This is a genomic window from Paenibacillus illinoisensis NBRC 15959 (assembly GCF_004000925.1).
GTDB lineage: Bacteria > Bacillota > Bacilli > Paenibacillales > Paenibacillaceae > Paenibacillus > Paenibacillus illinoisensis.
The window spans coordinates 1-55448 of record NZ_BIME01000018.1; the positions used below are offsets into that span (position 1 = coordinate 1).

The 55448-nt window shown below is 46.8% G+C and carries 68 protein-coding genes and 1 other annotated feature; of the genes, 67 read left to right on the top strand and 1 reads right to left on the bottom strand.

The features are described 5' to 3' along the window. The first annotated feature begins 223 nt into the window (after positions 1–223). From PIL01S_RS27545 to pssA, 8 genes are all read left to right on the top strand, one after another. Positions 224–1399: a GNAT family N-acetyltransferase gene (locus PIL01S_RS27545; RefSeq protein WP_127540911.1), complete on the top strand. Its 1176-nt coding sequence runs from the start codon at positions 224–226 to the stop codon at positions 1397–1399. Positions 1400–1885: 486 nt separating this feature from the next. Continuing rightward, positions 1886–2347, top strand: a complete 462-nt coding sequence (locus PIL01S_RS27550; protein WP_095293442.1) for a CtsR family transcriptional regulator — start codon at positions 1886–1888, stop codon at positions 2345–2347. A 32-nt stretch (positions 2348–2379) separates the two neighbouring features. Then, positions 2380–2898 carry a UvrB/UvrC motif-containing protein gene (locus PIL01S_RS27555; protein WP_127540913.1) on the top strand — a complete coding sequence of 173 codons (519 nt, stop codon included), beginning with the start codon at positions 2380–2382 and terminating at the stop codon, positions 2896–2898. A gap of 28 nt (positions 2899–2926) precedes the next feature. Next, a complete protein-coding gene (locus tag PIL01S_RS27560; protein WP_127540915.1) occupies positions 2927–3997 on the top strand; it encodes a protein arginine kinase in 1071 nt (356 codons plus the stop codon). Positions 3998–4185: 188 nt separating this feature from the next. Beyond that, the gene (clpC, locus tag PIL01S_RS27565) at positions 4186–6648 is read left to right on the top strand and encodes an ATP-dependent protease ATP-binding subunit ClpC (protein ID WP_127540917.1); all 2463 of its coding nucleotides are present in this window, start codon (positions 4186–4188) and stop codon (positions 6646–6648) included. A gap of 226 nt (positions 6649–6874) precedes the next feature. Further along, on the top strand, positions 6875–8242 hold the full coding sequence (radA, locus tag PIL01S_RS27570) for a DNA repair protein RadA (protein ID WP_095293438.1): 1368 nt from the start codon (positions 6875–6877) through the stop codon (positions 8240–8242). A 13-nt stretch (positions 8243–8255) separates the two neighbouring features. Beyond that, positions 8256–9332, top strand: coding sequence for a DNA integrity scanning diadenylate cyclase DisA (disA, locus tag PIL01S_RS27575; RefSeq protein ID WP_127540919.1), 1077 nt, complete (start codon positions 8256–8258; stop codon positions 9330–9332). 61 nt (positions 9333–9393) lie between these two features. Then, positions 9394–10125, top strand: coding sequence for a CDP-diacylglycerol--serine O-phosphatidyltransferase (pssA, locus tag PIL01S_RS27580; RefSeq protein WP_095293436.1), 732 nt, complete (start codon positions 9394–9396; stop codon positions 10123–10125). Positions 10126–10259: 134 nt separating this feature from the next. Here pssA and PIL01S_RS27585 read toward each other — a convergent pair whose 3' ends face one another. Beyond that, entirely contained in the window at positions 10260–10655 is a 396-nt protein-coding gene (locus PIL01S_RS27585) for a nucleoside triphosphate pyrophosphohydrolase family protein (protein ID WP_095293446.1), read from the bottom strand. Positions 10656–10829: 174 nt separating this feature from the next. Here PIL01S_RS27585 and PIL01S_RS27590 point away from each other — a divergent pair, with 174 nt between their 5' ends. The 59 genes from PIL01S_RS27590 to rpsI all read left to right on the top strand — a co-directional run bounded on the left by PIL01S_RS27590 (position 10830) and on the right by rpsI (position 54873). Next, positions 10830–11915, top strand: a complete 1086-nt coding sequence (locus PIL01S_RS27590; RefSeq protein WP_127540921.1) for a PIN/TRAM domain-containing protein — start codon at positions 10830–10832, stop codon at positions 11913–11915. Positions 11916–12016: 101 nt separating this feature from the next. Then, positions 12017–12709, top strand: a complete 693-nt coding sequence (ispD, locus tag PIL01S_RS27595; RefSeq protein ID WP_127540923.1) for a 2-C-methyl-D-erythritol 4-phosphate cytidylyltransferase — start codon at positions 12017–12019, stop codon at positions 12707–12709. Then, complete coding sequence (gene ispF / locus PIL01S_RS27600) at positions 12706–13182, top strand: 2-C-methyl-D-erythritol 2,4-cyclodiphosphate synthase (RefSeq protein ID WP_095293433.1); 477 nt, start codon at positions 12706–12708, stop codon at positions 13180–13182. Before ispD ends, ispF begins: the two co-directional genes overlap by 4 nt. Positions 13183–13218: 36 nt before the next feature. Next, positions 13219–14682 carry a glutamate--tRNA ligase gene (gene gltX / locus PIL01S_RS27605; RefSeq protein WP_127540925.1) on the top strand — a complete coding sequence of 488 codons (1464 nt, stop codon included), beginning with the start codon at positions 13219–13221 and terminating at the stop codon, positions 14680–14682. A gap of 597 nt (positions 14683–15279) precedes the next feature. Further along, entirely contained in the window at positions 15280–15948 is a 669-nt protein-coding gene (gene cysE / locus PIL01S_RS27610) for a serine O-acetyltransferase (protein ID WP_127540927.1), read from the top strand. A gap of 27 nt (positions 15949–15975) precedes the next feature. After that, positions 15976–17376: a cysteine--tRNA ligase gene (cysS, locus tag PIL01S_RS27615; RefSeq protein ID WP_127540929.1), complete on the top strand. Its 1401-nt coding sequence runs from the start codon at positions 15976–15978 to the stop codon at positions 17374–17376. Then, positions 17373–17897, top strand: coding sequence for a Mini-ribonuclease 3 (locus PIL01S_RS27620; protein WP_127540931.1), 525 nt, complete (start codon positions 17373–17375; stop codon positions 17895–17897). The genes cysS and PIL01S_RS27620 overlap by 4 nt, the downstream gene beginning before the upstream one ends. 79 nt (positions 17898–17976) lie before the next feature. Then, positions 17977–18723, top strand: coding sequence for a 23S rRNA (guanosine(2251)-2'-O)-methyltransferase RlmB (rlmB, locus tag PIL01S_RS27625; RefSeq protein WP_095293430.1), 747 nt, complete (start codon positions 17977–17979; stop codon positions 18721–18723). A gap of 5 nt (positions 18724–18728) precedes the next feature. Further along, positions 18729–19250, top strand: coding sequence for an NYN domain-containing protein (locus PIL01S_RS27630; RefSeq protein WP_095293429.1), 522 nt, complete (start codon positions 18729–18731; stop codon positions 19248–19250). Positions 19251–19421: 171 nt separating this feature from the next. Beyond that, positions 19422–20066, top strand: a complete 645-nt coding sequence (sigH, locus tag PIL01S_RS27635; protein ID WP_024633601.1) for an RNA polymerase sporulation sigma factor SigH — start codon at positions 19422–19424, stop codon at positions 20064–20066. A gap of 304 nt (positions 20067–20370) precedes the next feature. Continuing rightward, on the top strand, positions 20371–20520 hold the full coding sequence (gene rpmG / locus PIL01S_RS27640; RefSeq protein ID WP_072735843.1) for a 50S ribosomal protein L33: 150 nt from the start codon (positions 20371–20373) through the stop codon (positions 20518–20520). A gap of 21 nt (positions 20521–20541) precedes the next feature. Then, the gene (secE, locus tag PIL01S_RS27645; RefSeq protein ID WP_024633600.1) at positions 20542–20733 is read left to right on the top strand and encodes a preprotein translocase subunit SecE; all 192 of its coding nucleotides are present in this window, start codon (positions 20542–20544) and stop codon (positions 20731–20733) included. Between the two features lie 22 nt (positions 20734–20755). Next, complete coding sequence (gene nusG / locus PIL01S_RS27650; protein ID WP_056697652.1) at positions 20756–21289, top strand: transcription termination/antitermination protein NusG; 534 nt, start codon at positions 20756–20758, stop codon at positions 21287–21289. 68 nt (positions 21290–21357) lie between these two features. After that, positions 21358–21783 carry a 50S ribosomal protein L11 gene (gene rplK, locus PIL01S_RS27655; RefSeq protein WP_053779217.1) on the top strand — a complete coding sequence of 142 codons (426 nt, stop codon included), beginning with the start codon at positions 21358–21360 and terminating at the stop codon, positions 21781–21783. 95 nt (positions 21784–21878) lie between these two features. Further along, positions 21879–22571: a 50S ribosomal protein L1 gene (gene rplA, locus PIL01S_RS27660; protein ID WP_127540933.1), complete on the top strand. Its 693-nt coding sequence runs from the start codon at positions 21879–21881 to the stop codon at positions 22569–22571. Between the two features lie 67 nt (positions 22572–22638). Then, positions 22639–22785: a sequence feature (ribosomal protein L10 leader region), on the top strand. Positions 22786–22809: 24 nt separating this feature from the next. Then, complete coding sequence (gene rplJ, locus PIL01S_RS27665) at positions 22810–23313, top strand: 50S ribosomal protein L10 (protein WP_095293427.1); 504 nt, start codon at positions 22810–22812, stop codon at positions 23311–23313. A 72-nt stretch (positions 23314–23385) separates the two neighbouring features. Continuing rightward, positions 23386–23748, top strand: coding sequence for a 50S ribosomal protein L7/L12 (rplL, locus tag PIL01S_RS27670; RefSeq protein ID WP_095293426.1), 363 nt, complete (start codon positions 23386–23388; stop codon positions 23746–23748). Positions 23749–23844: 96 nt separating this feature from the next. After that, entirely contained in the window at positions 23845–24462 is a 618-nt protein-coding gene (locus PIL01S_RS27675) for a class I SAM-dependent methyltransferase (protein WP_127540935.1), read from the top strand. A 393-nt stretch (positions 24463–24855) separates the two neighbouring features. Next, positions 24856–28401 (top strand): DNA-directed RNA polymerase subunit beta, encoded by a 3546-nt coding sequence (gene rpoB / locus PIL01S_RS27680; RefSeq protein ID WP_095293424.1) that lies wholly within the window; start codon positions 24856–24858, stop codon positions 28399–28401. Positions 28402–28513: 112 nt separating this feature from the next. Then, positions 28514–32128: a DNA-directed RNA polymerase subunit beta' gene (gene rpoC / locus PIL01S_RS27685; protein WP_127540937.1), complete on the top strand. Its 3615-nt coding sequence runs from the start codon at positions 28514–28516 to the stop codon at positions 32126–32128. A gap of 203 nt (positions 32129–32331) precedes the next feature. Then, the gene (locus PIL01S_RS27690; RefSeq protein ID WP_076292165.1) at positions 32332–32580 is read left to right on the top strand and encodes a ribosomal L7Ae/L30e/S12e/Gadd45 family protein; all 249 of its coding nucleotides are present in this window, start codon (positions 32332–32334) and stop codon (positions 32578–32580) included. Positions 32581–32734: 154 nt separating this feature from the next. Further along, entirely contained in the window at positions 32735–33157 is a 423-nt protein-coding gene (gene rpsL / locus PIL01S_RS27695) for a 30S ribosomal protein S12 (RefSeq protein WP_017692070.1), read from the top strand. An 86-nt stretch (positions 33158–33243) separates the two neighbouring features. Further along, positions 33244–33714 (top strand): 30S ribosomal protein S7, encoded by a 471-nt coding sequence (rpsG, locus tag PIL01S_RS27700; protein WP_056697679.1) that lies wholly within the window; start codon positions 33244–33246, stop codon positions 33712–33714. A 47-nt stretch (positions 33715–33761) separates the two neighbouring features. Continuing rightward, entirely contained in the window at positions 33762–35840 is a 2079-nt protein-coding gene (gene fusA, locus PIL01S_RS27705) for an elongation factor G (protein ID WP_127540939.1), read from the top strand. 98 nt (positions 35841–35938) lie between these two features. Further along, positions 35939–37129, top strand: coding sequence for an elongation factor Tu (tuf, locus tag PIL01S_RS27710; protein ID WP_095293421.1), 1191 nt, complete (start codon positions 35939–35941; stop codon positions 37127–37129). A 436-nt stretch (positions 37130–37565) separates the two neighbouring features. Continuing rightward, positions 37566–37874 carry a 30S ribosomal protein S10 gene (rpsJ, locus tag PIL01S_RS27715; protein WP_017692074.1) on the top strand — a complete coding sequence of 103 codons (309 nt, stop codon included), beginning with the start codon at positions 37566–37568 and terminating at the stop codon, positions 37872–37874. Positions 37875–37917: 43 nt separating this feature from the next. Then, positions 37918–38541 carry a 50S ribosomal protein L3 gene (rplC, locus tag PIL01S_RS27720; RefSeq protein WP_095293420.1) on the top strand — a complete coding sequence of 208 codons (624 nt, stop codon included), beginning with the start codon at positions 37918–37920 and terminating at the stop codon, positions 38539–38541. A gap of 25 nt (positions 38542–38566) precedes the next feature. Continuing rightward, positions 38567–39190 carry a 50S ribosomal protein L4 gene (gene rplD, locus PIL01S_RS27725; protein ID WP_127540941.1) on the top strand — a complete coding sequence of 208 codons (624 nt, stop codon included), beginning with the start codon at positions 38567–38569 and terminating at the stop codon, positions 39188–39190. Further along, positions 39190–39480 (top strand): 50S ribosomal protein L23, encoded by a 291-nt coding sequence (rplW, locus tag PIL01S_RS27730; protein WP_024633586.1) that lies wholly within the window; start codon positions 39190–39192, stop codon positions 39478–39480. Before rplD ends, rplW begins: the two co-directional genes overlap by 1 nt. A 31-nt stretch (positions 39481–39511) precedes the next feature. After that, a complete protein-coding gene (gene rplB, locus PIL01S_RS27735) occupies positions 39512–40342 on the top strand; it encodes a 50S ribosomal protein L2 (protein ID WP_095293418.1) in 831 nt (276 codons plus the stop codon). Between the two features lie 71 nt (positions 40343–40413). Further along, entirely contained in the window at positions 40414–40692 is a 279-nt protein-coding gene (gene rpsS, locus PIL01S_RS27740) for a 30S ribosomal protein S19 (protein ID WP_095293417.1), read from the top strand. Positions 40693–40727: 35 nt separating this feature from the next. After that, complete coding sequence (gene rplV, locus PIL01S_RS27745) at positions 40728–41060, top strand: 50S ribosomal protein L22 (protein ID WP_095293416.1); 333 nt, start codon at positions 40728–40730, stop codon at positions 41058–41060. Positions 41061–41075: 15 nt separating this feature from the next. Further along, positions 41076–41741, top strand: a complete 666-nt coding sequence (gene rpsC, locus PIL01S_RS27750) for a 30S ribosomal protein S3 (protein ID WP_090924673.1) — start codon at positions 41076–41078, stop codon at positions 41739–41741. A gap of 2 nt (positions 41742–41743) precedes the next feature. Then, the gene (gene rplP / locus PIL01S_RS27755; RefSeq protein WP_017692082.1) at positions 41744–42178 is read left to right on the top strand and encodes a 50S ribosomal protein L16; all 435 of its coding nucleotides are present in this window, start codon (positions 41744–41746) and stop codon (positions 42176–42178) included. Further along, positions 42168–42365, top strand: coding sequence for a 50S ribosomal protein L29 (gene rpmC / locus PIL01S_RS27760; RefSeq protein WP_017692083.1), 198 nt, complete (start codon positions 42168–42170; stop codon positions 42363–42365). Before rplP ends, rpmC begins: the two co-directional genes overlap by 11 nt. A gap of 48 nt (positions 42366–42413) precedes the next feature. Further along, positions 42414–42680 (top strand): 30S ribosomal protein S17, encoded by a 267-nt coding sequence (gene rpsQ, locus PIL01S_RS27765; protein ID WP_095293415.1) that lies wholly within the window; start codon positions 42414–42416, stop codon positions 42678–42680. Between the two features lie 35 nt (positions 42681–42715). Further along, on the top strand, positions 42716–43084 hold the full coding sequence (rplN, locus tag PIL01S_RS27770; protein WP_090905289.1) for a 50S ribosomal protein L14: 369 nt from the start codon (positions 42716–42718) through the stop codon (positions 43082–43084). Positions 43085–43125: 41 nt separating this feature from the next. Next, entirely contained in the window at positions 43126–43479 is a 354-nt protein-coding gene (gene rplX, locus PIL01S_RS27775) for a 50S ribosomal protein L24 (RefSeq protein ID WP_024633578.1), read from the top strand. Positions 43480–43511: 32 nt separating this feature from the next. After that, positions 43512–44054, top strand: coding sequence for a 50S ribosomal protein L5 (gene rplE / locus PIL01S_RS27780; RefSeq protein WP_095293414.1), 543 nt, complete (start codon positions 43512–43514; stop codon positions 44052–44054). Between the two features lie 74 nt (positions 44055–44128). Then, positions 44129–44314: a type Z 30S ribosomal protein S14 gene (locus tag PIL01S_RS27785; RefSeq protein ID WP_095362279.1), complete on the top strand. Its 186-nt coding sequence runs from the start codon at positions 44129–44131 to the stop codon at positions 44312–44314. 32 nt (positions 44315–44346) lie between these two features. Beyond that, the gene (gene rpsH, locus PIL01S_RS27790) at positions 44347–44745 is read left to right on the top strand and encodes a 30S ribosomal protein S8 (RefSeq protein ID WP_095293413.1); all 399 of its coding nucleotides are present in this window, start codon (positions 44347–44349) and stop codon (positions 44743–44745) included. A 30-nt stretch (positions 44746–44775) separates the two neighbouring features. Further along, entirely contained in the window at positions 44776–45318 is a 543-nt protein-coding gene (rplF, locus tag PIL01S_RS27795) for a 50S ribosomal protein L6 (protein WP_090924669.1), read from the top strand. Positions 45319–45435: 117 nt separating this feature from the next. Beyond that, positions 45436–45804, top strand: a complete 369-nt coding sequence (gene rplR / locus PIL01S_RS27800; RefSeq protein ID WP_095293412.1) for a 50S ribosomal protein L18 — start codon at positions 45436–45438, stop codon at positions 45802–45804. A 27-nt stretch (positions 45805–45831) separates the two neighbouring features. Continuing rightward, a complete protein-coding gene (rpsE, locus tag PIL01S_RS27805; RefSeq protein ID WP_017692091.1) occupies positions 45832–46329 on the top strand; it encodes a 30S ribosomal protein S5 in 498 nt (165 codons plus the stop codon). Between the two features lie 12 nt (positions 46330–46341). Then, on the top strand, positions 46342–46527 hold the full coding sequence (rpmD, locus tag PIL01S_RS27810; protein ID WP_017692092.1) for a 50S ribosomal protein L30: 186 nt from the start codon (positions 46342–46344) through the stop codon (positions 46525–46527). 42 nt (positions 46528–46569) lie between these two features. Further along, complete coding sequence (gene rplO, locus PIL01S_RS27815; protein WP_095293411.1) at positions 46570–47010, top strand: 50S ribosomal protein L15; 441 nt, start codon at positions 46570–46572, stop codon at positions 47008–47010. Continuing rightward, the gene (gene secY / locus PIL01S_RS27820; protein ID WP_095293410.1) at positions 47010–48308 is read left to right on the top strand and encodes a preprotein translocase subunit SecY; all 1299 of its coding nucleotides are present in this window, start codon (positions 47010–47012) and stop codon (positions 48306–48308) included. Before rplO ends, secY begins: the two co-directional genes overlap by 1 nt. Before the next feature lie 90 nt (positions 48309–48398). Then, positions 48399–49043 (top strand): adenylate kinase, encoded by a 645-nt coding sequence (locus PIL01S_RS27825; RefSeq protein WP_095293409.1) that lies wholly within the window; start codon positions 48399–48401, stop codon positions 49041–49043. A 4-nt stretch (positions 49044–49047) separates the two neighbouring features. Next, the gene (gene map / locus PIL01S_RS27830; RefSeq protein ID WP_127540943.1) at positions 49048–49800 is read left to right on the top strand and encodes a type I methionyl aminopeptidase; all 753 of its coding nucleotides are present in this window, start codon (positions 49048–49050) and stop codon (positions 49798–49800) included. 10 nt (positions 49801–49810) lie between these two features. Continuing rightward, the gene (locus PIL01S_RS27835) at positions 49811–50119 is read left to right on the top strand and encodes a KOW domain-containing RNA-binding protein (RefSeq protein ID WP_095293407.1); all 309 of its coding nucleotides are present in this window, start codon (positions 49811–49813) and stop codon (positions 50117–50119) included. A gap of 3 nt (positions 50120–50122) precedes the next feature. Then, positions 50123–50338, top strand: coding sequence for a translation initiation factor IF-1 (infA, locus tag PIL01S_RS27840; protein WP_017692098.1), 216 nt, complete (start codon positions 50123–50125; stop codon positions 50336–50338). Between the two features lie 150 nt (positions 50339–50488). Then, complete coding sequence (rpmJ, locus tag PIL01S_RS27845; protein ID WP_003333770.1) at positions 50489–50602, top strand: 50S ribosomal protein L36; 114 nt, start codon at positions 50489–50491, stop codon at positions 50600–50602. A 20-nt stretch (positions 50603–50622) separates the two neighbouring features. Further along, a complete protein-coding gene (gene rpsM / locus PIL01S_RS27850) occupies positions 50623–50991 on the top strand; it encodes a 30S ribosomal protein S13 (RefSeq protein ID WP_095293406.1) in 369 nt (122 codons plus the stop codon). Positions 50992–51010: 19 nt separating this feature from the next. Further along, a complete protein-coding gene (gene rpsK / locus PIL01S_RS27855) occupies positions 51011–51406 on the top strand; it encodes a 30S ribosomal protein S11 (RefSeq protein ID WP_017692100.1) in 396 nt (131 codons plus the stop codon). 136 nt (positions 51407–51542) lie between these two features. Then, the gene (locus tag PIL01S_RS27860) at positions 51543–52487 is read left to right on the top strand and encodes a DNA-directed RNA polymerase subunit alpha (protein ID WP_024633566.1); all 945 of its coding nucleotides are present in this window, start codon (positions 51543–51545) and stop codon (positions 52485–52487) included. A gap of 34 nt (positions 52488–52521) precedes the next feature. Then, a complete protein-coding gene (gene rplQ, locus PIL01S_RS27865) occupies positions 52522–52887 on the top strand; it encodes a 50S ribosomal protein L17 (protein ID WP_017692102.1) in 366 nt (121 codons plus the stop codon). A gap of 158 nt (positions 52888–53045) precedes the next feature. Next, on the top strand, positions 53046–53819 hold the full coding sequence (gene truA / locus PIL01S_RS27870) for a tRNA pseudouridine(38-40) synthase TruA (protein WP_127540945.1): 774 nt from the start codon (positions 53046–53048) through the stop codon (positions 53817–53819). A 204-nt stretch (positions 53820–54023) separates the two neighbouring features. Beyond that, entirely contained in the window at positions 54024–54461 is a 438-nt protein-coding gene (gene rplM, locus PIL01S_RS27875; protein WP_127540947.1) for a 50S ribosomal protein L13, read from the top strand. A gap of 19 nt (positions 54462–54480) precedes the next feature. Next, a complete protein-coding gene (gene rpsI / locus PIL01S_RS27880; RefSeq protein ID WP_056697740.1) occupies positions 54481–54873 on the top strand; it encodes a 30S ribosomal protein S9 in 393 nt (130 codons plus the stop codon). Positions 54874–55448 lie beyond the last annotated feature (575 nt).

Below are 55448 nucleotides of genomic sequence, written 5' to 3' on the forward strand. Positions count from 1 at the left end.
GAACCACTGCCGATGAAATTCGGTGGTGGTTTTTATTTTTGTTTTCCTTTGGTGCTTTTACTTTAATAGATTTAATTACATAGTTTCTTTCCGGGAGATGCATGCGCATCTCTTATTTGACTTTGTATCATACCTCTGACACACTCATAGAAGATACATACATCACATTTCAAAACAGGATTGTGAGTCACTTACTATTCTAGAGAACGGGGTGCAGAACGATATGGAAATTCGCAAGTTGACCGCAGAGGATTTTGAAGCCAGTATTGCGCTCTCCCAGTATGCTTTTCAGTACGTATTGAGTGAGGAACGCAAAGAGAAACGGCGGCAAAACTTCACTTTGCAGGATACCTGGGGAGTTTATGAGGAAGGCGAGTTGGGTGCCAAGCTTCACATCATTCCTTTTCAAACCTATATTCATGGTAAGTCCTTTGAGATGGGTGGTATTGCGGGTGTAGCTACTTGGCCAGAATATCGCCGCAAGGGATGGGTAGCGGGTCTTTTAAGGCATGCGCTGGAAGAGATGAACCGGAATAAACAGAGCATTTCATTCCTGCATCCGTTCTCTTTTGCCTTTTACCGCAAGTATGGATGGGAAACCTACATTGAATTTAAAAAATATAAAGTTCCTACCGCTCACTTGCCTGCGAAAAAAACTACACCAGGTACCATCCGGCGTGGTGATCCCGGTCTTGCTACATTGAAAGAAGTATATAGCGCCTATGCGGAACGATATAACGGAACCCTCGTCCGTGATGATTCTTGGTGGGAGAACTCGGTGCTCACGGATGGAACCAGCCAAAAGGCTGTATATCTTGATGGGGCGGGACAAGCTCAGGGGTATCTTCTGTATGAGGTTAAGGAACGCAAGTTTGCCATAGATGAGATCGTATATCTCAATGAAGAAGCCAGACAAGCACTTTGGACCTTTATTGCAAATCATGATTCAATGATTGAAGAGGTGACGCTGCAGGCACCCGCGAGTGATACACTTGCCTTTCAACTGGATAATCCACGAATACAGCAGGAGATCGCACCGTATTTTATGGCGCGGATTGTAAGTGTGGAGCAATTTATTTCGCAATATCCTTTTGCAAGCCAGGATTCACCGGTACAGATTAATCTTCAGGTGGAAGATGCCCATGCTCCTTGGAATGAAGGCGTGTGGCAGCTGAATGTTGCGATGAATGGGACAGCCTCCATTTGGAAAACATCCGAAGCCGTCTTGGAAGATCAGACACTTAAGGTCAGCATTCAAGCACTTACAGCGATGCTTATGGGATATCGCCGACCATCGGAGATGGCCCAGATAGGTCGAATCCATGGCCCGGCAGAAGTAATTCATGCATTGGAGAAGGCAATCCCTGAACGAGAAACTTATCTGCTTGATTTCTTCTGATTTTGAATTGTTTTATGCATGTATCCAGAGCCAATTCATCTTGGCTGCCTTCCCTTTTCATATTAATAGAAAAACGTTGCTACAGTGAAACAAACGAACTTCTCCGGCTTTTTTGGAGAGGTTTTTTTGTGTCCGGGGAATATTTCGTGTAAAATCGTAAAAAATGAATAGTGACCCCACTTGGCAAAACCACAAAATATGCTATAATGTATATAAAGTCAAAGAAAGTCAAAGTCAACTGAAGGTTAAATACTTACGTAGCTTTCTTTCTACATTCCGGTGATGAGACACATTTCATGAACGATGGATATCATCGGAAAGAGGCAGTACCAAGAGGACCTTCGTGCGTCCTTGCTCTCCCGAATAAGCCAGTGGAAATCAAGATTCGTCGTTTCCCTGTTTGGTTAAATGGGTTGAGAAGGTGTACTCTGTGGGGGCGTGTGGGTCCTTATTGACTTAACGTTTCAGACAGTGGAGGATGAGTGGATGCGTAATATCTCTGATATTATCGAACAATATCTGAAGAGTATTTTGCATGAAAGTCCCGAAGGAATGGTTGAAATTCAGCGCAATGATCTTGCAGATCAATTCTCATGCGTACCATCCCAGATCAACTATGTAATAAGCACACGCTTTACTCTTGAAAAGGGATATTTGGTCGAGAGTAAACGTGGTGGCGGCGGCTATGTTCGCATACAGCGGATCGAATTGCCGGCCCACTCTGCTTTGCATAATCATCTGCACCATAGCATCGGGGATGAGATTGGACAGACAGCTGCCGAAGGCTTGATTTATCAGCTGGAAGAAGCACGTTTCCTGAGTAAAAGGGAAGCCGGGTTGATGCGTGCAGCTGTATCAAGAGAAATTTTATTGGTCAAACTTCCTTACCGGGATCAAATTCGTGCCAGAATGTTAAAGGCGATGTTAATATCTTTGCTCGGTAAATGAAAACCTATCGGGATCAAGGAGGTACATCCTAAATGCTGTGCCAAGAATGCGACAAACGTCCGGCGACTCTTCATTTCACCAAAATTGTGAATGGAGAAAAGACGGAATTCCATATTTGTGAGACATGTGCCCGTGAAAAGGGAGAAATGATTCCGGGAACATCGAATGGATTTTCCATTCACAATCTGTTGTCCGGGTTGCTTGATTTTGAACCTAAGAATGGAAATGCCGGGGCTCCCCCTGCTCAGACTCTTCGCTGTGAAGAGTGCGGCATGACTTACTCACAGTTTAGCAAAATCGGCCGATTCGGCTGCAGTTCTTGTTATAAATATTTTGACAGTCGTCTGGATCCGTTGTTTAAACGGGTTCATGGCAGCACAACCCATGTGGGCAAAGTGCCTGCACGAGCTGGTGGTCGCATTAAAGTGAAGCGGCAGATTGCCGACCTGAAGCGCGATCTTCAGGAGAGTATCGCCCAGGAGGAATTTGAAGAGGCGGCTCAGATCCGTGACCAGATCAGGGAACTTGAAAAAGAAATAGCTCAGGAGTAGAGTTTGTCATGAGTAGGAGGGACGCGTAATGCCTAATCTGCGCTTTACAGAGAAGGCGCTCAGCGACTGGATGCGCAGTGAAGCGGCTGATTCCGAAATCGTCATTAGCAGCCGTGTCCGGATCGCACGTAATCTTCAGCATTACCCATTTCCAATGCTTGCTTCCAATGAGCAATCGGAAGAAGTGCTGAATAAGCTGAGCGAAGTACTTCAATATGATGACGTTCATGCCTTTGGAGATTTCCATACCTTGGACCTGATGGATATTGATGATCTCGATAAGCGGGTGCTGGTGGAGAAACATTTGATTAGCCCCAGTCTTGCGAACGAATCAAAAAATGGTGCGGTTATTCTCAGTGAGGATGAATCCGTCAGTATTATGATTAACGAAGAAGACCATCTTCGTATCCAATGCCTCTATCCGGGGTTCCAGGTGAAAGAAGCCTGGGAGAAAGCTTCCGCCATAGACGATGCTTTTGAAGCGCATGTGGATTATGCTTTTGATGATCGGAGAGGATACCTGACCAGCTGTCCTACCAATGTAGGTACAGGGGTAAGAGCATCTGTAATGATGCATCTGCCTGCTCTGGTGATGACACAGCAGATTGGACGCATTCTGACAGCTGTTTCTCAAGTGGGGTTAACCGTGCGTGGGATATATGGCGAAGGCAGCGAAGCGATGGGCAACCTTTTCCAGATCTCCAATCAGATTACGCTTGGACAGACGGAACAAGAGGTTATCGATAATCTGCATAGCGTTGTGCTTCAGATGATTGGGCATGAACGTACTGCCAGAGAGCGGTTGATTTCCGACTCCAGACTACGGATTACCGATAGAGTGATGCGTTCATATGGGATTTTGTCCCACGCAGCCATTATGGATTCCAAGGAAGCCGCGCAGCGTCTCTCGGATGTTCGCTTAGGTGTAGATCTGGGGCTGTTGAACGGATTGTCCATTACGGTAATGAACGAGTTAAACGTGATGACACAACCAGGCTTTTTGCAGAAAACATTCGGAGAAGATATGCGCACAGATGAGCGTGACATCTACCGGGCTCAGTTGATTCGTGATACGATCAATGCAGCCAGTCAATCCTAGTAATTGTTTTCTTCAGATTTAATATTAAGGTTTCATGCCGCATCTGCGGCTTTATATAAAACGGGCATTGGACTAAATGCCAAATGACTTTATTCGCAGCATGGCTGCAAACAAGAATGATATGAATTATACGTCGGGATCATGAACAAGGCCCACGTTTTATCCAAAACCATGGAGGTGCAGGAGATATGATGTTTGGAAGATTTACGGAACGGGCCCAAAAGGTGCTCGCACTCGCGCAGGAAGAAGCTGTCCGTCTCGGTCATAATAACATCGGTACAGAGCACATTTTGCTCGGCCTCATTCGTGAAGGCGAAGGCATCGCAGCCAAAGCGCTGATCGGCCTGGGACTCGGATTGGAAAAAATTCAAGATGAAGTAGAAACGCTGATTGGCCGCGGCCAAGAGCAACCTACGAACATTGCATATACGCCTCGTGCGAAAAAAGTAATTGAACTGTCCATGGATGAGGCTCGCAAATTGGGCCACACCTATGTAGGAACAGAGCATATCTTGCTCGGATTGATTCGTGAAGGTGAGGGCGTTGCAGCACGCGTGCTGAACAACCTTGGTATTAGTTTGAACAAAGCGCGTCAACAAGTGCTGCAATTGCTTGGCAGCAGTGAGGCTGTATCCAGTCATAATGGAACGCCTGCTAATGTAAGCACACCAACACTGGACAGTCTGGCACGTGATCTTACCGCTTATGCGAAGGAGAACAACCTGGATCCGGTTATCGGCCGCAGCAAAGAAATCGAGCGTGTCATTCAAGTATTGAGCCGTCGTACCAAGAACAACCCTGTATTGATCGGTGAACCTGGTGTAGGTAAAACAGCGATTGCTGAAGGTCTTGCACAGAAAATCATCGCCAACGAAATTCCGGAGACATTGCGCGACAAACGTGTCATGACCCTGGATATGGGTTCTGTTGTTGCCGGAACGAAGTACCGTGGTGAGTTTGAGGATCGTTTGAAAAAAATCATGGATGAGATTCGTCAGGCAGGTAACATTGTCCTGTTCATCGACGAATTGCACACCCTGATCGGTGCAGGCGGAGCTGAGGGCGCCATTGATGCTTCAAACATTTTGAAACCGGCTCTGGCTCGTGGAGAATTGCAATGCATCGGCGCAACTACCCTGGATGAATACCGCAAATATATCGAGAAGGATGCAGCGCTTGAGCGTCGTTTCCAACCGATTACCGTAGATCAGCCTTCTCCGGAAGAAGCCATTCAAATTTTGCACGGATTGCGTGATCGTTATGAAGCTCACCACCGTGTGAAAATTACGGATGAAGCGATTGTACAGGCGGTTAAATTGTCTGACCGTTACATCACAGATCGTTTCCTGCCAGACAAAGCGATTGACCTGATTGATGAAGCGGGTTCCAAAGTAAGATTGAACTCATACACCATTCCGCCGAACCTGAAACAACTGGAAAGCCGTCTCGAAGATATCCGTAAGGAAAAAGACGCAGCGGTTCAAAGTCAGGAGTTCGAAAAAGCAGCGGCTCTGCGTGATACGGAACAAAAAATCCGTGAAGAGCTGGATGTAACGAAGAACCAATGGAAAGAAAAACAAGGTCGTACGGATTCCGAAGTAACGCCTGAGGATATCGCACAAGTGGTAGCCAACTGGACGGGAATTCCGGTGAACAAGCTGAAAGAAGAAGAGACTCAACGCCTGATGAATCTGGAATCCATCCTGCATGAACGTGTCATCGGTCAGGATGAAGCCGTGAAATCAGTCAGCCGTGCGGTTCGCCGTGCTCGTGCTGGATTGAAAGATCCAAAACGTCCAATGGGATCCTTCATCTTCCTCGGTCCTACTGGGGTAGGTAAAACCGAGCTGGCTCGTGCGCTTGCCGAAGCGATGTTCGGCGATGAAAATGCAGTGATCCGGATCGACATGTCCGAGTATGGTGAGAAGCACTCGACTTCAAGACTCGTTGGAGCGCCTCCAGGATATGTTGGTTACGAAGAAGGCGGTCAGTTGACAGAGAAAGTTCGTCGCAAACCGTATTCCGTAGTCCTGCTCGACGAGATCGAGAAAGCACATCCGGAAGTATTCAACATCTTGCTGCAAGTGCTTGAGGATGGTCGTCTGACAGACTCCAAAGGTCGTGTCGTGGACTTCCGCAACACATTGATCATTCTGACATCCAACGTGGGTGCCGAAGCGATTAAACGTAACTCTACACTCGGCTTCACAGCTGTTGTAGATGCAGGTGCGGATTACGATAACATGAAGGGTAAAGTCATGGATGAGCTGAAGAAAAGCTTCCGTCCAGAGTTCCTTAACCGGATTGATGAGATCATCGTATTCCACTCTCTTGAAGAGAAACACATTGCTGAGATTGTCTCCCTCATGAGCGAGGAGCTCCGGAAACGTCTGCGTGAATACGAAGTAGACTTCGAGCTTACAGACAACGCCAAGGCCTTCCTGGCCAAAGCTGGCTTCGATCCAGCTTACGGTGCTCGTCCGCTTCGCCGGGCAATCCAGAAGCATATCGAAGACAAATTGTCTGAAGAATTGCTTACAGGTACGGTAACCAAAGGCGATTCGTTGTTGATCGACGAAGAGAATGGTGCACTGTCTGTAACCAAAAAGGAAGCTGTTGTTCCTTCCAATGAAGAAATCGAAACGAAATAAGCAAATTTCAAACCTGAGAAATGGTTTATGATCCTTTCCGGCTTCGGCCGGAGAGGATTTTTTATTTTATTGTTGTCCAAGGAACATGTGTAAAGTTTACGATAATCCTTTACGAAAAATCTCAAACAATGGTAAACTTTTATTAACCCTGCACGTCAGAAATTCAGGGCAAAATTCGTCGAAAAATGCAAAATGCTGTTATAAAATAAATCCTAGGAGTGCTGAAGTGGCCAAAGTTAAAACCAAGTTTCAATGTACGGAATGTGGTTATGAAGCCCCCAAATGGTACGGCAAATGTCCGGGGTGTCAGTCATGGAATTCCATGGTGGAAGAAACGGAAACAGTTGTCAAAACACAAGGGAGAAATTCCCCCCTCTTTGACAGTAAAGATAAACCGCTTCCCATCATAGATATAGATAGCGGTCAGGAACCGCGTGTGCAGACTGGAATCGGCGAGCTGAACCGGGTATTGGGTGGCGGAATTGTTCCGGGTTCTCTCGTGCTGGTAGGCGGAGATCCGGGAATCGGAAAATCAACGTTGATGTTGCAAACCTCGCATGCTCTAACGCATTCGGGTTTGCGCGTGTTATATGTTTCGGGTGAGGAATCGGTGAAACAGACCAAATTGCGGGCTGATCGTCTGGATGCACTCTCTCCTGAACTGTATGTGCTGTGTGAAACGAATATGGAACGTGTAGAGGAAGCGGTGGAGCAGATCCAGCCGCATTTTCTTGTCATCGACTCTATTCAGACAGTTTATCTTCCAGAAGTCACCAGTGCACCCGGTAGCGTAGCACAGGTAAGGGAATGTACTTCCCGGTTTATGCGGATCGCCAAAGGCCGAGGCATTGCAACTGTGCTTGTGGGGCATGTTACGAAAGAAGGAGCTATCGCTGGTCCGCGTATGCTGGAACATATGGTGGACTGTGTTCTTTACTTTGAAGGGGAACGTCATCATACGTATAGACTGTTACGTGCGGTCAAAAACCGTTTTGGTTCAACCAATGAGATCGGTATTTTCGAAATGGGCGAAGATGGCTTGCGTGAAGTGGGCAATCCTTCCGAACTCTTTCTGTCGGAACGACCGCTCGGTGTAGCGGGTTCTACGGTAGTTGCAAGTATGGAAGGCACTAGACCGATGCTGGTCGAGCTGCAGGCACTCATCTCTGCAACACATTTCCCGTCTCCTCGCCGTATGGCAACAGGGATTGATCATCACAGGCTGAACCTGATTATTGCCGTGCTTGAGAAGCGGATGGGCATGTTTTTGCAAACACAGGATGCGTACCTGAATGTGGCCGGGGGAGTTCGGCTCGATGAACCGGCGGTGGATTTGGCAGTTGCCGTCAGCATAGCATCCAGTCTGAGGGATGTGCCGACCAAGCCAGATGACGTAATATTTGGCGAAATTGGTTTGACAGGTGAGGTTCGGGCCGTATCACGGGCTGAACAACGTGTGAAGGAAGCCGAGAAACTGGGCTTCAAACGAGTTATTTTACCGGAGAAAAGCTTAAAGGGCTGGAAACATCCTCGCGGGATACAACTGATCGGTGTGAATACCGTGGCAGATGCACTAGCGGTTGCTTTAGATTAGGGGGCATAACAAGATGAAAGATTCGAGCCAACTGGATAATATGAATGAATTGTTGAGGCTGATCGCACCAGGTACACCTTTCCGCGAAGGTCTGGAGAACGTGCTGCGCGCCAAGACGGGGGCACTGCTTGTTGTAGGATACAGCCCTGAAGTAATGGAAGTGGTCGACGGGGGCTTCTCGATCAATTGCGATTTCTCCCCCAACTATCTATATGAACTTGCCAAGATGGATGGTGCCATCATTCTTAGCGAGGATTTAAAGCGTATTCTGTATGCCAATACCCAGCTTATTCCCGATTCCTCCATCTCTTCCTCTGAGACAGGGATCCGTCACCGGACAGCAGAACGTGTAGCCAAGCAAACGGGCAAATTGGTCGTATCCATCTCGCAGCGCCGGAATATTATTACCTTATATCAGGGAACGCTTAGATATTCGCTCAAGGAAATTGGAGTTATTCTGACGAAGGCTAACCAGGCGATTCAAACGCTGGAGAAGTACAAAGCTGTACTTACCCAATCCCTTACGAATCTAAGTGCCTCGGAGTTCGAAGAACTTGTCACCATCCCTGAAGTGGTAAATGTCATTCAGCGTACGGAAATGGTGATGCGCATCAAAACGGAAATCAAGCGCTACATCCATGAACTTGGGAATGAAGGACGACTGATCTCCATGCAAATGGAGGAATTGGTTGGAACAACGGAAGAAGAAGCGTGGTTGCTGTACAAGGACTATGCACGAGATGATAGTGACGAGAAGATCCGCGAAATTATCGTGGGCCTCAAGCGTCTGTCAGATGATGAATTGCTGGATGCGCATCACATCGTCCGTCTGCTCGGCTATCCTTCATCGGCTGCTACATCGGAAGATTCGGTTGCACCTCGCGGATATCGGGTATTGAATAAGATACCACGCCTTCCGAATGTCATTATTCATAACCTTGTGGACCAATTTGAACAATTGCCGCATGTGATTATGGCAACGATTGAAGAGCTGGATGAAGTCGACGGTATTGGTGAGGTACGTGCCCGGACCATTAAAGAAGGGCTAAAGCGTCTGCAGGAGCAAATGTTTATCGACAGACAAATGTAATCCAGAGCTATCAGTATAGGTTTGCCTATAACGGCCCTGAAGATGATGAGGTGAAACAACAATGTTAACCAGATTCATTCCGAACCTCTTTACCTTGGGTAATCTGTTTCTTGGAATGATGGCGATACTGCTTGCAATTGATGGGAATTATAGCCTGGCTGCAATTATGGTGATTGTGGCGATGCTGCTGGATGGGTTGGATGGACGGGTAGCGCGTGCACTCAATGCTCAAAGTGAATTTGGCAAGGAGCTTGACTCTTTGTCTGACATGGTTTCGTTTGGTGCAGCCCCGGCACTCATTATGTTTATGGTTTCCTTCCAGGATGCATCACCGGTTCTCGCCTGGATCGCTACGGCAAGCTTCCCCATTTGCGGAGCCATTCGGCTGGCACGCTTTAATGTAAGACCGGGAATTCCCGGATACTTCACCGGCCTGCCCATTCCGGCAGCTGGAGGTGTGCTTGCAACGCTGACGTTGTTTAACAAGGATATTGGTCCTGTTAGCATGATGATAGCTACATTGTTATTATCCTATCTGATGGTCAGCTCGCTTAAATATCCGAATTTCAAAAAGGTCGGTTTGCCGCGAAAAGCGATCTGGATCGCCCCTTGGGTGGTTGTATTCGCTGTAGCGGTTGCCGTCATTTTTCCGGAACAGCTGTCGAAGCTGATCTTTATACCATTGGTGCTGTACGCTCTATATGGAATGAAGCATAATATGCGCACGGCAGCTTCCCGCAACCGGGCGAAGAAGCGCAAGGAAGAGAAGTCTTCCCGTCCTTCCGATCGGTAATGGTTTACGGATTGGCATACTTGCCTTGGATGAATAAGAAAAAGCACGCATTCTCCTTTTAGGAGCGTACGTGCTTTTTTTGTTGATTCGAATCTATACGGTACCTACTCTTGTACGGCAACTTCGCCAATCATTTACGACAAATTGAACATCCCTAACGTCGAACATTTCTGTGACTCGTGATTCACGACTTCTTCCATGTTGATATCCAGCAGATTGCAGAGAGCTGACATATAAAACAGGTTCCGCCCCAGTTCGGAGCTGATGACCTCTTTGCAATTCTCACACAATTCACCTTCCACATGCGTTTCCAGCAGGCCCTTGGTTTGAGCAATACCGCTCTCGGGGGCATATTTCTGCTTGGTGGCGTGCAGCTCAATGCAGCCGCATTCGGTAATGGCCTTGGACACGGCACGATTGACAGAAGCTCCGGCTTGTCCTGTTTTGGACAGTACATCAATCAGACTGCGATGACGCAGCAACAGCTCGGAAACCTGATCCTGAAAAGCCTGTAAACTTAGCGTACTCATTTTGCTACTCACCTCGGGATATGAATTGAATTCATTATATGCCAATAATTTACCTTCTTTCAACTGACGATTGCAAACATTTCCAAAAAGTTCTTGTAACCGGGATTAGCAATCCAACAATTGGATCATACTGGATATGAAGATGAAGAACAATTGAAGGAGGTGCAGGGACATATGTGGAAAAAAGGCATTTTAACTTTTACAGGATTGTGCGGTGCATGGTTTGGCTACACGGCATATCATCTGGCAGGAAAATCCGTCCCGTGGATGGCTGAATGGATTCAGTCAGCAGGGCTGCTGGGGGCAGGAGTAGCAACGGCACTGGGTGCTGTATTGTTTATGGCTGTATGTAATATTGGTGGAACCTTGCTGGCAAGCAGGCTGCAAAATGGGATTGATGCTTTGGCTAAAATACCGATGAACGAACTGGCTGCTGGCGCAGCAGGTACCGTTGCAGGGTTACTGGTGGCCTTGCTGCTCTATCCATGTCTGACTTGGCTGGGAACAGCAGGAGAGGTGCTTCAGGTGGCTCTGACGGCCGTAAGCGGTTATTCGGGGTACATGCTAGCTATGGCGAAGAAAGACGACCTCGCTGCATTCTGGATGTCTGGGCGATGGGGACACCCCGAGCTGGATGAAGACAGACGGATGGAAGAACACAAGATTTTGGATACCAGTGTCATTATTGATGGCCGTATTGCAGATATATGCAAGACCGGGTTTATCGAAGGTACAATCGTGATTCCGGAATTCGTCCTGGAAGAGCTTCAGCATATTGCAGATTCCTCGGATCTGCTGAAGCGGAATAGAGGACGGCGCGGACTCGACATTTTGAATAAAATCCAAAAAGAACTCGACGTGAAGGTTCTCATTTACGAAGGGGATTTCGAAGAAATATCGGAAGTGGACAGCAAGCTGGTCAAACTGGCCAAAGTGCTTCAGGGCAAGGTCGTTACTAATGACTTTAACCTGAACAAGGTTTGCGAGCTCCAGGGTGTATCTGTACTGAACATCAACGATCTGGCGAATGCGGTGAAGCCTGTGGTGTTGCCTGGTGAAGAGATCATGGTGCAGATCATCAAGGATGGCAAGGAGCATGGCCAAGGTGTAGCTTATCTGGATGACGGTACGATGATTGTCGTGGAAGGCGGACGCGAGTATATCGGCATGATGATGGAAGTGTTGGTAACCAGTGTGCTGCAGACTTCCGCGGGAAGAATGATTTTTGCCAAGCCTAAACTGTTGGAAAAAGCCCAATAAAGGGGTATGATGGGTAGTGTATCGTTCACCGATATTTATATCGCTTGAAGATATTCAGTATCGTAGAACGATAAACTGACATACAAGGCAGGGATTACGGCATGGATAAAGGGTGGGGTGTCGTCATTGTGGCAGCAGGTCGGGGAACCCGGATGGGAACAACCGAGAGCAAGCAGTTTCTGCTGCTGCAGGACAAGCCCGTTTTCATACATACGCTTGAAGTGTTTGCCGCTCTGGACGAGATCAGCGAGATCGTGCTGGTAACCGGAGCCGCAGATGTTGAACGCTGCCTGGATTGGGTAAAAGAATACCGACTGGAGTCGCGTGTCCGTGTCATCCCCGGAGGGAAAGAGAGACAGCATTCTGTTCATGAAGGCCTGAAGGCTTTACAGACGGATTGGGTTCTCGTTCACGACGGGGTACGTCCTTTTGTTGACCGTAAGCAGATTACAGGTTGCATGGAGGCCGCGATGTCGGGGGGAGCCGCTGTACTTGCCGTTCCCGTTAAAGATACGATTAAACAAGTGAATGCGGAAGGAATCGTTACGGCGACGCCTGACCGCAGCAGTCTGTGGAGTATTCAAACCCCGCAGGCTTTTCGTCTTTCTTCACTGCTGCTTGCTTACGAGTCGGCGGCAAGGGACGGATTTCTGGGGACGGATGATGCCATGCTGGCTGAGCGCCAGGGTATGTCTGTCCATGTGGTGGAAGGAAGTTATACCAACATCAAATTAACGACGCCGGAAGATTTGGAATATGCCGCGTTTTTGCTTGGGGGAGAGAAGAAGCGATGATACGTGTAGGACAGGGATTTGATGTACACCAGTTGGTGGAGGGACGCCCGTGCATTATTGGCGGGGTAACGATTCCTTATGAAAAAGGACTGCTTGGTCACTCGGATGCAGATGTGCTGCTGCATGCCATCAGTGATGCCATTCTGGGTGCACTTGCACTTGGGGACATTGGCAAACACTTTCCGGACACCGATCCGGAGTTCAAGGACGCGGATAGCCTCAAACTGCTGGAGCATGTATGGCAGCTCGTGAAAGATCGAGGATATCGTTTGGGCAACATCGATTCCACCATTATTGCGCAGAAACCGAAAATGGCACCTTACATTCCACAGATGGCCGAGGTTATTGCCAAGGCGCTGGAAGCGGATGTTGATCAGGTCAATGTCAAAGCAACGACTACGGAGCAGCTCGGATTCCCTGGACGGGGAGAGGGGATTGCGGCCCAATCGGTTGTTTGCCTTGTTCGTGTGTGATATTATCAACCAACTAGTATACGGAGGGGATCTTTTATGAGCACAGAAGTTCGTGTGCGTTACGCGCCGAGTCCAACGGGACACCTGCATATCGGGAATGCCCGTACGGCGCTCTTTAACTACTTGTATGCCAAGCATAATAACGGGAAATTTATCATTCGTATTGAGGATACTGACGTAAAACGGAACATTGCGGGTGGCGAGGAAAGCCAGCTTAAATATTTGAAATGGCTTGGAATCGAGTGGGATGAGAGCATTGATGTAGGCGGGGAATACGGACCTTACCGTCAGACGGAACGTTTGGATATTTACCGCAAATACACCCAGGAGCTGCTGGATAAAGGTCTGGCTTACCGCTGCTTCTGCACGGAAGAAGAGCTGGAGCAAGAGCGCGAGGAGCAAACGGCACGTGGAGAAACGCCGCGTTATTCGGGCAAACACCGGGACCTGACACCAGAGCAAATCAGTGCTTTTGAAGCGGAAGGCCGCGTTGCGAGCATTCGTTTCCGTGTACCGGAAGAGCGCACATATACGTTCGATGACATGGTTAAAGGCACCATTTCATTTAACAGCAAGGAATCCGGTGACTTCGTCATTGTGAAAAAAGACGGCATTCCCACGTACAACTATGCCGTTGCAGTGGATGATCACCTGATGAAAATCTCCCACGTTCTCCGCGGGGAAGATCACATCTCCAACACGCCGCGTCAGCTGATGATCTATGAAGCGCTCGGCTGGGAGCCGCCGCAATTCGGTCATATGACCCTAATCGTGAATGAAAATCACAAGAAGCTGAGTAAACGTGATGAGTCCGTCATTCAGTTTATCGAACAATATGATCAGCTCGGCTACTTGCCAGAGGCGATGTTCAACTTCATTTCCCTGCTTGGCTGGTCGCCTGAAGGGGAAGAAGAGATCTTCTCGCAGGAACAGTTGATCTCCATCTTTGATACCAAACGTTTGTCCAAGAGCCCGGCTGTATTTGATACGCATAAGCTGGCACACTTGAACAATCACTATATTAAACATGCAGACCCGGATCGTATTGCTGAAATGGCGATTCCGCATCTGCAAAAGGCAGGACGTATCGCAGCTGAGCTGTCCCCTGAGCAGAAGGAATGGGCGTATACACTCGTTCATCTGTACCAGGAGCAAATGACTGCAGCCTCCGACATTGTGGAACTGTCCGAAGTATTCTTCCGCTCCCATCTGGAGCTGGATGCAGAAGCGACCGCCGTGCTTGGAGAAGAGCAGGTACCAACGGTTCTGAAGGCCTTTGCCGATAAAGTTCAGGCGAGTGAAGAGTTTACCCCAAGTAAAATGGCCGCATTGATTAAGGAAGTACAGAAGGAAACCGGATTTAAAGGCAAGCAGCTCTTTATGCCTATTCGTGTAGCACTGACTGGACAGACCCATGGACGTGACCTGAATCAGACGATTGTTCTGCTCGGCCGGGATACAGTTGTTGAGCGTCTGCATGCACAGGTGAAAGGCGCGTAATCTTGGAGCGCTGTAGATCCTGGTACTGTTGCGGGTAAGGGTCGGTATCGCCTGGGATGAAGTTATTGCAAGGTTGTTGTCAGTCCAGTACCTTTTCGCTATAATAGCAACACAAAGGTTAAATGACATGTTTCAGCATTCATCATAGAACAGCAAAGACCGGGAGGAGTAAACCGAACCGGACAGTTCCAGAGAGGATGGTCCCGCAGCGAAGAATGAATTTCTTTGGCTGTGGTGGCTGTGAGCCATCCACTGTCCGTCGGTCGAAATGCGCCCGTGAGCTGCATAGCCGAATCCGGCCCCGCCTCTTGTATGTGTAGGAGAGGAAAACGTCAGGATAGGTTGTGACGGTTGGTTTCCGTTACCGAACCGCTTGAGGGTTTATTCTTATTTGTCGGAAGAGGTGGCAGCCATTCGCTGACTGTCTAATTCTGATACATAAGTTTGGGCCGAGCAGAGTGGGACCGCGATTAACGCCTCTGCAGCATTATGCTGCAGAGGCGTTTTTTGTTTGGGGCGAGTCAGCAGTACACTACCAAGAGGGCTGCGCCGTCCGGTATGCCGGAGGACGAAGACCTGAACAAGAGGGGAACGAGCATGTTCAAGAAGATCAGATCAGATATCCAGGCGGTGTTTGAAAACGATCCGGCTGCCCGGGGATGGTTCGAGGTTGTATTTACCTATTCGGGGCTGCATGCCATATGGGCTCACCGGATCGCGCACTTTTTCTATAAACGGAAATGGTTCTCGGTTGCCCGTTTCATCTCGCAGATCAGCCGTTTTATGACAGGAATCGAGATTCACCCTGGAGCGACCATAGGAAATCGGCTTTTTATTGACCATGGAATGGGTGTAGTTATTGGTGAAACCTGTGAGATAGGCGATGATGTTGTTATTTACCAGGGGGTTACACTTGGCGGAACAGGGAAAGAAAAAGGAAAGAGACACCCGACGATTGGCAATAATGTGGTTATCTCATCGGGAGCCAAAGTGCTCGGTTCATTCAGCGTTGGTGATCAATGTAACATTGGAGCCAACTCGGTCGTATTGAAAGAAGTGCCATCCAACAGTACGGTTGTAGGCATACCGGGGAGAATCGTCAAGCAGGACGGACGCCGGGTGGATCGTCTGAATCAGCAGCTGCCCGATCCGGTCATTGACTCTCTGCGCAGTATGCAGCAAGAGATCGAACGATTGCGTGAAGAAGTGCGTACACTACAGGATAGCCGTAAGAATGAGACTTCGCGTGATACAATAAATAAATAGGGAAGTATGAATGAAAGGAAAGTGACCATGACGCTTCAAATTTACAATACGATGAGTCGTACCAAAGAGAATTTCGTTCCCCAAGAACCGGGGAAGGTAAAAATGTATGTGTGCGGACCGACAGTGTATGATTACATTCATATCGGGAATGCACGTCCGGTTATTTTTTTCGACACCGTTCGCGGTTACTTGGAACAGACAGGACATGAAGTAAACTACGTTGTTAACTTCACCGATGTTGATGATAAATTAATTCGCAAAGCCGAACAGCTGGGTACTGACGTTCCTCATGTTGCGGAGAAGTTTATTGCTGCGTACTACGAGGATCTTGAGGGATTGGGGATTCCCAAAGCCAGCAGCAACCCGAGAGTTACAGAGAATATGCCGCTCATTATCGATTTTATCCGTGAGTTGGTTGAAAAAGGCTTTGCTTACGAAAATGGTGGGGACGTATATTACCGCACAGGCAAATTCGAAGAGTACGGCAAGCTGTCGAAGCAGAATCTGCAGGAATTGCAGTTCGGTATCCGGATTGGTGTAGATGAGCGCAAAGAACATCCCGAAGATTTCGTGCTCTGGAAAGCAGCTAAACCAGGTGAGATCTACTGGTCCAGTCCTTGGGGCAATGGTCGTCCGGGCTGGCATATCGAATGCTCTGCTATGGCGCGTGAATACCTGGGAGATACGCTCGATATCCATGGAGGTGGACAGGATCTGCAGTTCCCTCACCATGAGTGCGAATGCGCACAATCCGAGGTGCTGACGGGCAAACCGCTTGCCAACTACTGGATGCATAACGGATTTATCCGTATCGATAACGAAAAAATGTCGAAATCACTCGGTAACGGAGTGCTTGTAAAAGACCTTCGAACCCAGTACAAACGTGAAGCCATTCGTTATTTCATGCTGTCGACACATTACCGCAATCCGCTTAACTTTACCGAAGATACAATGGAGCAAGCGCAAAACAGTGTGGATCGGATCGCGAATGCCGTTGGTAATCTGAAGCATCGTTTGCAGGCAGTAACAGTAGATCAGGATATTACAGCGGAGTTCGCTGCTAAACTGGAGCAGATTCGCCAGCACTATCACGAGAAAATGCAGGATGATTTCAATACTCCGGATGCCATTACCGCATTGTTCGAATGGGCTGCGGAAGCAAACCAGCTGCTGCAAAAAGAAGTTGTAAACGCTGCGGAAATTCGTGCATTGCTTGAGCTGTTTGGTGAGTTGAATGCGGTGCTTCGCATTTATACGGAAGCAGAACCGGAGCTCCTGGATGAAGAGATTGAACGCCTGATTGAAGAGCGTACGGAAGCGCGCAAGTCCAAGAACTGGGCACGGGCTGATGAAATTAGAGACGAATTGTCAGCGCAGGGCATCCTGCTTGAAGATACGGCTCAAGGGATGAGATGGCGGCGCAAATGAACGAGGACCAGTTGAAAAATTTGTCTGATTCTGTCGATCATTCGGAGCAGGGGGAACGGCCTGCTGAAGAACAGACAGAGGCTGTGGCACAGGGAGGGTGGTTTCCGTACCCGCCTTCCCGGCCTGCAAGATTGATTCCTCCGATTGCACTCGCCTATATCGGTGATGCAGTGTATGAGGTAGCGGTAAGGCAGTATCTGTTGTCCAAAGCCAATATGCGTCCGAATCACTTGCATCGCAGTGCGACGGGTCTTGTATCAGCCAAGGCACAGAGTCGTATCCTTACAGGGATCGAGGAACAATTGACCGAAGAAGAGCGCGACGTTGTAAGACAGGGGCGGAATGCGAAGTCGGGCAGTATTCCCAAGAACGCCGATGTGCTGGAATACAGACATGCCACTGCTCTAGAGTGCCTTGTAGGTTACCTGTACAGTAGTGGTCGGCATGAGCGCATGATCCAACTGATTACGCAGGGAATTGAGCGTGCAGAACAGCAATCACCGCCACCAAACAAAAAATAAAAATAACAACTTAGTCGTTCCTGTGGTACAAGCCAACTAGGAGGTATATGCAGGACGTAATAGAGAGGACCGAAGCAATATGGAAGAAGAATGGATTGCTGGTAAGCACTCCGTGACGGAGGCGCTGCGTTCAGGCCGGACCATCAACAAAATATGGATCGCTGATACAGCACAGAAACACTTGACCCAACCAATTATCGCGGAAGCCAAAAAACTCGGTATCGTAATTCAGCATGTGGACAAGCGCAAATTGGATCAAACTGTGCCGGGCATTCAGCATCAGGGTGTTGTCGCGCAAGCGGCCCCTTATGCTTATGCTGAGGTAGAGGATATTTTGGAAGCGGCAAAATCGAAGAATGAGCATCCGTTTTTGATTTTGCTGGACGAAATTGAAGATCCGCATAACCTGGGTTCCATTCTGCGGACAGCTGACTGCACGGGGGCACACGGTGTTATTGTCCCTAAGCGGCGTTCAGCATCAGTGACTGCAACAGTGTCAAAAACTTCTGCAGGTGCGGCTGAATATGTACCGGTTGCTAGGGTTAGTAACCTGGCTCAGACGATTGATCGTCTCAAGGAAGAGGGCGTGTGGGTTGTGGGTACGGATGTGACTGCACGTGAGCCGGTATTTGGCAATGGTGTATTCACAGGACCGGTAGCCCTGGTTATCGGGAACGAAAACAAAGGTATGGGCCGACTAATTCGTGAGAAGTGTGATGTACTGGTCAAATTGCCGATGCAGGGACAGATTAACTCCCTGAATGCTTCCGTGGCGGCGGGTGTTGTCATGTACGAAGTGCTTCGTTCGCGCCAAGCACAGGGATAGATGGTATGGCTGATTCCCGGGATGTGCTTCTGGTAGACGGGTATAACATGATTGGTGACTGGCCAGAACTGTCCAGACTGGCAGAGAGTGGGCTCGAGGAGGCGCGGAATCGTCTTCTCTTCCGTCTTGCCGACTATCAGGCGTTCTCCGGTCGCAAGGTCATCGTTGTTTTTGATGCCTATCTCGTACCCGGACTTGGTAAAACATACACACAGAGCAAAGTACAGATCTATTTTACCAAGGAAAAAGAGACGGCTGACGAATGCATTGAGAGACTCGTACGGGAACTAAGCTCGCGGAGACGCCAAATCTATGTAGCCACAAGTGATATGGTAGAACAGCATGTCATTTTTGGACAGGGAGCATTACGTGTATCTGCCAGGGAACTGCTGATCGAAGTGGAGCAGAATGAGAAAGAATTGCAGAAACGTCTGGAGGAGGATCAGGCCAAGTCCACACGCAATACACTGGGAGCCAAGCTTAGCCCGGATGTGTTGAAGCAATTTGAGCGCTGGCGGCGTGAATAGGGGAACTGTTTTACAAATATTTCAATCTTGAAAGTCTTGACAATTATGTTATTGATGTTCTTTTTTAGGGATAGCGTGGTTGACGGTGTGAGGTGCCATCATATATACTGTTCGTATATTTCATAGAGTAGAGTAACGGTGTACCTTGCGTTGCAGCCGGAGGGATTGTCTGTGAGTGTCGACCTCAAAGATATCATGTTATCAAAGTATGATTACCAAAGTGACGAAGACATTGTCGAAGCGGTCCGTGAAGGTGAGAGCGAAGCGCTGGAGTTTTTGATTAACAAATATCGCAACTTTGTACGCGCCAAGGCAAGATCTTATTTTCTGATTGGGGCAGACCGGGAAGATATCATTCAGGAAGGAATGATTGGTCTCTACAAATCCATTCGCGATTTTAAGGGAGACAAACTGGCTTCGTTCAAAGCTTTTGCCGAGCTGTGTATCACCAGACAGATTATTACGGCAATCAAGACGGCAACACGTCAGAAACATATTCCGCTTAATTCCTATGTATCGTTGGACAAGCCAATCTATGATGAAGAATCCGATCGTACGTTACTCGATGTGATTTGTGGAACCCAGGTCAGTGATCCGGAAGAGCTTATCATTAACCAGGAAGAGTTTGTGGGTCTGGAAGATAAGATGTCGGAGATTCTAAGTGACTTGGAACGAAAAGTATTGATGTTGTATCTGGACGGGAGATCTTATCAAGAGATTGCAGTAGATTTGGACCGGCATGTGAAGTCCATTGATAATGCACTGCAGCGCGTGAAGCGCAAACTTGAAAAGTACCTGGAAGTTCGAGATAATTGAACAATGTTGCTGTTGACGGAAAAGGCTCGGAGTTTGAGTCTTTTTTTGCTGCTCTAAGTTTATAAGTCAAAAGTTTGATAATACTAGTAATCGCTTGGTCCAAGCAGGAGAAGAGAAAAATCAGAGACGCCCGAACTACACGTTTTTCGAACGGAACTTTTACCAGTGATGAAAGGCTATTCTTTCATTGACATGGTTATACCCTTATGATAAAGTGTTTTAGGTAGGCCTAAATTCGCGGCTTTTTTTTAGGATCAATTTAGAGACTCTGCTTTAAAGTGGAAGTCTTCGGGAGGTGTACATCATGCGGGTAATTATTACTTTGGCTTGTACAAACTGCAAACAAAGAAATTACACTACGACAAAAAACAAGCGTAATCACCCCGACCGCATGGAGATGAAGAAATTTTGCAAGTTTTGTAACGAGCAGACTTCTCATCGCGAAACCAGATAGTTTTTGGGAGGTGTAGTCGGCGTGAAACGTAGTTTCAAATCTCTGATTTCCTTTTTCTCAGAAAGCTGGGCTGAACTTAAAAAAGTTCGCTGGCCTAATCGTAAAGAGCTGACCAACTACACATTGATCGTTCTTGGTACTGTTGTGGTTATGACGCTGTTTTTTTGGGTCGTTGATATCGGCATCTCCGCTGTGATCGAAGCGATTATTTAAGAAGGGTCCCAGGTGGCTTGATATGGAAAAAAGATGGTACGTCGTTCATACCTACTCAGGGTATGAGAATAAGGTCAAAGCCAATTTGGAAAAACGCGTAGAGTCCATGGGCATGGAAGACAAGATATTCCGCGTTCTTGTTCCTATGGAAGAAGAAGTGGTAAACAAGGACGGTAAGAAAAAGACCGTTATGCGTAAAGTTTACCCCGGCTATGTCTTGGTGGAAATGATCCAAACGGATGACTCTTGGTATGTTGTTCGCAATACACCGGGTGTTACGGGATTTGTCGGTTCGACAGGTTCCGGGTCCAAACCAACTGCTCTGTTGCCTGAAGAAGTGGAACAAATTCTGAAGCACATGGGTATGGTTGAGCCGAAGCCGAAAATTGAATTCGACATTAAGGAATCCGTACGAATTAAAGTTGGTCCTTTTGCGAATTTTGTGGGCTCCGTGGAAGAAATTTTGGTAGACAAAAGCAAGTTGAAAGTGCATGTGAACATGTTTGGACGGGAAACGCCGCTTGAGTTGGAATATACACAAGTGGAGAAGATATAGTCTCTTCAAGTTTCTTGTGGGAGGACCGAAAGGTTCGTTAACCACTATTTTGCAAGGAGGTGTCAATCATGGCAAAAAAGGTAATCAAAATGGTAAAACTGCAAATTCCAGCAGGTAAAGCGAATCCAGCGCCTCCGGTAGGTCCAGCTTTGGGTCAAGCAGGTGTCAACATCATGGCATTCTGTAAAGAGTTCAACGCTCGTACAGCCGATCAAGCGGGATTGATTATTCCTGTTGAAATCACAGTATTCGAGGACCGTTCCTTTACTTTCATCACTAAAACTCCACCAGCAGCAGTTCTGTTGAAAGTGGCAGCTAAAGTGGAAAAAGGATCCGGCGAACCGAATAAGAAAAAAGTTGCTACTGTTAAACGTGATGCGGTACGTCAAATCGCAGAACAAAAAATGCCTGACCTGAATGCAGCGAACGTTGAGTCCGCAATGCGTATGGTCGAAGGTACTGCCCGTAGCATGGGTATCACCATCGAAGACTAATTTTTCATCTGAAACATGGCTTCGTAAAGCCGGCCGATTCGCGGCCGGTTGATGTGGGAGGTATATCCGCTAAAACCACAAAGGAGGAATATAACATGGCTAAACACGGTAAAAAATACCTGGAAGCTGCTAAGCTGATCGACAGCGAAGCAACTTACGAGCCTTCAGAAGCTGTAGAGCTTGTGAAAAAGGCAGCCACTGCAAAATTCGATGAAACAATCGAAGCAGCAGTACGCTTGGGCGTTGACCCACGTAAGCAAGACCAGGCTGTACGTGGTGTAGTTGTCTTGCCACACGGCACAGGTAAAACACAACGCGTATTGGTATTTGCAAAAGGTGACAAAGCGAAAGAAGCGGAAGCGGCTGGCGCGGACTATGTTGGTGATGCAGACATGATCAACAAAATCCAACAAGGCTGGTTCGAATTCGACGTCTGCGTAGCGACACCAGATATGATGAGTGAAGTAGGTAAATTGGGCCGACTGCTCGGCGGTAAAGGTCTGATGCCTAACCCTAAAGCCGGAACGGTAACTTTCGATGTAACTAAGGCTGTTCAAGAAATCAAAGCCGGTAAAATCGAATATCGTCTGGATCGTGCAGGTCAAATTCATGCACCGATCGGTAAAGCATCTTTCTCTGCAGAGCAACTGAACGAGAACTTGAAAGCTCTCATGGACGCTCTGAACCGTGCTAAACCGGCGGCAGCAAAAGGTGTTTATCTGAAGAATGTTTCTCTTTCTTCCACGATGGGCCCTGGCGCACGCGTGAACGCAGCATCTTTTAGATAATATCTGTTGACAGACTTGTTCTGTTTTGATATGATATAAAAGTTGTGAGTCCGAGTGACTGACCGTTGACATTTGAATATGCTTGCCGTAGACAGTAGGTGCCATCAGGCTTAATTTCCTACCGAGGTATGATTATAGAACTTAGAACGATGTAAATCGATGATGAGTATATATCAAGCCTTCGTGATTCTACGGAGGCTTTTCTTAATGGGATAAATTTGATCAGGAGGTGTACAGTTTGGCAAACGCAAAAGTGATTCAAGCAAAACAAGAGTCCGTTGATGCAGTAACAGCGAAATTGCGCGAGAGCGCTACGACAGTTGTTGTTGACTATCGCGGTCTGAACGTTGCCCAAGTAACTGAGCTGCGTAAGCAGCTTCGTGAAGCCGGAATCGAATTCCAAGTGCTGAAAAACACATTGCTTCGCCGTGCGACTGCTGCAGCAGAACTGACAGAACTCGATAGCGTTCTTACAGGTCCTACTGCAATTGCATTCAGCGCCGAAGATGCTGTGGCTCCAGCCAAAATTCTGAACGACTTCGCTAAAAAGAACGACGCACTGGAATTGAAAGGTGCAGTTGTTGAAGGTCGTGTAATCGGAGTAGAAGAAGTTAAGGCATTGGCAGAACTGCCATCCCGCGAAGGTCTCCTCTCCATGCTCCTCAGCGTGCTTCAAGCGCCAGTGCGCAACTTCGCGCTTGCGGTTAAAGCTGTTGCGGAAAAAGAAGAACAAGGCGCGTAAGCTACTTGATCTGATCGCTGCTTAGGCAGCATTGAATGACAAAAAAATAAAATTATATATGGAGGTTCAATCATGAGTAAAGAGCAAATCTTGGAAGCAATCAAAGGCATGACTGTACTGGAACTGAACGATCTTGTTAAAGCAATCGAAGAAGAATTCGGCGTAACTGCTGCAGCTCCAGTAGCTGTTGCAGGTGGCGGAGCTGCTGCAGCAGAAGCTGAGCAATCCGAGTTCGACGTAATCTTGGCAAGCGCTGGCGCTTCCAAAATCAACGTTATCAAAGCAGTTCGTGAAATCACAGGTCTTGGCCTGAAAGAAGCTAAAGAAGTAGTTGACAATGCTCCAAAAGCATTGAAAGAAAAAGTTAGCAAAGAAGAAGCTGAATCCATCAAAGCTAAATTGGAAGAAGCAGGCGCTACAATCGAAGTTAAATAATTTGGCTTTTACAAGCTAAATGAACAAAACAACAAACCCCTTGACTTATATCAAGGGGTTTGTTGCTGTAATTGTATATGGAAAGTGAGTGAGGACATGTCCAATCATTATTATTCGGACAAACCGCAGGTCGCACATGACAGACGGGCAACGGAAGCGGAGCTTCGTGGATGGAAATTGCGATTCGTTACCGATGCAGGTGTATTTTCCAAGAGCGGAATCGATTACGGCAGCAGAGTACTGATTGATGCAGTAGAGTTAACTGCTGGGGCTCATGTTCTGGATGTGGGTTGCGGGTATGGACCAATTGGTCTTACGGCAGCCAAGCTTGTACCCGAAGGACATGTCACCATGATCGATATCAACGAGAGAGCGGTTGAGCTTTCCAGAGAAAATGCAAAAGCAAATGGAATCACGAATGTAACGGTATTACAAAGTAATCTACTTTCTGAAGTGAACCAGAGGGACTTTGACGCAGTTCTAACCAACCCGCCGATTCGAGCAGGGAAGGAAACCGTTCATACCATTTTTGAACAGGCGCATCAGCATCTGAAGGTAGGTGGTTCGTTGTGGATTGTCATTCAGAAAAAGCAAGGGGCTCCTTCGGCAAAAGCGAAGCTGGAATCCTTGTTTGGCAGAGTGGAAGAAGTAACGAAAGATAAAGGCTACCGGATTTTCAAAGCGGTGAAAACGGAGGACTCGTCCGAAGGATAGTTTCCGATTTGTAAAGTAAGCAGGGGAGCATTTTTTTTGCAATAGGACTATTGACTTGAAATTCAGGTCGTGGTATTATTGTAAAATGTCAGTATTAAGATGCCCTACTTGGCTTTAGCTAACTAAAAATGTCAATCTTTTTTTACGCCGAACGGGCTTATTATGCCTACGTTTGGCGTATAATATGTACATTTTGGGCAAACTGGGGATAAGTATGATTTTGGAAGACATCCGCCGATCAAAGTTGCTCTTTTTTCGAACGACATTCGAGTAAGGGCTTTTCTTTATTTGTGGATGCATTGCTTTGCTCTGTATGTGTACCATTATAAGGTTACAAACAGAGGTTCGCAACGAAATTTTTAAAGTGAGTAGACATTGAGGGGTGAGTTTAAGTTGGCAGGACATCTTGTTCAATATGGTCGACGCACTCGGCGCAGTTATGCACGAATTAACGAGATACTCGAAGTTCCGAACCTGATTGAGATCCAACAAAAATCTTACGATTGGTTTTTGGAGGAAGGGTTGCGCGAAATGTTCCAAGATATCTCGCCGATCCAGGATTTTACAGGCAACTTGATTTTGGAATTTATCGATTACAGTCTCGGTGAACCGAAGTATACAGTAGACGACGCGAAAGAGCGTGACGTTACTTATGCAGCACCGCTTCGGGTCAAAGTCCGGCTCATTAATAAGGAAACCGGCGAAGTCAAAGAGCAGGAAGTATTCATGGGAGATTTCCCGCTGATGACCGAAACCGGCACATTTATTATTAATGGTGCGGAACGGGTTATTGTCAGCCAGTTGGTTCGCTCTCCTAGCGTTTACTTCAGTACCAAAGTAGATAAGAACGCCAAAAAAACGTATACCGCTACAGTTATTCCTAACCGCGGCGCTTGGCTCGAATTGGAGATGGACGCGAAGGATGTCGTATACGTCCGGATCGACCGTACACGTAAAATTCCAGTTACGGTTCTCCTGCGTGCTCTTGGTTTTGGCACAGACGCTGAGATTCTGGATCTGCTCGGTAATGACGAATATATTCGCAACACGCTGGACAAAGACAATACGGATTCCACGGAGAAAGCGCTGATTGAAATTTATGAGCGTCTTCGTCCGGGCGAGCCACCAACGCTGGATAACGCGAAAAGCTTGCTCGTAGCTCGTTTCTTTGATCCAAAACGCTATGACCTAGCTAACGTAGGTCGTTACAAAATCAACAAAAAGCTCCACATCAAAAACCGTTTGTTCAATCAACGTTTGGCTGAGTCTCTCGTTGATACTGAAACTGGCGAAATTATCGCCGAAGCAGGTCAAATGGTTGACCGTCGTTTGCTCGATGAAATCATGCCTTATCTGGAGAAGAGTGTTGGCTTCCGTACGTATCACGTAGCTAACGGAGTTCTGGATGCGAATGATATTCCAATGCAAACGATTGACGTGTTCTCGCCGATTGAAGATGGTAAAGTCGTTAAGCTGATTGCCAATGCTAACATTGATAAATCAGTGAAGAACGTAACACCGGCAGACATCATTTCTTCAATCAGTTATTTCATTAACCTTCTGCACGGCATCGGAAGCACAGATGATATCGATCACCTGGGTAACCGTCGTCTGCGTTCGGTTGGTGAACTCTTGCAAAACCAGTTCCGTATCGGTTTGTCCCGTATGGAACGTGTTGTTCGTGAGAGAATGTCCATTCAGGATGCTAACGTGATCACGCCACAGGCATTGATTAACATACGTCCTGTAATTGCATCCATTAAAGAGTTCTTCGGTAGCTCCCAATTGTCACAGTTTATGGATCAAACGAACCCTCTGGGTGAGTTGACGCATAAACGTCGTCTGTCCGCACTCGGACCGGGCGGTTTGACACGTGAGCGTGCAGGCATGGAAGTCCGTGACGTCCATCCATCCCACTATGGCCGGATGTGTCCAATCGAGACTCCAGAGGGACCAAACATTGGTTTGATTAACTCCTTGTCTACATTTGCCCGTGTGAACGAATATGGTTTCATCGAAGCTCCATATCGCTGGGTAGATCCGAAGACTGGTGTCGTAACCGAGCAAATCGATTATCTGACAGCAGACGAAGAGGACAACTACGTTGTCGCTCAAGCGAACGCGAAACTGAATGAAGATGGAACATTTGCAGAAGAAGCGATCATTGTACGTTACAACAAACAATCGGATAACATCCTTACGATGCCGAGCGAGCGCGTTGACTACATGGACGTATCTCCTAAACAAGTTGTATCCGTCGCTACGGCGCTCATTCCATTCCTTGAGAACGATGACTCCAACCGCGCACTGATGGGATCCAACATGCAGCGGCAGGCGGTTCCTCTCTTGATTCCTAAAGCTCCGCTCGTAGGAACAGGTATGGAACACAAAGCTGCAAAAGATTCCGGTGTATGTATTGTCTCCAAATATGACGGGATTATTGAACGTTCTTCTGCGAATGAAATCTGGCTCCGTCGTGTGGAAGAGGTAGATGGCCAAGAAGTTAAAGGCGATATCGTTAAATATAAATTACACAAATTTATGCGTTCGAACCAAGGAACATGCATTAACCAACGTCCGATTGTCAAACGTGGTGCTGTTGTCAAAGCTGGCGACATCCTCGCTGACGGTCCTTCGACGGAAATGGGCGAATTGGCTTTGGGACGCAACGTCGTTGTTGCCTTCATGACATGGGAAGGTTACAACTACGAGGATGCGATTCTGCTTAGTGAAAAACTCGTGAAGGAAGATGTTTACACATCCATCCACATCGAGGAGTATGAGTCAGAAGCGCGTGATACCAAGCTCGGACCTGAAGAGATCACACGTGACATCCCTAACGTAGGGGAAGAAGCGCTGCGTAACCTCGATGAGCGTGGTATTATCCGGATTGGTGCCGAAATCGCTGCTGGCGATATCCTGGTTGGTAAAGTAACGCCTAAAGGTGTAACTGAACTTACTGCGGAAGAACGTCTCCTGCATGCAATCTTCGGTGAGAAAGCACGCGAAGTTCGTGATACGTCCTTGCGTGTGCCTCACGGTACTGACGGGATCGTCGTAGACGTGAAAGTATTTACCCGTGAAAACGGTGATGAACTGCCTCCAGGTGTTAACCAGCTCGTTCGTGTCTATATCGCTCAAAAACGGAAAATCTCCGAGGGTGATAAAATGGCCGGACGTCACGGTAACAAAGGGGTCGTGGCTCGTATCCTGCCGGAAGAAGATATGCCATTCCTGCCGGACGGAACACCGGTTCAAATCGTTCTTAACCCGCTGGGCGTACCTTCCCGGATGAACATCGGTCAAGTGCTCGAGGTTCACTTGGGTATGGCTGCTATGCAGCTCGGTATCCACGTAGCTACCCCTGTATTCGACGGAGCGAAAGAGTATGACGTCTTCGATACGATGGAAGAAGCAGGCATGCAGCGTAATGGTAAAACCGTTCTGTACGATGGCCGTACGGGTGAAGAGTTTGAACGTGAAGTAACTGTCGGCGTCATGCACATGATCAAGCTGGCGCACATGGTTGATGATAAAATCCATGCCCGTTCCACAGGTCCTTATTCACTCGTTACGCAACAGCCGCTGGGTGGTAAAGCCCAATTCGGTGGACAGCGTTTCGGGGAGATGGAGGTTTGGGCGCTTGAAGCATACGGCGCTGCCTATACTCTGCAAGAAATCTTGACTGTTAAGTCCGATGATGTTGTTGGTCGGGTGAAAACATATGAGTCCATTGTCAAAGGTGAGAATGTTCCGGAGCCGGGTGTTCCTGAATCGTTCAAAGTATTGATCAAAGAGCTGCAAAGCTTGGGTATGGACGTTAAGATTTTGAGTGAAGATGAACAAGAGATTGAAATGAAAGAAATGGACGATGAGGATGACGCTGCGAGCGATAAGCTCAGCCTCAACCTTGAGGGTTCAGAGGTCGGAGTGGAGTAACCGCTTCGGGCGCATGATGACCGGCGTTTTTCATCAGGCTCGCGTCTTGCTCCGGCTTCGGCCGGAGAAGGCGTAACCTAGAATACAGGAATTGGTTAAGGAGGGTTGCTCCTTGTTGGACGTCAACAATTTCGAATACATGAAGATCGGGCTTGCTTCCCCAGAAAAAATTCGTTCTTGGTCCCGCGGAGAAGTGAAAAAACCGGAAACGATCAACTATCGTACGTTGAAACCGGAAAAAGAAGGGCTGTTCTGCGAAAAGATTTTTGGCCCTACGAAAGACTGGGAATGTCACTGTGGTAAATACAAACGCGTTCGTTATAAAGGCGTTGTCTGTGACCGCTGTGGTGTTGAAGTAACACGTGCCAAAGTACGCCGTGAACGGATGGGCCATATTGAGCTCGCTGCTCCGGTATCGCACATCTGGTACTTCAAAGGTATTCCGAGCCGCATGGGTCTCGCTTTGGATATGTCTCCAAGATCTCTTGAGGAGATTATCTATTTTGCATCTTATGTAGTAACTGATCCAGGAGAAACTCCACTGGAGAAAAAACAGCTGTTGTCCGAGAAAGAATACCGCAGCTACCGTGAAAAATACGGATATGGTTTCCAAGCTGGCATGGGTGCAGAAGCGGTTAAAAAACTGCTTCAAGACCTTGATGTAGACAAAGAGCTTGAATTCCTGAAGGAAGAGCTCCGCACTGCACAAGGACAACGTCGTAACCGTGCAATCAAACGTTTGGAAGTTATTGAAGCTTTCCGCAACTCAGGTAACAAACCTGAGTGGATGATCATGGATGTACTTCCTGTTATCCCGCCGGAGCTTCGTCCAATGGTACAATTGGATGGTGGACGTTTTGCAACGTCTGACCTGAATGATCTGTACCGCCGTGTAATTAACCGGAACAACCGTCTGAAACGCTTGCTTGATCTGGGCGCACCAGACATTATCGTGCAGAACGAAAAACGGATGCTGCAGGAAGCTGTTGACGCATTGATCGACAACGGCCGTCGCGGACGCCCGGTAACGGGTCCTGGTAACCGTCCATTGAAATCCCTCAGCCACATGCTGAAAGGTAAACAAGGACGTTTCCGTCAAAACTTGCTCGGTAAACGGGTTGACTATTCTGGTCGTTCCGTTATCGTTGTCGGACCTTACCTGAAGATGTACCAGTGCGGTCTGCCAAAAGATATGGCACTTGAACTGTTTAAGCCTTTCGTTATGAAAGAGCTTGTGAATAAAGGGCTTGCCCACAACATCAAGAGCGCGAAACGTAAAGTAGAGCGTGTAAGTCCTGAAGTATGGGATGTTCTTGAAGAAGTAATCAAGGAGCATCCGGTTCTGCTGAACCGTGCCCCTACGCTTCACCGTCTCGGTATTCAAGCGTTTGAACCAATTCTGGTTGAAGGTAAAGCCATTCGTCTTCACCCGCTCGTTTGTACGGCATACAATGCCGACTTTGACGGTGACCAAATGGCCGTGCACGTTCCGTTGTCCGCTGAGGCACAAGCGGAAGCGCGTATCCTGATGCTTGCATCTGGTAACATTTTGAACCCTAAAGACGGTAAACCAGTTGTTACCCCTTCCCAGGATATGGTCCTAGGTTCATACTACCTGACTATGGACAACAAGGAAGAAAAGGGTACTGGTATGATCCTGCGTACAGTGAATGAAGCTGTATCTGCGTATCAACGCGGTACGGCCGGCTTGCATGCACGCGTAGCGATTCCGGTTAAAGCTCTGGGTAAAACTAGCTTTACTGAAAAACAACAAGATGCAATGTTGCTGACAACTGTCGGTAAAATCATCTTTAATGAAATCTTCCCAGCAAGTTTCCCTTACATCAACGATGCAACTCGTGCAAACCTTTATCAAGGTACTGCAGAGCATTTCTTTGTGTATGAAAAGGGGACTGACCTGAGAGGAGCAATCATGAACGCACCTCTAGCAGGTGGTGTTGGTAAGGAATATCTGGGTACAATCATCGCTCGTTGTTTTGAAATTTACCATACAACGGAAACAGCCGTTATTCTGGATAAAATCAAACAGCTTGGTTTCACATACTCGACTCGTGCCGGTATTACGGTTGCGGTTTCGGACGTTGTGGTGCCAGATGAGAAAACAGAGATCCTCAGACAATCCGAAGAAAAAGCACAAATCGTTACGAACCAGTACCGTCGTGGTCTGATTACGAACGAAGAGCGCTATGACCGCATCATTGATATCTGGTCTAAATCGAAAGATGATATCACCGAGATTCTGATGAAGTCGATGGATCGTTACAACTCCATCATGATGATGGTTGACTCCAAAGCACGGGGTAACAAATCGCAAATCACCCAATTGGGCGGTATGCGTGGTCTGATGGCCAACCCGTCCGGTCGTATCATCGAACTCCCAATCAAATCGAACTTCCGTGAAGGTCTTACGGTACTCGAGTACTTCATCTCGACACACGGTGCCCGTAAAGGTTTGGCCGATACGGCCTTGCGTACAGCCGACTCAGGTTACCTGACTCGTCGTCTCGTAGACGTGGCACAAGATGTGATCGTGCGTGAAGATGATTGTGGTACAGATAAAGGATTTACGGTTAGCCGTATCCAGGATGGTAAAGAGGTTATTGAAGATCTCTACGACCGTATCGAAGGAAGATACTGCTTCGAAACTGTTCGTCATCCGGAAACAAAAGAAATTATTGCACATCGCAATGAATTGATTGACTCCGACAAAGCAGAGGCAATCATCAAAGCAGGTGTAACCAAATTGCAAATCCGCTCCGTGCTCAGCTGCCGTGCTCGTCATGGTGTCTGCAAAAAATGTTACGGTCGCAACCTGGCGACTGGTAAACACGTGGAGATCGGTGAAGCAGTTGGTATTATCGCTGCGCAATCCATTGGTGAGCCAGGAACACAGCTGACAATGCGTACGTTCCACACCGGTGGTGTAGCCGGAGACGATATCACGCAAGGTTTGCCGCGTATCCAGGAGTTGTTTGAGGCTCGTAATCCTAAGGGTCAAGCAACGATCAGTGAGATTGACGGTATTGTCAAAGAGATTCGCGAAGCAAAAGACCGTCGCGAAATCGAAATTCAAGGTGAAGCGGAATCCAAAGTTTACTCCGTTACCTACGGTTCCCGTGTTCGCGTAAGCGAAGGCATGGAGATCGAAGCAGGCGACGAGCTGACTGATGGTTCCATCGATCCAAAAGAAATGCTGCGCATTAAAGGCGTACGTGGTGTACAGAACTACATTCTGCAGGAAGTACAACGCGTATACCGTAACCAGGGCGTAGAAATTAATGATAAACACGTTGAAGTTATGATCCGTCAAATGCTGCGTAAAATCCGCATCGTTGATGCAGGAGATACAACGCTGCTGCCAGGATCGTTCGTGGATACGCATGAGTACGAAAGAGCTAACAAAACAGCGATTCTTAGTGATAAGGAGCCAGCGGTTGCGAAACCAATCTTGCTCGGTATCACAAAAGCATCTCTCGAAACAGACTCCTTCCTCTCTGCGGCATCGTTCCAAGAGACTACGCGTGTACTGACAGATGCAGCGATCAAAGGTAAAGTCGATCAGTTGCTCGGTCTGAAGGAAAATGTAATCATCGGTAAACTGATCCCTGCAGGTACAGGTATGAACCGTTACCGCAGTATCAAATTTGCTGAGCCGGAAGATGGTCAATCTTCAGTTGAAGAACTTGAGCCTGTTTCCGTTGATTAAATAGATTCCCCCTGTTTAGGGTGAATATAAAGTTTTGTATGTCAGGGGATGGACGTCTGTTTAATGCAGACGGACATTTCCTGATGTGCGAAAACTTTGAATAAATGTTTTACGATTAGCATTGACATTGCTTGCGCTAGATGCTAATATATCAAAGGTGCGTGAGCAGCTGATTGTATATGTCCTATTCGGAGGAATGAACAATGTCTAATGAAAAAGGCCTGCAAGATGCTCATGTCAAAATAGGTACAAAACAGACCATGCGGATGGTCCAGTCAGGAATGGCTGCTGAGGTCTATGTGGCCGAAGATAGTGATCCGCAGCTCACTTCCAAAATCATTGCCTTGTGTGAACAACACAATGTGAAGTACACGAAAGTGGACACAATGAAAAATCTCGGCAAAGCTTGCGGGATTGGAGTGGGAGCAGCAATGGCTGCTGTCGCAAAATGATAGGGTAAGGAACGTTTTTGTCCGAGAACTTTTTAGGGATTCTCCAAGGCAAAAACTTTTCATTTGTCTTTTTATGAACCGCCTGGGTCTGTGGACTTAGCGATAAGAGGTTTATAAAGAAACATGAACAATTGAGGAAGGGGGTGGCAATCACATGCCAACTATTAACCAACTGGTACGCAAAGGACGTCAAGCTAAAGTTGAAAAGTCCAAATCACCAGCATTGCAAAAAGGGTTCAACGCTTTGAAACGTGAATCTACTAACATCAGTGCCCCACAAAAACGTGGTGTCTGCACTCGTGTAGGTACAATGACTCCACGTAAACCGAACTCTGCACTTCGTAAATATGCCCGTGTTCGTTTGACGAACCGTCTCGAGGTAACTGCTTATATCCCGGGTATCGGACATAACTTGCAAGAGCACAGTGTTGTATTGATTCGCGGAGGTAAAGTTAAGGACCTTGCAGGGGTTCGTTACCACATCGTTCGTGGAGCACTCGATACTGCAGGCGTGAACAACCGTATGCAAGCTCGTTCTAAATACGGTGCTAAACGTCCTAAAGCTAAAAAAGCCTAACACATTATAAGAAGCGATCCTGAATATCCTTTGGCTTAATGTCCAGAGTACAGGATCAGCTTAGCAAGAAAGAAAGGGGGATATCCATGCCACGCAAAGGTCCAGTTACGAAAAGAGACGTGTTGCCAGATCCGGTATACAACTCCAAGTTGGTTACTCGTTTGATCAACCGCATCATGCTCGACGGAAAACGCGGTGTTGCTCAAAGCATTCTGTATAATGCGTTCAAGTTGATCCAAGAACGCACGGGTAATGACCCGATGGAAGTATTTGAGACAGCAATCAAGAATATCATGCCAGTCCTGGAAGTTAAAGCTCGCCGTGTCGGCGGTGCCAACTACCAAGTACCAATCGAGGTAAAACCAGAGAGACGTACTGCTTTGGGTTTACGTTGGCTCGTGAACTACTCCCGCAACCGCGGTGAGAAAACAATGGAAGAGCGTTTGGCGGCTGAGATCATCGACGCTTCCAACAACACAGGCGCTTCCGTTAAGAAACGTGAAGATACGCACAAAATGGCTGAAGCGAACAAAGCGTTTGCTCACTACCGTTGGTAGGATTCAGTTCACAATAAAAACTTCAATTTTGAAGGGAGACCCATTTCATGGCAAGAGAGTTCTCCTTGAAAAATACACGTAATATCGGGATCATGGCTCATATTGATGCGGGTAAAACCACGACAACTGAGCGGATCTTGTTCTACACAGGCCGTACGCACAAAATCGGTGAAGTTCACGAAGGCGCTGCGACAATGGACTGGATGGAACAGGAACAGGAGCGCGGAATTACGATTACTTCCGCTGCGACTACCGCTGCTTGGAAAGGCCACCGCGTTAATATCATTGATACCCCGGGACACGTTGACTTCACTGTTGAAGTTGAACGTTCCCTTCGTGTATTGGACGGAGCAGTTGGTGTATTCAGTGCGAAAGAAGGCGTTGAGCCTCAGTCTGAAACTGTATGGAGACAGGCTGACCGTTACGGCGTACCTCGTATCGCTTACGTAAATAAAATGGATATCATCGGTGCTGACTTTTTGAACGTTGTCGCTGACATGCGTGATCGCCTTCAAGCGAACGCTGTTGCGATTCAACTGCCAATCGGCGCTGAAAATGATTTCATTGGTATCATCGATATCGTTGAACAAAAGGCTCATATGTACAAAGATGACCTTGGACAAAATATCGAAGAAACCGAAATTCCTGCGGAATTTGCTGATCAAGTTGAAGAACTCCGCAACGAATTGATTGAGCGGGTTGCAGAACTCGACGAAGAATTGACTATGAAATACCTGGAAGGCGAAGAGATCACTGTTGAAGAGATCAAATCTGCTCTCCGTAAAGGTGTAGTAGAAGTTAAGATCTTCCCAGTAATCTGTGGATCCTCTTATCGTAACAAAGGTGTTCAACTGATGTTGGACGCTGTTATCGACTACTTGCCAGCTCCAGTTGACGTTCCAGCAATCAAGGGTCTCCTTGAAGACGGAACAGAAGCAGTTCGCAAGTCTTCCGATGAAGAGCCATTCTCTGCATTGGCTTTCAAAATCATGACTGACCCTTACGTTGGTAAATTGACATTCTTCCGCGTATACTCCGGTGTTCTTCAATCCGGTTCTTACGTATTGAATGCGACTAAAAACAAACGTGAGCGTATCGGTCGTATCCTTCAAATGCACGCGAACAGCCGTCAAGAGATCACTGAAGTTTACTCCGGTGACATTGCAGCTGCCGTAGGTTTGAAAGATACAGGTACAGGTGATACACTATGTGATGAGAAAAACCCGGTTATCTTGGAATCGATGAACTTCCCTGATCCGGTTATCGAAATCGCCGTTGAACCTAAAACCAAAGCTGACCAAGATAAAATGGGTGTTGCTCTCGGCAAGTTGACAGAAGAGGATCCAACTCTTCGCGCTCACACTGACGAAGAAACAGGCCAAACAATCTTGGCAGGTATGGGTGAGCTTCACCTTGATATCATCATCGACCGTATGCGTCGTGAGTTCAAGGTTGAAACTACTGTGGGTAAACCACAAGTAGCTTACCGTGAAACATTCCGTGCTCCAGCGCGCGTTGAAGGTAAATTCGTACGTCAATCCGGTGGTCGTGGTCAATACGGTCACGTATGGGTTGAATTCGAACCTCTCGAGCCGGGTACAGGCAGCCAGTTCGAAAGTAAGGTTGTCGGTGGTTCCGTTCCAAGAGAATACATTCAACCTGCACTGTCAGGGATTGAAGAGCAAATGAAAAACGGCGTTATTGCAGGCTTCCCGCTTGTAGACGTTAAGGCTACAATCGTAGACGGATCTTACCATGATGTCGATTCCAATGAGATGGCATTTAAAATTGCCGGATCTATGGCGCTTAAAGCGGCTAAAGACAAGTGTAAACCAGTTCTGCTTGAGCCAATCATGAAAGTAGAAGTAACCGTTCCGGAAGAGTACATGGGTGACGTTATGGGTATGCTTAACTCCCGTCGTGGCCGCATCGAAGGTATGGATTCCCGTAGTGGAGCTCAAATCATTCGTGCTAAAGTACCTTTGTCCGAAATGTTCGGATACTCTACAACTCTTCGTTCCGGTACTCAAGGACGCGGCGTATTCTCCATGGAGCTTTCTCACTATGAAGAAGTTCCTAAGAGCATCGCTGAAGAGATCGTTGCCAAAACAAAAGGCACCGAGTAGTTTTCTCACACTGGACGCTGTGCATAGGGATATAATCTTCTAGGTGCTAACGTCCAGTGAAAACATAAAATTTAACATTTTAAGGAGGCCACGTTCAAATGGCAAAGGCTAAATACGAACGTAATAAACCACACGTTAACATTGGTACTATCGGTCACGTCGACCATGGTAAAACAACTCTGACTGCTGCAATCACTACTGTATTGTCCAAAACTTACGGTGGCGCAGCGATCGCTTTCGATCAAATCGACAAAGCTCCAGAAGAGCGCGAACGCGGTATCACAATCTCCACAGCTCACGTTGAGTACGAAACTGACGCTCGTCACTACGCTCACGTTGACTGCCCAGGTCACGCCGACTATGTTAAAAACATGATCACTGGCGCGGCTCAAATGGACGGAGCTATCTTGGTAGTATCCGCAGCTGACGGCCCAATGCCACAAACTCGTGAGCACATCTTGCTCTCCCGTCAAGTAGGCGTACCTTACATCGTTGTATTCTTGAACAAATGCGACATGGTTGAAGACGAAGAGTTGTTGGAATTGGTTGAAATGGAAGTTCGCGACTTGCTCAACGAATATGAGTTCCCAGGTGACGATACTCCAATCACTCGTGGATCCGCTCGTGAAGCTCTGCAAAACCCTGAAGGTGAGTGGGCTCAAAAAATCGTTGAGATGTTCAAAGAAATCGATACTTACATCCCAACTCCAGAGCGCGACACTGACAAACCTTTCTTGATGCCAGTAGAGGACGTATTCTCCATCACTGGTCGTGGTACAGTTGCTACAGGTCGTGTAGAGCGTGGTACTGTTAAAGTCGGTGAAGAGATCGAAATCGTGGGTATCCACGAAGAAACTAAAAAATCCGTAGTTACGGGCGTTGAAATGTTCCGTAAATTGCTGGATTCCGCTCAAGCGGGTGACAACATCGGCGCATTGCTGCGTGGTGTTGACCGTGAAAGCATCGAGCGTGGACAAGTACTTGCTAAACCAGGTTCTGTTAAACCACACACAGAATTTACAGCTCAAGTATACGTTCTGACTAAAGAAGAGGGTGGACGTCACAAACCTTTCTTCACAGGATACCGTCCACAATTCTATTTCCGTACAACTGACGTAACAGGTATCATCAACCTGCCAGAAGGTACTGAAATGGTAATGCCAGGCGACAACATCACAGTAACTGTACAACTGATCAATCCAATTGCGATTGAAGAAGGTACACGCTTCGCGATCCGCGAAGGTGGACGTACAGTTGGTGCCGGTGCAGTAGCATCCATCCAAAAATAATTCAGCTTTTCGCTGAGTAAGCATATGCAACAGTGTACTGGAACGAGTAACATTGTACTGTAACGAAGCTTCGGAAGAGTTCTTTATCCGACATCGGATAAAGAACTCTTTTATTATGTATAAGAGATTCGGAACCTGCGTCATAATGTGAATAGCAATCAGATGTATATAAAAGATTGGTTAAGGCAGCTTGCATAACAATGGAACAACACATTAAACAACGTCATTTCGATATGAAAAGATTAGTTTAAATGTTTTTCTTAAATATGCTTGCAATACGCCCATTTTTTCTATATAATAATGAATGTTGTTCTGAGACGTTGCGATGATGTGAGAGGTTACTGGCACACCCGGCCCCTTTGCCATGGGAGGGTTGTCGGAAAATTTTCACGGAGTATGTCCGATAATAAATTGGGCGATAGAAGGAGGGACTAAAATGGCAAAGCAAAAAATTCGTATTCGTTTGAAAGCTTACGACCACAGAATTCTTGATCAATCCGCGGAGAAAATTGTTGAAACAGCTAAACGTTCGGGTGCTGGTGTATCCGGTCCGATTCCGCTTCCAACTGAAAAACAAATCATTACTATTCTTCGTGCGGTACACAAGTACAAGGATTCTCGGGAGCAATTCGAGCAACGCACACATAAGCGTTTGATCGACATCGTTAACCCGACTCCACAAACTGTGGATGCCTTGATGCGCTTGGATCTACCGTCCGGTGTAGATATCGAAATCAAACTGTAATATAAATCAACAAGACCATGTATAAAGGAAAAGAGGTGTCAACATGAAAGGTATCTTAGGAAAAAAACTTGGAATGACTCAAGTGTTTACCGCTGATGGTAACGTAGTACCAGTAACAGTTATCGAAGCAGGACCTTGTGTTGTTTTGCAAAAGAAAGATCTTGAGAACGATGGCTACGAAGCAGTTCAAATCGGTTACTCCGATAAGAAAGAGAAAAATGCCAACAAGCCAGAAGCAGGACACGCTAAAAAAGCGAATACTGCCCCTAAGCGCTACGTTCGTGAACTTCGCGGCATCAACATCGCGGAATATGAAGTTGGCCAAGAGTTGAAAGCTGACATTTTCGCAGAAGGCGAATTCGTTGACGTAACGGGTATTTCTAAAGGTAAAGGTTTTGCCGGCGTAATCAAACGTTGGGGACAAAGCACTGGACCTATGTCTCACGGTTCTCGTTATCACCGTGGCCCGGGTTCGATGGGTTCGATCCAAGCTAACCGCGTTCCTAAAGGCAAACACTTGCCAGGACACATGGGTCATGAGACTGTTACAATCCAACGTCTTGAAGTTGTTAAAGTAGACGCTGAGCGTAACGTGTTGCTCGTGAAGGGTTCCATTCCTGGACCGAAAAACAGTCTTGTAAAAGTTAAAGAAACGGTGAAAAAATAACCACTGAAGAAAGGAGGAACACAAAATGCCAAAAGTATCAGTTTACAATGTAGATGGTAGCCAAGTGGGCGAAGTTGAACTGAACGATGCAGTATTCGGAGTAGAGCCGAACACTTCCGTTCTGTACGATGCAGTGCTTATGCAACGCGCTTCCCTTCGTCAAGGTACCCACAAAGTAAAAGGACGTTCTGAAGTACGTGGCGGTGGACGTAAGCCTTGGAAACAAAAAGGTACAGGTCGCGCTCGTCAAGGTTCGATTCGTTCTCCACAATGGAAAGGCGGCGGTATCGTATTTGGTCCGACACCACGGAGCTATGCGTACAAACTGCCTAAGAAAGTTCGCCGTCTGGCGATCAAATCAGCTCTTTCATCCAAAGTGCTCGACAATGACATTATCGTTTTGGACGCTCTTACACTGAGCACACCTAAAACAAAAGAATTTGCAGCCATCTTGAACAACTTGAAAGTTGGACGCAAAGCTTTGATCGTAGCTCCTAGCTATGATGATAATGTGGCTCTTTCCGCACGGAATATTCCTGGCGTGAAATTCGTAGCAGCTGACGGCATTAATGTTCTTGACGTGCTTGCGCACGACAAACTGATCATTACGAAAGAAGCAGTTCAGAAGGTAGAGGAGGTGCTCGCGTAATGAAGGATCCTCGTGATATTGTTAAACGTCCGATTATTACGGAACGTACTGCTGACATGATGAATGACTTGAAATATGTATTTGAAGTCGATATCCGTGCAAACAAAACCGAGATCAAAAAAGCCGTGGAAGCTATTTTCAACGTAAAAGTGAAAAACGTGAACACTCTTCGTGTTCCAGCTAAGCCTAAACGGTACGGACGTTATTCCGGATATACTAGCGAATGGAAAAAAGCGTTTGTAACACTGACACAAGATAGCAAAACGCTTGAGTTCTTTGAAACTGTATAATTGAAATTGTTGAAGTAAGGAGGGAAACCCAGTGCCAATCAAAAAGTATAAACCGACATCCCCGGCAAGACGGAACATGTCCGTATCTACATTTGAGGAAATCACCACAGATCAGCCGGAGAAATCGTTGTTGGCCCCACTGAGCAAAAAGGCTGGCCGCAACAACCAAGGTAAAATTACAGTTCGTCACCACGGTGGTGGACACAAACGTAAATACCGTATCATTGACTTCAAACGTACTAAAGATGGAATACCGGGCCGCGTTGCTACGATCGAGTATGACCCGAACCGTACATCGAACATCGCCCTGATCCACTATGCTGATGGTGAGAAACGTTACATCATCGCTCCTAAAGGATTGAAAGTTGGAGATCAAATCTTCTCCGGTCCTGAATCCGACATCAAAATCGGTAACGCACTGCCACTTGAAAACATTCCAGTAGGTACCGTTATCCACAACATCGAGTTGAAACCAGGTAAAGGCGGACAATTGGTTCGTGCTGCTGGTACAGAAGCTCAATTGCTTGGTAAAGAAGAAAAATACGTTTCCGTTCGTCTCTCTTCCGGAGAAGTTCGTCGTATTCTGAAAGTTTGCCGTGCAACAATCGGTTCTGTTGGTAACCAAGACCACGAGCTCATCAAAATCGGTAAAGCCGGTCGTAGCCGTTGGTTGGGACAACGTCCTGAAGTTCGTGGTGTAGTAATGAACCCTAACGATCACCCACACGGTGGTGGTGAAGGTCGTGCTCCAATCGGACGTAAATCGCCAATGTCACCATGGGGTAAACCTACTCTGGGTTACAAAACGCGTAAGAAAAATAAAGCTTCTGATAAATACATCATTCGCCGCCGCACGAAGTAATACACACTGTGCATAACTTCGTGAGGCATCTGCGGATGCATAAACGCTACGTTTGAAGGGAGGATCTCCACATGGGTCGCAGTTTGAAAAAAGGGCCATTCATTGATGGCTACATGCTGAAAAAGGTAGAAGAGATGGACGCTTCCGGTAAAAAGAACGTTATCAAAACCTGGTCCCGTCGCTCTACAATTTTCCCACAATTCATCGGACACACATTCGGCGTATATGACGGACGTAAACACGTGCCAGTATACGTGACTGAGGACATGGTCGGACACAAATTGGGTGAGTTCGCTCCAACCCGTACGTACAAAGGCCATACTGATGATGACAAGAAAACAAGAAGATAAATGAACATCTTTAATGTTTGAGAGGAGGTTACACAATGGAAGCAAAAGCACATGCTAAGTTTATCCGGATTGCTCCTCGTAAAGTTCAACTCGTTGTTGACTTGATTCGCGGCAAGCAAGTTGGTGAGGCGGTTGCCATTCTCCGTCACACTCCGAAATCCGCTTCTCCAATCGTTGAGAAGTTGCTTAACTCCGCTATTGCGAATGCGGAACATAACTATTCTATGGATGTTAATAACTTGGTCATTTCGCAAGCTTACGTGAACCAAGGACCGACAATGAAACGTTTCCGCCCTCGTGCAATGGGACGTGCAAGTCGTATTAACAAACGTACTAGCCACATCACTTTGGTGGTATCTGAAAAGTAGAAGGAGGGAAAACGTGTGGGCCAAAAGGTAAATCCGGTCGGACTCCGTGTCGGAGTTATCCGTGACTGGGAATCTAAATGGTATGCAGGCAAAGACTTCGGTGATCTTTTGATGGAAGACGTGAAAATTCGTGAATTCCTGAAAAATAAATTGAAAGACTCCGCTATGTCTCGTGTTGAAATCGAGAGAGCGGCTAACCGCGTGAACGTAACGATTCACACAGCGAAACCAGGTATGGTAATCGGTAAAGGTGGATCTGAAGTTGAGAATCTTCGTAACCAAATTACGAAAATTGCTGGCGGTAAAAAAGTACACATCAACATCTCTGAAATTAAGAACCAAGACCTGGACGCAATCCTGGTAGCAGAAAGCATTGCACAACAACTGGAACGTCGCGTTTCTTTCCGTCGTGCTCTGAAACAAGCTATTCAAAGAACTATGCGCTCTGGTGCAAAAGGTATTAAAACTCAAGTGGGCGGACGTCTTGGCGGAGCTGAGATCGCACGTTCGGAAGGCTACAGCGAAGGAACTGTTCCACTGCACACGCTTCGTGCCGACATCGACTACGGTACAGCAGAGGCTCATACAACTTACGGCCGTATCGGCGTAAAAGTATGGATCTATCGTGGAGAGGTTCTTCCTACGGCTAAGAAACAAGCTGCTAAGGAAGGAGGCAACTAATCATGTTGGTACCAAAACGTGTAAAACACCGTAAGCAACAACGTGGACATATGAAAGGCCAAGCAAAAGGCGGAACTACGCTGAACTTTGGCGAATACGGTCTGCAAGCTACGGAACCGGCTTGGATTACGAACCGTCAAATCGAAGCGGCTCGTATTGCGATGACTCGTTACATCAAACGTGGTGGTAAAGTCTGGATCAAAATTTTCCCTGACAAACCAATCACTCAAAAGCCTCTCGAGGTTCGGATGGGTAGCGGTAAAGGTAACGTAGAAAAATGGGTTGCAGTTGTGAAACCAGGTAAGATCATGTTTGAACTTGCTGGTGTACCGGAGGAGATCGCACGCGAAGCGATGCGTCTTGCCGCTCACAAACTGCCAATCAAAACGAAGTTTGTGAAACGTGAAGAATTGGGTGGTGAAGCAAATGAAAGCTAGTGAATTTCGCAACCTAACCTCTGCTGAAATCGAGCAAAAGATTGCCGGATTTAAAGAAGAACTCTTTAACCTCCGCTTTCAACTCGCTACCGGTCAGCTGGATAACCCGACTCGAATCCGTGATGTGCGGAAAGAAATAGCTCGTGCTAAAACCATCATCCGTGAAAGAGAACTGGGTATCGGTTAATTAGAGGTCGGATATACATTCCGTCCGTAATCAGGAAGGAGGCCAACAATGAGCGAAGAACGTAACGCACGTAAAGTGCAAACTGGTAAAGTTGTTAGCGATAAAATGGATAAAACGATTGTTGTTGCTGTAGAAACTTACAAAAACCATAAATTGTACCATAAACGCATCAAGGTTACTAAAAAGTTCAAAGCGCATGACGAAGAAAACACTGCGAAAATCGGTGACACGGTGAAAATCATGGAGACTCGTCCGCTTTCGAAAGATAAACGCTGGAGACTTACTGAAATCGTAGAAAAAGCGGTTATCATCTAATGCATTATCAGCATAGCTGGAAGGAGGAATACTAAATGATTCAACCATTTACACGTTTGGCTGTAGCCGACAACTCCGGTGCGAAGGAACTGATGTGTATCCGCGTACTCGGCGGTACGGGACGTCGTACAGCACAAATCGGTGATCTGATCGTTTGTTCTGTAAAACAAGCAACACCAGGCGGCGTTGTCAAAAAAGGTGATGTAGTTAGAGCGGTTGTCGTTCGTACGAAACGTTCTGTACGTCGTAAAGACGGTTCCTACATCGGTTTTGATGAAAATGCAGCTGTTGTTGTAAAAGACGACAGAAGCCCACGTGGAACACGTATTTTCGGACCTGTTGCTCGTGAACTTCGCGAGAAAGACTTCATGAAAATCGTTTCCTTGGCCCCAGAGGTTATCTAATAGATTAAGCTCGTGATGTTTAGAAACAGGAGGTGTACGAAATGCCAAGAGTGAAAAAAGTTCTGGAATCCCATAACAACAAACTTCACGTTAAAAAAGAAGATACGGTTATGGTGATCAGCGGTAAAGACAAAGGTAAAAAAGGCCGTGTCATCGCTGCTTATCCTCGTGAGAACCGCGTCCTTGTGGAAGGTGTTAACATGATTAAAAAACACCAGAAGCCTAACCAGCAAAATCCGCAAGGCGGCATTATCGAGAAGGAAGCTCCGATTCACGTTTCCAACGTGATGCACATCGATCCAAAGAGCGGAAAAGTAACCCGTGTTGGTTACAAAGTGTTGGATAACGGAAAGAAAGTGCGCGTTGCTAAACGTTCCGGAGAAATTATCGACTAATTGAACCGAATGAGAAAGGAGGGCTATGATTCATGGCATCAAGAATGAAAGAACGTTACCTGCAAGAAATCGCTCCTGGTTTGATGCAGAAGTTTAACTATACAACGGTAATGCAAGTGCCTAAAATCGAGAAAATCGTTATCAACATGGGTGTGGGCGACGCTGTCCAAAACTCCAAAGTGTTGGATTCCGCAGTAAACGATTTGCAACTGATCGCAGGTCAAAAACCTGTAATCACTCGTGCTAAAAAATCTATCGCAGGTTTCAAACTGCGTGAGAACATGCCTATCGGTGTGAAAGTTACATTGCGCGGCGAGCGTATGTACTACTTCCTCGATAAATTGTTCAACGTTACATTGCCTCGTGTCCGCGACTTCCGCGGTGTATCGAGCAAAGCGTTCGACGGACGTGGTAACTACACACTGGGTCTGAAAGAACAATTGATCTTCCCAGAGATCGAGTATGATAAAGTAGACAAAGTCCGCGGTATGGACATTGTTATTGTAACAACGGCGAAAACAGACGAAGAGTCCCGTGAGTTGCTCACGCAACTGGGAATGCCTTTCGTAAAATAAAGTTGGCATAACGTTTCCGGGTGTCTGGAAGGACTCCCTTTTCTCCGAAATTATTTAGGAGGTGTCAGGCTAAAGTGGCAAAAACTTCGATGAAAGTTAAACAACAACGTACACCAAAGTTTAAAGTGCGTTCTTATACACGCTGTGAGCGTTGCGGACGTCCACATTCGGTGCTGCAAAAGTTCAAAATTTGCAGAATTTGCTTCCGTGAATTAGCTTATAAAGGCCAGATTCCTGGCGTGAAAAAAGCAAGCTGGTAAAAAGTCCTGAACGGGAAGGAGGTTAACTCACAATGACTATGTCTGATCCAATTGCAGATATGCTTACTCGTATTCGTAACGCGAACACTGTTCGTCACGAAACAGTAGAAATGCCTGCTTCGACAATGAAAAAACAAATCGCCGATATCCTGAAGCGTGAAGGTTTCATCCGTGACGCTGAAGTTATCGATGATAACAAACAAGGGATTATCCGTGTTTTCCTGAAATACGGTCAAAATAACGAGCGCGTTATCACTGGTCTGAAAAGAATCAGTAAACCTGGTCTTCGTGTTTACACGAAAAGCAACGAAGTACCTCGTGTACTTGGTGGCCTGGGTATCGCGATCATCTCGACATCCAAAGGTGTTATGACGGACAAAGAAGCTCGTCAATCGAAATCCGGCGGAGAAGTCGTTTGCTACGTTTGGTAATATAACGTCACAAGATAGGAGGTGCAACATATGTCTCGTATTGGTCGCAAACCAATTACAGTACCAAGTGGTGTGGACATCACACTGGACAACACCGTTATTACGGTAAAAGGACCAAAAGGAACTCTGACTCGTGAACTTCATAAAGACATGAAGGTTACAGTTGAGAACAACGAAATTACAGTTGTGCGTCCTTCCGATAACAAAACTCACCGTTCTTTGCACGGCACAACGCGCAGCGTTGTAAGCAACATGGTGAGCGGCGTTACTGAAGGATTCGCAAAATCTCTGGAGTTGGTTGGGGTCGGATATCGTGCAAGCAAATCCGGAGATAAAATCGTTCTGAACGTTGGATACTCTCACCCGGTTGAAATTACACCGGAAGCGGGAATTGAATTCGAAGTTCCTTCGAATACAAAAATCATCGTTCGCGGGATCGACAAAGAGCGCGTAGGTGCTTACGCTGCTAAAATCCGTTCCGTTCGTGAACCTGAGCCGTACAAAGGTAAAGGTATTAAATATGAAGGCGAGCGTATCATCCGTAAGGAAGGTAAAGCCGGTAAGAAGAAATAAGATTTCTCTTACCGCCTTTGCGCGGCTTTCGGCTTGCTTGCTTCGTGTGTTTCTAATATACCCCGTGGCTTCCGGTTTGAAGCCAGCGAGGTAACCTGAAAGGAGTGAATCCCTGAGATGATTACGAAACAAGATAAAAACAAGGCTCGTCTGAAAAGACACCTGCGTGTTCGTAAGAAAATCCAAGGAACGGCAGCACGTCCTCGTTTGAACGTATTCCGTTCTGGTAAACATATGTACGCTCAAATTATCGATGACGTAGCTGGTGTAACGATCGCTTCCGCGTCTACTGTAGACAAAGAACTGAGCAGCGACATCAAAAACGGCGCTTCTGTTGAGTCAGCTCGTAAAGTTGGCGAACTCGTTGCAAAACGTGCGAAAGACAAAGGCGTTTCTAACATCGTATTTGACCGTAGCGGATATCTGTACCATGGTCGTATCGCAGCATTGGCTGAAGCGGCTCGTGAAGCAGGACTTGAGTTTTAAGATATTTTTCAAAAGGAGGTTAACGACTTGCGTGTAGATCCGAATACTTTGGAACTGACTGAAAGAGTTGTAAATATTAATCGCGTAGCTAAAGTAGTAAAAGGCGGACGCCGTTTCAGCTTTAGCGCACTGGTTGTAGTCGGCGACGGCAACGGCTGGGTTGGAGCTGGTATCGGTAAAGCGGGCGAAGTACCTGATGCAATTCGCAAAGGTATTGAAGACGCTAAGAAAAACCTTGTACACGTTCCACTCGTAGGAACATCGATTCCTCACTTGGTAACAGGTAAGTTCGGCGCAGGACGCGTTCTGTTGAAACCAGCATCTGAAGGTACTGGTGTTATCGCTGGTGGTCCTGTACGTGCGGTTCTCGAACTTGCTGGTGTAGGTGACATTTTGACAAAATCTCTGGGTTCTTCGAATTCCATGAACATGGTCAATGCGACTTTGGAAGGTTTGTCCCGTTTGAAGCGTGCTGAAGACGTGGCTAAACTGCGCGGAAAATCCGTCGAAGAGCTTCTGGGTTAAGGAGGGAATCTCATGGCTAAATTGGAAATTACCCTCGTCCGCAGCTTGATCGGACGTCCGGAGACGCAAAGAACAACTGTGAAAACATTGGGCTTGCGCAAAATCAACAGCAAAGTGGTTCAAAACGATAATCCAGCCATTCGTGGTATGATTAACAAAGTAAGTCACTTGGTAGCTGTTAAAGAAGTAGAAGCTTAATACGGGATATTCCCATAAATCTTTAAGGAGGTGCAACGAACGATGAAGTTACATGAGCTTTCCCCAGCTCCTGGATCCCGCAAAGAGCGTAAACGTCTTGGTCGCGGTCCAAGTAGTGGTACGGGTAAAACATCAGGTCGCGGTCACAAAGGACAAAACGCTCGTTCCGGCGGTGGTGTACGTCCGGGCTTCGAAGGTGGACAAAATCCATTGTATCGTCGCTTGCCAAAACGTGGTTTCGTAAACCCAACTCGCAAGGAATATGCGGTTGTGAATATTGAAGACCTGAACAGTTTTGCTGCGGGTACTGAAGTAACTCCAGAATTCTTGATGACGAACGGCGTAGTTAAAAACGCTAAATCCGGAATCAAGATCCTGGGTAACGGTGAAGTCACTGTGAAGCTGACTGTTAAAGCTAACAAGTTTTCTCAATCTGCGGTGGAGAAAATTGAAGCTGCCGGCGGTACAACCGAGGTGATTTAATGTTCAAGACCCTAAAGAATATCTGGCGGGTTGAAGATCTGCGCAAAAGGGTATTATTTACCCTTTTTGTACTGATCATTTACCGCATCGGATCCTTCGTTCCAGTACCTGGAGTAAACAAAGAGGTTTTCGAAGCGACAAATTCTGCGGGTAAAGAAGTTTTTGGACTTCTCAATACGTTCTCGGGTGGAGCACTGTTCCAGTTCTCGATCTTTGCACTCGGGATCGTACCTTACATCACTGCGTCTATCATAGTACAGTTGCTTTCCATGGACGTTATCCCTAAGTTAGCGGAATGGGCTAAGCAAGGTGAACAAGGTAAGAAAAAATCAGCTCAGCTGACTCGTTATTTAACGATCGGTCTGGCATTGATTCAAGCGTTTGGTACGTCGATCGGATTCAACCGCTTGTACAATACAGAGATGGTGCCTAACGCCACTTTTGCTGATTATATCTTGATCGCGATTGTACTTACGGCCGGTACTTCATTCCTGATGTGGCTTGGTGAGCAGATCACCGAGAAGGGCATAGGAAACGGGATTTCGATTTTGATCTTTGCGGGTATCCTCTCAACGGTGCCTAACATTATCAAACAGACAATCGAGTCCGACTTCATTCAACCTGATCAGTTGTTCATGAACATCCTTAAAGGTGTAATCGTCGCAATTGTTATTGTGTTGATTATCATCGGTGTCATTTACATTCAGCAGGCGATTCGGAAAATTCCTGTACAGTACGCGAAACGCGTCGTAGGTAACAAAATGTACGGTGGACAGAATACACATATCCCGCTGAAGATTAACGCAGCAGGTGTTATCCCTGTCATCTTTGCTTCATCTCTGTTGATGTTCCCAACGATTATCGCCAACTTCTGGGCTGATCGTTTATGGGCACAGTGGATCGGACAAAATCTGACTACTCACAAACCTCTGGGTATGTTATTGTATGTCGTGATGATCTTCGGTTTCACTTTCTTCTATACTTTCGTACAGATGAATCCACAGCAGATGGCTGATAATATGAAAAAGAACGGCGGTTACATCCCAGGCATTCGTCCGGGTAAAGCAACCGAGAAATATCTGACCCGTGTCATGACTCGTTTGACAATGGCCGGAGCCATCTTCTTGGCAGTCATTTCCGTTCTGCCTGTATTCTTAGGGGCACTTTCTGGTTTGCCTCAATCGGCGCAAATTGGAGGAACGTCTCTCCTGATCGTTATCGGTGTTGCGCTCGATACCATGAAGCAAATCGAAAGCCAATTGATCAAACGCCACTACAAAGGTTTTATCAATAAATAGGCAATAGGTACCGGTCAAGCTAAGATTTACTTGCCGGCACCTATTGTGCTGTTTGTTGATGTAGGGTAGTCTTGGAGGGAGTGACATAACGTGAACATCCTATTCATGGGCCCTCCGGGGGCAGGAAAAGGAACGCAAGCAGACGTCATCGTGAAAGAGTTCGGTATTCCCCACATTTCAACAGGCGATGCATTTCGTCTGGCGATTAAGCAGGGAACTCCCATTGGCCTGAAAGCCAAGGAATATATGGATCAAGGATTGCTTGTACCAGATGATGTAACCATCGGCATCGTTGAAGAACGGTTGCAGCAGCCTGACTGCAGAGAAGGATTCCTCTTGGATGGTTTTCCAAGAACCCTGTCTCAAGCAGAAGCGCTTGATGGCATCCTGGACCGACTGAACTCAGGTCTCGATCATGTAATCAACCTGAAAGTGGACCGCGACAAATTGCTGGCTCGTTTGACGGGTCGTCGCATTTGCAAAAACTGTGGCGCCACTTATCATGTCGTATTCAATCCGCCTAAGCAGGAAGGTATTTGTGATAAATGCGGCGGCGAGTTGTACCAACGCTCGGATGATAACGAAGAGAGCGTAGGAACCCGTCTTGACGAATATATCAACAAAACAGCACCACTCCTCACGTTTTATGAGAACAAAGGTCTTCTTCGTCAAATGAACGGAGAACAGGATATTGATCAAGTCTCTCAAGAGATCGTGTCCTTACTGCGAGGTTAATTGAATGATCATTGGTAAGTCCGAAACGGAACTGGGCTTGATGAGGGAAGCAGGGAGAATCGTTGCTGAAACGCATCGTCTCTTGGCAGAGCATATCGCTCCCGGTATTACGACTGGAGAACTTGACCATATGGCCGATCAATACATCCGCAGTCAAGGAGCTGTGCCGTCTTTCAAAGGTTATAACGGTTTTCCTGCCAGTGTGTGCGCTTCAGTAAATGAAGAGTTGGTGCATGGATTTCCCGGCAAACGCAAGTTGAACGAGGGCGATATCGTTACGTTTGACATTGGCGCGCAGTACCAGGGGTATCATGGAGATTCTGCCTGGACTTATCCGGTCGGCCGTATTTCCGAAGAAGCCCGTCGTCTTCTGGACGTTACCGAGGCTTCGTTATACGCAGGTCTGGCGCTGGTTAAACCGGACATTCGCTTGTTTACTATATCTCATGCGATTCAGAAATATATTGAGGATGCCGGTTTTTCGGTAGTTCGGGAATATGTCGGTCACGGCATAGGAGCGGATCTGCACGAAGAACCCCAAATTCCGAACTATGGTCTTCCTGATCGGGGACCACGGCTTAAAGCGGGCATGGTGCTGGCCATAGAGCCGATGGTTAACGCAGGTAGCCGGTATGTGAAAACGTTGGAAGATAACTGGACTGTCGTTACTGTTGACGGATCGTTATGTGCCCACTTTGAACACACCGTAGCAGTTACACCAGATGGCATGGAAATTTTCACAAAACTGAATGCGTAGGTGATGAGGCATGAATAATCAGTCTAATCCGCAGCTCGGTCAACTTGTGAAGATCCGTAAAGGCCGCAATGCGGACCAAGCCGCGGTAATTGTTGCTATAGCGGACAGTAGGTTCGTGTATATAGCGGATGGAGACAAACGTAAGTTTGATCAACCCAAGAAGAAGAATATTCTTCATCTGGAGCTCCAGCCGATGATCAGCAGCGAGGTTGTAAACAGTTTAAACGAGAGTGGTCGGGTGACAAACGGAAAGCTCCGCTATGCGGTTCATTCGTTTCTGGAATCCACCAACATTCAAGCTGAAGAGAAAGGAGACTGACTAATGGCCAAGGAAGATGTCATTGAAGTGGAAGGCACGGTTCTTGAACCGCTGCCGAATGCAACATTCAAGGTTGAGCTTGAGAACGGTCATCAAATTCTCGCTCACGTTTCCGGCAAGCTGCGGATGCACTTTATCCGTATCCTGACTGGTGACAAAGTAGTTGTTCAGTTATCGCCTTATGATCTGACAAAAGGACGTATAACTTACCGTAAATAGTAGTAGACAGTTGCAATGAACTGTGAAGCTTGAAGCGGGTTTTGCCCGGCAAAACTTGCGAAAGCTTCGAAGCCGGTTTTACAATGGTAAAACGAGGTCAATGCTTACGAAGAGAGTTTTGCTAAGCAGAACTTTGAGGAGGTAATTCACATGAAGGTAAGACCTTCGGTCAAACCGATTTGCGAAAAATGCAAAGTCATTCGCCGCAAAGGGAATGTTATGGTTATCTGTGAAAATCCGAAACACAAACAAAAACAAGGTTAATGAAGGGGGTGTAGCGTAAAATGGCACGTATAGCTGGTGTGGATTTGCCACGTGATAAGCGCGTTGAGATCGCCTTGACTTATATTTTCGGAATCGGTAAAACGACTTCCCAGAAAATTCTGAGCTCTACAGGCATCAATCCGGACACTCGTGTTCGTGATTTGACGGAAGATGAAGTCAGCAAATTGCGTGAAAGTATCGACAAAGAGGTCAAAGTAGAAGGTGACCTGCGTCGTGAAATCTCTTTGAATATTAAACGTTTGACGGAGATCGGTTGTTACCGTGGAGTTCGTCATCGTCGTGGTCTGCCTGTTCGTGGACAACGTACGAAAACGAATGCTCGTACTCGTAAAGGTCCTCGTCGTACAGTAGCGAACAAGAAGAAATAATAAGGGGGGATAAGAGAAAATGGCTAAACCGAAAAAAGTCGTACGTACTAAACGTCGTGACCGTAAAAATATTGAATCTGGCGTGGCACATATCCGTTCCACTTTCAATAACACTATCGTTACCATTACGGATCCTCACGGAAACGCAATTTCGTGGGCAAGCTCCGGCGGCCTCGGATTCAGAGGTTCCCGTAAATCGACTCCGTTTGCTGCACAAATGGCTGCTGAGACTGCTGCCAAAGCTGCAATGGAACATGGGATGAAAGCCGTTGAGGTTATGGTTAAAGGACCAGGCGCAGGCCGTGAAGCAGCGATCCGCTCTTTGCAAGCTGCAGGTCTGGAAGTTAACCTGATCAAAGACGTAACTCCAGTCCCACACAACGGATGCCGTCCTCCAAAACGTCGTCGTGTCTAATGAGATTTGCCCCTGCGTGTGGTATAAATCCAGCACAATCTGCTAATAATGGTTGTTTAGGCATACTACTACATGTTTTCGCAAGAGAAGGTAAATGTTTCATAGAGGACCGACGTTTTGAAGGAGGGGTATTGCAGTGATTGAAATCGAAAAGCCGAAAATTGAGACGGTTGACGTCAACGATGATGGCACCTATGGGAAATTCGTAGTAGAACCGCTGGAGCGCGGATACGGAACGACGCTTGGAAACTCGCTTCGCCGAATCTTGCTCTCGTCACTGCCGGGTGCGGCAGTGTCTTCGGTTCAAATCGATGGCGTTCTGCATGAATTTGCTACAGTTCCTGGCGTAATGGAAGATGTAACGGAGATTATTCTTAACCTGAAAGCTTTGTCGCTTAAAATTCATTCGGATGAGGAGAAAGTGCTCGAGATTGATGCTGAAGGCGAAGGAGCAATCACGGCTGGAGATATCCGTGCTGATTCCGATGTGGAAATCCTTAACCCGGATCTGCACATCGCTACGCTCGGACCAGGTTCGAGACTTCACATGCGTATTTTTGCCAATCGCGGTCGCGGCTACGTCCAGGCAGATCGGAATAAACGCGATGACCAGCCGATCGGCGTCATCCCAGTCGATTCCATCTTCACCCCGATCAGCCGCGTTAACTACGCTGTGGAAAATACGCGTGTTGGCCAAGTAACCAACTATGACAAGCTCACGTTGGAAGTTTGGACAGACGGAAGTATTCGTCCTGAAGAGGCTGTAAGCCTCGGCGCTAAAATTTTGACCGAGCATTTGATGCTCTTCGTGGGTCTTACAGACGAAGCGAAAGATGCTGAGATCATGGTCGAAAAAGAAGAAGACAAAAAAGAAAAAGTACTCGAAATGACGATCGAAGAGCTGGATCTCTCTGTTCGTTCCTACAACTGCCTGAAACGTGCCGGTATTAATACCGTGCAAGAGCTGACTACGAAAACGGAAGAAGACATGATGAAAGTCCGTAACCTCGGACGCAAGTCTTTGGAAGAAGTTCAAGAGAAGCTCGAAGAATTGGGTCTGGGACTCCGTACAGAAGAATAGACAGCTGAGTGCTTGAAGTGAAGGAGGGAAAACAATGGCATACCAAAAGTTGGGCCGTAATTCCAGCGCGCGTAAAGCTTTGTTCCGTGACCTGGTAACCGACCTGTTCTTGTACGAGCGCATTCAGACAACTGAAGCGAAAGCAAAAGAGGTTCGCTCTATTGCTGAAAAACTGATCACTAAAGCGAAAAAGGGAGATCTTCATGCCCGTCGCCAAGTGGCAGCTTATGTTCGCCGCGAAACTATCGATGGTGAGCAAGATGCAATCCAAAAACTGTTTAGCGAATTGTCCGGTCGTTACGCTGAGCGTCCAGGTGGATACACTCGTATCCTTAAACTGGGACCTCGTCGTGGTGACGCAGCGCCTATGGTTTACTTGGAACTGGTTGACCGCGCGTAAAACTGATGAGATGAGGAAAGGGGACAGAGTCGTTGATTCTGGATTAACCCTTTTTTTCACTTCATTTCGGAATTCGTGCTGTAATAGAAGCTCCGGAAGGGGCTTCTTTTGCTGTTCGGGGTAGGGTATGTATAGTATGGAACAAAGGTGTGGTAATGATGCGCAACTTGTGCATGACGCTTGCTTATGATGGCACTGCTTATTATGGCTTCCAGGTACAGCCGGGGGGGAATACCATTCAGGATCATCTTGAAGATGCCATTCGTGCATTGACAGGTGAGACGGTCAAGATAACGGGGTCAGGTAGAACTGACGCGGGTGTTCATGCTCGCAGGCAGATCTTCAACTTTGCTACCGAATCTCAAATCCCGATTGAACGATGGTGTATTGCACTTAATTCTAGATTACCCTCTGATATTGTTGTTATTGATGCGATAGAGGTACCGCTTGAGTTTCATTCTCGCTATGCAGCGAAAACGAAGACGTACCGCTATACGATCAATGCAAATCAATTTCCGGATGTATTCAACAGAAGGCTGCAATATCATCATCATGCCAGGTTAGACGTAACTGCAATGCAGGAGGGGCTTCGTCATTTTATTGGTACGTATGATTTCACCTCCTTTGCTTCTCGCAAGTCTCAGAAAGACAATCATATTCGTTCGGTATACGACGCATGGATAGAGGTTGACCGTTCAATGTGCAGAGATCATCCGCGCGATCAGGGAGTCATTCATATTTATGTGAGCGGCAACGGCTTTTTGCAGCATATGGTTCGCATTATTGTAGGTACACTGCTGGAGATCGGAGAGGGCAAACGGAAAGCCTCTGATGTACCGAATATGATTGCCGCATGTAATCGCTCTGCTGCAGGACCAACTGCGGTAAGTTGCGGTTTAATGCTCTGGGATCTTGAATACAAAAAAGATTAAATTTGGTGAGTGAAAAGGTTAATTAACACTTGCGATTTAATCTCCTATCATGTAATATAAAAGTTGTGTTTTCTTAATGGCTTTCCCACAGCCCCAATTAAGAGGGTCACATCGCAACAACTATCCATCAACACCTAAAGTTATCACTTAATGAACGAAGATAAATGAAAATGAGATTTTGAACATTTTAAGGAGGAACTTTTCATGCGTACAACGTACATGGCGAAGCCTAACGAAGTTGAGCGCCAATGGCACATCATTGATGCCGAAGGCAAAACGCTCGGACGTTTGGCGAGCGAAGCAGCTGCTTTGATCCGCGGCAAACACAAGCCACAATTCACTCCACATGTGGACACTGGCGATTTCGTAGTTATCATCAATGCTGAGAAAATCGTATTGACTGGTAAAAAAATGCAAGACAAGAAATACTACCGTCACTCGATGCACCCAGGTGGTTTGAAAGTAACTTCTGCAGAAGATATGGTTAAAAACAAACCGGAACGTATGTTGGAATTGGCTGTTCGCGGTATGCTTCCTAAAACTCGCATGGGCGAAAAAATGAAGCTGAGACTTAAAGCGTACAGAGGCACTGAGCATCCACATGCAGCACAAAAACCAGAAGTTTACGAACTTCGCGGTTAATTAAAAGGAGGACAGTTTCATGGCACAAGTACAATACTATGGGACAGGTCGTCGTAAACATTCGGTAGCTCGTGTTCGCCTTGTACCGGGTGAAGGACGCATTGTCATCAACAAACGTGATATTAATGAATACTTCGGTTTGGAAACACTCAAACTGATCGTAAAACAACCACTGACTTTGACAGAAACGCTTAGCAACTATGACGTTTTGGTTATCGCTCATGGTGGCGGAATCTCCGGTCAAGCTGGAGCAATCCGTCATGGTATCTCCCGCGCTCTGCTCAAAGCAGATCCGGAATACCGTGCTTCCCTGAAAAAAGCAGGATTCCTGACTCGTGACCCACGGATGAAAGAACGTAAAAAATACGGTCTCAAAGCCGCTCGTCGCGCTCCTCAGTTCTCCAAACGTTAATATGTATTACAAGCCTCTGGCCTCGGCCAGAGGTTTTTTGTTGCCTATAAAACGTGGATTAGTTGTTCCAAGGATTGCTCAAACAACAATTTGTCATATGTATATGATCTAACATGGCTTATTTCTCATCTTAGATTTGGCTGAAGATAGATCATTCCAGACAGGGTTATACGAGACCCCAATCATCAGTTTTTCTTATGAATTCAATAAAAGTCACTTACATGTATGCACAGAGAATTCAAATTTTTTCATGCACGGTTGGTCCCTTTGCATCTCATATTTGGTCTTAGCACAAGCATTATCATTACGGATTTTAGTACAGTTTAATGCAGATAACCCTATAGGGACAAAGGATTTCACGATTAGCATAGCAAATTGGACTCTAATACCTTCTAGCCTGCTTAAGTTAATTGCAATGGATTCATTTGAAGAGAACCTAAAGAGAATCTAAGTACTCACAAAATGATTGGTAATCCACTCACAAAAATGGGCTCAAAATGAATCATTTTACCATGTTGCAAGCATTGACATCCCCCCTGAAAGATTTATACTATACATAATTCTTATTAGATTGG

What these genes read in the sequence shown, in the direction of transcription:
- PIL01S_RS27545 (WP_127540911.1), top strand. Translation starts at nt 224, where the DNA reads ATGGAAATTCGCAAGTTGACCGCAGAGGATTTTGAAGCCAGTATTGCG.
- PIL01S_RS27550 (WP_095293442.1), top strand. Translation starts at nt 1,886, where the DNA reads ATGCGTAATATCTCTGATATTATCGAACAATATCTGAAGAGTATTTTG.
- PIL01S_RS27555 (WP_127540913.1), top strand. Translation starts at nt 2,380, where the DNA reads ATGCTGTGCCAAGAATGCGACAAACGTCCGGCGACTCTTCATTTCACC.
- PIL01S_RS27560 (WP_127540915.1), top strand. Translation starts at nt 2,927, where the DNA reads ATGCCTAATCTGCGCTTTACAGAGAAGGCGCTCAGCGACTGGATGCGC.
- clpC (WP_127540917.1), top strand. Translation starts at nt 4,186, where the DNA reads ATGATGTTTGGAAGATTTACGGAACGGGCCCAAAAGGTGCTCGCACTC.
- disA (WP_127540919.1), top strand. Translation starts at nt 8,256, where the DNA reads ATGAAAGATTCGAGCCAACTGGATAATATGAATGAATTGTTGAGGCTG.
- pssA (WP_095293436.1), top strand. Translation starts at nt 9,394, where the DNA reads ATGTTAACCAGATTCATTCCGAACCTCTTTACCTTGGGTAATCTGTTT.
- PIL01S_RS27585 (WP_095293446.1), bottom strand. Translation starts at nt 10,655, where the DNA reads ATGAGTACGCTAAGTTTACAGGCTTTTCAGGATCAGGTTTCCGAGCTG.
- PIL01S_RS27590 (WP_127540921.1), top strand. Translation starts at nt 10,830, where the DNA reads ATGTGGAAAAAAGGCATTTTAACTTTTACAGGATTGTGCGGTGCATGG.
- ispD (WP_127540923.1), top strand. Translation starts at nt 12,017, where the DNA reads ATGGATAAAGGGTGGGGTGTCGTCATTGTGGCAGCAGGTCGGGGAACC.
- ispF (WP_095293433.1), top strand. Translation starts at nt 12,706, where the DNA reads ATGATACGTGTAGGACAGGGATTTGATGTACACCAGTTGGTGGAGGGA.
- gltX (WP_127540925.1), top strand. Translation starts at nt 13,219, where the DNA reads ATGAGCACAGAAGTTCGTGTGCGTTACGCGCCGAGTCCAACGGGACAC.
- cysE (WP_127540927.1), top strand. Translation starts at nt 15,280, where the DNA reads ATGTTCAAGAAGATCAGATCAGATATCCAGGCGGTGTTTGAAAACGAT.
- cysS (WP_127540929.1), top strand. Translation starts at nt 15,976, where the DNA reads ATGACGCTTCAAATTTACAATACGATGAGTCGTACCAAAGAGAATTTC.
- PIL01S_RS27620 (WP_127540931.1), top strand. Translation starts at nt 17,373, where the DNA reads ATGAACGAGGACCAGTTGAAAAATTTGTCTGATTCTGTCGATCATTCG.
- rlmB (WP_095293430.1), top strand. Translation starts at nt 17,977, where the DNA reads ATGGAAGAAGAATGGATTGCTGGTAAGCACTCCGTGACGGAGGCGCTG.
- PIL01S_RS27630 (WP_095293429.1), top strand. Translation starts at nt 18,729, where the DNA reads ATGGCTGATTCCCGGGATGTGCTTCTGGTAGACGGGTATAACATGATT.
- rpmG (WP_072735843.1), top strand. Translation starts at nt 20,371, where the DNA reads ATGCGGGTAATTATTACTTTGGCTTGTACAAACTGCAAACAAAGAAAT.
- nusG (WP_056697652.1), top strand. Translation starts at nt 20,756, where the DNA reads ATGGAAAAAAGATGGTACGTCGTTCATACCTACTCAGGGTATGAGAAT.
- rplK (WP_053779217.1), top strand. Translation starts at nt 21,358, where the DNA reads ATGGCAAAAAAGGTAATCAAAATGGTAAAACTGCAAATTCCAGCAGGT.
- rplA (WP_127540933.1), top strand. Translation starts at nt 21,879, where the DNA reads ATGGCTAAACACGGTAAAAAATACCTGGAAGCTGCTAAGCTGATCGAC.
- rplL (WP_095293426.1), top strand. Translation starts at nt 23,386, where the DNA reads ATGAGTAAAGAGCAAATCTTGGAAGCAATCAAAGGCATGACTGTACTG.
- PIL01S_RS27675 (WP_127540935.1), top strand. Translation starts at nt 23,845, where the DNA reads ATGTCCAATCATTATTATTCGGACAAACCGCAGGTCGCACATGACAGA.
- PIL01S_RS27690 (WP_076292165.1), top strand. Translation starts at nt 32,332, where the DNA reads ATGTCTAATGAAAAAGGCCTGCAAGATGCTCATGTCAAAATAGGTACA.
- rpsL (WP_017692070.1), top strand. Translation starts at nt 32,735, where the DNA reads ATGCCAACTATTAACCAACTGGTACGCAAAGGACGTCAAGCTAAAGTT.
- rpsG (WP_056697679.1), top strand. Translation starts at nt 33,244, where the DNA reads ATGCCACGCAAAGGTCCAGTTACGAAAAGAGACGTGTTGCCAGATCCG.
- fusA (WP_127540939.1), top strand. Translation starts at nt 33,762, where the DNA reads ATGGCAAGAGAGTTCTCCTTGAAAAATACACGTAATATCGGGATCATG.
- tuf (WP_095293421.1), top strand. Translation starts at nt 35,939, where the DNA reads ATGGCAAAGGCTAAATACGAACGTAATAAACCACACGTTAACATTGGT.
- rpsJ (WP_017692074.1), top strand. Translation starts at nt 37,566, where the DNA reads ATGGCAAAGCAAAAAATTCGTATTCGTTTGAAAGCTTACGACCACAGA.
- rplC (WP_095293420.1), top strand. Translation starts at nt 37,918, where the DNA reads ATGAAAGGTATCTTAGGAAAAAAACTTGGAATGACTCAAGTGTTTACC.
- rplD (WP_127540941.1), top strand. Translation starts at nt 38,567, where the DNA reads ATGCCAAAAGTATCAGTTTACAATGTAGATGGTAGCCAAGTGGGCGAA.
- rplW (WP_024633586.1), top strand. Translation starts at nt 39,190, where the DNA reads ATGAAGGATCCTCGTGATATTGTTAAACGTCCGATTATTACGGAACGT.
- rpsS (WP_095293417.1), top strand. Translation starts at nt 40,414, where the DNA reads ATGGGTCGCAGTTTGAAAAAAGGGCCATTCATTGATGGCTACATGCTG.
- rplV (WP_095293416.1), top strand. Translation starts at nt 40,728, where the DNA reads ATGGAAGCAAAAGCACATGCTAAGTTTATCCGGATTGCTCCTCGTAAA.
- rplP (WP_017692082.1), top strand. Translation starts at nt 41,744, where the DNA reads ATGTTGGTACCAAAACGTGTAAAACACCGTAAGCAACAACGTGGACAT.
- rpmC (WP_017692083.1), top strand. Translation starts at nt 42,168, where the DNA reads ATGAAAGCTAGTGAATTTCGCAACCTAACCTCTGCTGAAATCGAGCAA.
- rpsQ (WP_095293415.1), top strand. Translation starts at nt 42,414, where the DNA reads ATGAGCGAAGAACGTAACGCACGTAAAGTGCAAACTGGTAAAGTTGTT.
- rplN (WP_090905289.1), top strand. Translation starts at nt 42,716, where the DNA reads ATGATTCAACCATTTACACGTTTGGCTGTAGCCGACAACTCCGGTGCG.
- rplX (WP_024633578.1), top strand. Translation starts at nt 43,126, where the DNA reads ATGCCAAGAGTGAAAAAAGTTCTGGAATCCCATAACAACAAACTTCAC.
- rplE (WP_095293414.1), top strand. Translation starts at nt 43,512, where the DNA reads ATGGCATCAAGAATGAAAGAACGTTACCTGCAAGAAATCGCTCCTGGT.
- rpsH (WP_095293413.1), top strand. Translation starts at nt 44,347, where the DNA reads ATGACTATGTCTGATCCAATTGCAGATATGCTTACTCGTATTCGTAAC.
- rplF (WP_090924669.1), top strand. Translation starts at nt 44,776, where the DNA reads ATGTCTCGTATTGGTCGCAAACCAATTACAGTACCAAGTGGTGTGGAC.
- rplR (WP_095293412.1), top strand. Translation starts at nt 45,436, where the DNA reads ATGATTACGAAACAAGATAAAAACAAGGCTCGTCTGAAAAGACACCTG.
- rpmD (WP_017692092.1), top strand. Translation starts at nt 46,342, where the DNA reads ATGGCTAAATTGGAAATTACCCTCGTCCGCAGCTTGATCGGACGTCCG.
- rplO (WP_095293411.1), top strand. Translation starts at nt 46,570, where the DNA reads ATGAAGTTACATGAGCTTTCCCCAGCTCCTGGATCCCGCAAAGAGCGT.
- secY (WP_095293410.1), top strand. Translation starts at nt 47,010, where the DNA reads ATGTTCAAGACCCTAAAGAATATCTGGCGGGTTGAAGATCTGCGCAAA.
- map (WP_127540943.1), top strand. Translation starts at nt 49,048, where the DNA reads ATGATCATTGGTAAGTCCGAAACGGAACTGGGCTTGATGAGGGAAGCA.
- PIL01S_RS27835 (WP_095293407.1), top strand. Translation starts at nt 49,811, where the DNA reads ATGAATAATCAGTCTAATCCGCAGCTCGGTCAACTTGTGAAGATCCGT.
- infA (WP_017692098.1), top strand. Translation starts at nt 50,123, where the DNA reads ATGGCCAAGGAAGATGTCATTGAAGTGGAAGGCACGGTTCTTGAACCG.
- rpmJ (WP_003333770.1), top strand. Translation starts at nt 50,489, where the DNA reads ATGAAGGTAAGACCTTCGGTCAAACCGATTTGCGAAAAATGCAAAGTC.
- rpsM (WP_095293406.1), top strand. Translation starts at nt 50,623, where the DNA reads ATGGCACGTATAGCTGGTGTGGATTTGCCACGTGATAAGCGCGTTGAG.
- rpsK (WP_017692100.1), top strand. Translation starts at nt 51,011, where the DNA reads ATGGCTAAACCGAAAAAAGTCGTACGTACTAAACGTCGTGACCGTAAA.
- rplQ (WP_017692102.1), top strand. Translation starts at nt 52,522, where the DNA reads ATGGCATACCAAAAGTTGGGCCGTAATTCCAGCGCGCGTAAAGCTTTG.
- truA (WP_127540945.1), top strand. Translation starts at nt 53,046, where the DNA reads ATGCGCAACTTGTGCATGACGCTTGCTTATGATGGCACTGCTTATTAT.
- rplM (WP_127540947.1), top strand. Translation starts at nt 54,024, where the DNA reads ATGCGTACAACGTACATGGCGAAGCCTAACGAAGTTGAGCGCCAATGG.
- rpsI (WP_056697740.1), top strand. Translation starts at nt 54,481, where the DNA reads ATGGCACAAGTACAATACTATGGGACAGGTCGTCGTAAACATTCGGTA.